60 protein-coding genes and 1 pseudogene (2 of these 61 cut by a window edge) are annotated in these 56,710 nt (G+C 69.5%); 45 read left to right on the forward strand and 16 right to left on the reverse strand.

What is annotated here, in order from left to right; genetic code table 11:
- From AB0G50_RS18805 to AB0G50_RS18965, 33 genes are all read left to right on the forward strand, one after another.
- On the forward strand, positions 1-280 hold the end of the coding sequence (locus AB0G50_RS18805; RefSeq protein WP_360109792.1) for a terminase large subunit. The gene continues 1,202 nt to the left of window position 1, outside the view; the window shows 280 of its 1,482 coding nt (coding positions 1,203-1,482); the start codon falls outside the window, past its left edge; the stop codon is at positions 278-280.
- A gap of 101 nt (positions 281-381) precedes the next feature.
- Positions 382-513 (forward strand): hypothetical protein, encoded by a 132-nt coding sequence (locus AB0G50_RS18810; RefSeq protein ID WP_360109795.1) that lies wholly within the window; start codon positions 382-384, stop codon positions 511-513.
- A 3-nt stretch (positions 514-516) separates the two neighbouring features.
- On the forward strand, positions 517-1,869 hold the full coding sequence (locus AB0G50_RS18815; protein WP_360109797.1) for a phage portal protein: 1,353 nt from the start codon (positions 517-519) through the stop codon (positions 1,867-1,869).
- The gene (locus AB0G50_RS18820) at positions 1,869-3,572 is read left to right on the forward strand and encodes a phage major capsid protein (RefSeq protein ID WP_360109800.1); all 1,704 of its coding nucleotides are present in this window, start codon (positions 1,869-1,871) and stop codon (positions 3,570-3,572) included. The genes AB0G50_RS18815 and AB0G50_RS18820 overlap by 1 nt, the downstream gene beginning before the upstream one ends.
- A 236-nt stretch (positions 3,573-3,808) precedes the next feature.
- A complete protein-coding gene (locus AB0G50_RS18825; RefSeq protein WP_360109803.1) occupies positions 3,809-3,970 on the forward strand; it encodes a hypothetical protein in 162 nt (53 codons plus the stop codon).
- On the forward strand, positions 3,967-4,425 hold the full coding sequence (locus tag AB0G50_RS18830; RefSeq protein ID WP_360109806.1) for a hypothetical protein: 459 nt from the start codon (positions 3,967-3,969) through the stop codon (positions 4,423-4,425). Before AB0G50_RS18825 ends, AB0G50_RS18830 begins: the two co-directional genes overlap by 4 nt.
- 11 nt (positions 4,426-4,436) lie before the next feature.
- A complete protein-coding gene (locus AB0G50_RS18835; protein WP_360109809.1) occupies positions 4,437-5,384 on the forward strand; it encodes a phage tail tube protein in 948 nt (315 codons plus the stop codon).
- Between the two features lie 9 nt (positions 5,385-5,393).
- Complete coding sequence (locus AB0G50_RS18840; protein WP_360109812.1) at positions 5,394-5,786, forward strand: hypothetical protein; 393 nt, start codon at positions 5,394-5,396, stop codon at positions 5,784-5,786.
- Positions 5,787-5,803: 17 nt separating this feature from the next.
- A complete protein-coding gene (locus AB0G50_RS18845; protein WP_360109815.1) occupies positions 5,804-6,085 on the forward strand; it encodes a hypothetical protein in 282 nt (93 codons plus the stop codon).
- A gap of 159 nt (positions 6,086-6,244) precedes the next feature.
- Positions 6,245-8,740: a phage tail tape measure protein gene (locus tag AB0G50_RS18850; RefSeq protein ID WP_360109818.1), complete on the forward strand. Its 2,496-nt coding sequence runs from the start codon at positions 6,245-6,247 to the stop codon at positions 8,738-8,740.
- 5 nt (positions 8,741-8,745) lie between these two features.
- Complete coding sequence (locus AB0G50_RS18855) at positions 8,746-9,654, forward strand: hypothetical protein (RefSeq protein WP_360109821.1); 909 nt, start codon at positions 8,746-8,748, stop codon at positions 9,652-9,654.
- Positions 9,655-9,673: 19 nt separating this feature from the next.
- Positions 9,674-10,870 carry a hypothetical protein gene (locus AB0G50_RS18860; protein WP_360109824.1) on the forward strand — a complete coding sequence of 399 codons (1,197 nt, stop codon included), beginning with the start codon at positions 9,674-9,676 and terminating at the stop codon, positions 10,868-10,870.
- Positions 10,871-10,880: 10 nt separating this feature from the next.
- Positions 10,881-11,960 (forward strand): hypothetical protein, encoded by a 1,080-nt coding sequence (locus AB0G50_RS18865; protein WP_360109827.1) that lies wholly within the window; start codon positions 10,881-10,883, stop codon positions 11,958-11,960.
- Positions 11,953-12,789, forward strand: a complete 837-nt coding sequence (locus AB0G50_RS18870; protein ID WP_360109830.1) for a hypothetical protein — start codon at positions 11,953-11,955, stop codon at positions 12,787-12,789. The genes AB0G50_RS18865 and AB0G50_RS18870 overlap by 8 nt, the downstream gene beginning before the upstream one ends.
- Positions 12,786-13,064, forward strand: a complete 279-nt coding sequence (locus AB0G50_RS18875) for a hypothetical protein (RefSeq protein WP_360109833.1) — start codon at positions 12,786-12,788, stop codon at positions 13,062-13,064. Before AB0G50_RS18870 ends, AB0G50_RS18875 begins: the two co-directional genes overlap by 4 nt.
- A gap of 76 nt (positions 13,065-13,140) precedes the next feature.
- On the forward strand, positions 13,141-13,347 hold the full coding sequence (locus AB0G50_RS18880) for a hypothetical protein (protein WP_360109836.1): 207 nt from the start codon (positions 13,141-13,143) through the stop codon (positions 13,345-13,347).
- 140 nt (positions 13,348-13,487) lie between these two features.
- Positions 13,488-14,126, forward strand: a complete 639-nt coding sequence (locus AB0G50_RS18885; protein WP_360109839.1) for a hypothetical protein — start codon at positions 13,488-13,490, stop codon at positions 14,124-14,126.
- 191 nt (positions 14,127-14,317) lie between these two features.
- On the forward strand, positions 14,318-15,115 hold the full coding sequence (locus tag AB0G50_RS18890) for a hypothetical protein (protein WP_360109841.1): 798 nt from the start codon (positions 14,318-14,320) through the stop codon (positions 15,113-15,115).
- 189 nt (positions 15,116-15,304) lie between these two features.
- Complete coding sequence (locus AB0G50_RS18895; protein WP_360109844.1) at positions 15,305-15,544, forward strand: hypothetical protein; 240 nt, start codon at positions 15,305-15,307, stop codon at positions 15,542-15,544.
- A 98-nt stretch (positions 15,545-15,642) separates the two neighbouring features.
- Positions 15,643-16,251, forward strand: coding sequence for a hypothetical protein (locus AB0G50_RS18900; protein ID WP_360109847.1), 609 nt, complete (start codon positions 15,643-15,645; stop codon positions 16,249-16,251).
- A gap of 85 nt (positions 16,252-16,336) precedes the next feature.
- Complete coding sequence (locus tag AB0G50_RS18905) at positions 16,337-16,459, forward strand: hypothetical protein (protein ID WP_360109850.1); 123 nt, start codon at positions 16,337-16,339, stop codon at positions 16,457-16,459.
- A gap of 76 nt (positions 16,460-16,535) precedes the next feature.
- On the forward strand, positions 16,536-17,465 hold the full coding sequence (gene dcm / locus AB0G50_RS18910) for a DNA (cytosine-5-)-methyltransferase (protein WP_360109992.1): 930 nt from the start codon (positions 16,536-16,538) through the stop codon (positions 17,463-17,465).
- A 97-nt stretch (positions 17,466-17,562) separates the two neighbouring features.
- A complete protein-coding gene (locus AB0G50_RS18915; protein WP_360109853.1) occupies positions 17,563-19,878 on the forward strand; it encodes a phage/plasmid primase, P4 family in 2,316 nt (771 codons plus the stop codon).
- A gap of 115 nt (positions 19,879-19,993) precedes the next feature.
- Positions 19,994-21,826, forward strand: coding sequence for a DNA polymerase (locus AB0G50_RS18920; RefSeq protein WP_360109856.1), 1,833 nt, complete (start codon positions 19,994-19,996; stop codon positions 21,824-21,826).
- 337 nt (positions 21,827-22,163) lie between these two features.
- The gene (locus tag AB0G50_RS18925) at positions 22,164-22,679 is read left to right on the forward strand and encodes an HNH endonuclease signature motif containing protein (protein WP_360109859.1); all 516 of its coding nucleotides are present in this window, start codon (positions 22,164-22,166) and stop codon (positions 22,677-22,679) included.
- A 140-nt stretch (positions 22,680-22,819) separates the two neighbouring features.
- On the forward strand, positions 22,820-23,164 hold the full coding sequence (locus tag AB0G50_RS18930) for an endonuclease VII domain-containing protein (RefSeq protein WP_360109995.1): 345 nt from the start codon (positions 22,820-22,822) through the stop codon (positions 23,162-23,164).
- Complete coding sequence (locus AB0G50_RS18935) at positions 23,161-23,481, forward strand: hypothetical protein (RefSeq protein ID WP_360109862.1); 321 nt, start codon at positions 23,161-23,163, stop codon at positions 23,479-23,481. The genes AB0G50_RS18930 and AB0G50_RS18935 overlap by 4 nt, the downstream gene beginning before the upstream one ends.
- A 439-nt stretch (positions 23,482-23,920) precedes the next feature.
- Complete coding sequence (locus AB0G50_RS18940; RefSeq protein WP_360109865.1) at positions 23,921-24,721, forward strand: hypothetical protein; 801 nt, start codon at positions 23,921-23,923, stop codon at positions 24,719-24,721.
- Between the two features lie 21 nt (positions 24,722-24,742).
- Positions 24,743-25,261, forward strand: coding sequence for a hypothetical protein (locus AB0G50_RS18945; RefSeq protein WP_360109868.1), 519 nt, complete (start codon positions 24,743-24,745; stop codon positions 25,259-25,261).
- Position 25,262: 1 nt separating this feature from the next.
- Positions 25,263-25,544, forward strand: a complete 282-nt coding sequence (locus tag AB0G50_RS18950; RefSeq protein ID WP_360109871.1) for a hypothetical protein — start codon at positions 25,263-25,265, stop codon at positions 25,542-25,544.
- A gap of 171 nt (positions 25,545-25,715) precedes the next feature.
- Complete coding sequence (locus AB0G50_RS18955; RefSeq protein ID WP_360109874.1) at positions 25,716-26,471, forward strand: hypothetical protein; 756 nt, start codon at positions 25,716-25,718, stop codon at positions 26,469-26,471.
- A 109-nt stretch (positions 26,472-26,580) separates the two neighbouring features.
- Positions 26,581-26,946 (forward strand): Lsr2 family protein, encoded by a 366-nt coding sequence (locus tag AB0G50_RS18960; RefSeq protein WP_360109877.1) that lies wholly within the window; start codon positions 26,581-26,583, stop codon positions 26,944-26,946.
- A 123-nt stretch (positions 26,947-27,069) separates the two neighbouring features.
- Positions 27,070-27,471 carry a hypothetical protein gene (locus AB0G50_RS18965; RefSeq protein WP_360109880.1) on the forward strand — a complete coding sequence of 134 codons (402 nt, stop codon included), beginning with the start codon at positions 27,070-27,072 and terminating at the stop codon, positions 27,469-27,471.
- Positions 27,472-28,056: 585 nt separating this feature from the next.
- Here AB0G50_RS18965 and AB0G50_RS18970 read toward each other — a convergent pair.
- Both AB0G50_RS18970 and AB0G50_RS18975 read right to left on the reverse strand, forming a co-directional pair.
- Positions 28,057-28,959: a hypothetical protein gene (locus AB0G50_RS18970; protein WP_360109883.1), complete on the reverse strand. Its 903-nt coding sequence runs from the start codon at positions 28,957-28,959 to the stop codon at positions 28,057-28,059.
- A gap of 343 nt (positions 28,960-29,302) precedes the next feature.
- Positions 29,303-29,515, reverse strand: coding sequence for a hypothetical protein (locus AB0G50_RS18975; RefSeq protein WP_360109886.1), 213 nt, complete (start codon positions 29,513-29,515; stop codon positions 29,303-29,305).
- A gap of 605 nt (positions 29,516-30,120) precedes the next feature.
- Between AB0G50_RS18975 and AB0G50_RS18980 the strand changes: the two genes are divergently transcribed.
- The 3 genes and pseudogenes from AB0G50_RS18980 to AB0G50_RS18990 all read left to right on the forward strand — a co-directional run.
- The gene (locus AB0G50_RS18980) at positions 30,121-30,972 is read left to right on the forward strand and encodes a DUF5753 domain-containing protein (RefSeq protein ID WP_360109889.1); all 852 of its coding nucleotides are present in this window, start codon (positions 30,121-30,123) and stop codon (positions 30,970-30,972) included.
- An 11-nt stretch (positions 30,973-30,983) separates the two neighbouring features.
- Entirely contained in the window at positions 30,984-31,196 is a 213-nt protein-coding gene (locus AB0G50_RS18985) for a DUF397 domain-containing protein (RefSeq protein ID WP_360109892.1), read from the forward strand.
- Between the two features lie 110 nt (positions 31,197-31,306).
- Positions 31,307-32,248, forward strand: a pseudogene (locus tag AB0G50_RS18990) (AMP-binding protein); the annotation flags it as partial.
- 6 nt (positions 32,249-32,254) lie between these two features.
- Here AB0G50_RS18990 and AB0G50_RS18995 read toward each other — a convergent pair.
- On the reverse strand, positions 32,255-33,466 hold the full coding sequence (locus AB0G50_RS18995) for a glycosyltransferase (RefSeq protein WP_360109895.1): 1,212 nt from the start codon (positions 33,464-33,466) through the stop codon (positions 32,255-32,257).
- Between the two features lie 544 nt (positions 33,467-34,010).
- Here AB0G50_RS18995 and AB0G50_RS19000 point away from each other — a divergent pair.
- The 3 genes from AB0G50_RS19000 to AB0G50_RS19010 are packed head-to-tail and all read left to right on the forward strand — an operon-like array spanning position 34,011 to position 35,711.
- On the forward strand, positions 34,011-34,634 hold the full coding sequence (locus tag AB0G50_RS19000) for a response regulator transcription factor (RefSeq protein WP_360109998.1): 624 nt from the start codon (positions 34,011-34,013) through the stop codon (positions 34,632-34,634).
- A gap of 12 nt (positions 34,635-34,646) precedes the next feature.
- On the forward strand, positions 34,647-34,862 hold the full coding sequence (locus tag AB0G50_RS19005; protein WP_360110001.1) for a DUF4287 domain-containing protein: 216 nt from the start codon (positions 34,647-34,649) through the stop codon (positions 34,860-34,862).
- A gap of 57 nt (positions 34,863-34,919) precedes the next feature.
- Positions 34,920-35,711 carry an alpha/beta hydrolase gene (locus AB0G50_RS19010; protein WP_360109898.1) on the forward strand — a complete coding sequence of 264 codons (792 nt, stop codon included), beginning with the start codon at positions 34,920-34,922 and terminating at the stop codon, positions 35,709-35,711.
- Here the strand turns inward: AB0G50_RS19010 and AB0G50_RS19015 are convergent.
- Both AB0G50_RS19015 and AB0G50_RS19020 read right to left on the reverse strand, forming a co-directional pair.
- A complete protein-coding gene (locus tag AB0G50_RS19015) occupies positions 35,708-37,573 on the reverse strand; it encodes an ABC transporter ATP-binding protein (RefSeq protein ID WP_360109901.1) in 1,866 nt (621 codons plus the stop codon). The two genes, AB0G50_RS19010 and AB0G50_RS19015, sit on opposite strands and share 4 nt — an antisense overlap.
- A 29-nt stretch (positions 37,574-37,602) precedes the next feature.
- Entirely contained in the window at positions 37,603-38,775 is a 1,173-nt protein-coding gene (locus tag AB0G50_RS19020; RefSeq protein WP_360109903.1) for an FAD-dependent monooxygenase, read from the reverse strand.
- 157 nt (positions 38,776-38,932) lie between these two features.
- On the opposite strand from AB0G50_RS19020, the gene AB0G50_RS19025 reads away from it, so the two are divergent.
- From AB0G50_RS19025 to AB0G50_RS19035, 3 genes are all read left to right on the forward strand, one after another.
- Positions 38,933-39,832, forward strand: coding sequence for a PAC2 family protein (locus AB0G50_RS19025; protein WP_360109906.1), 900 nt, complete (start codon positions 38,933-38,935; stop codon positions 39,830-39,832).
- A 222-nt stretch (positions 39,833-40,054) separates the two neighbouring features.
- Positions 40,055-40,465, forward strand: a complete 411-nt coding sequence (locus tag AB0G50_RS19030; RefSeq protein WP_360109909.1) for a hypothetical protein — start codon at positions 40,055-40,057, stop codon at positions 40,463-40,465.
- A gap of 134 nt (positions 40,466-40,599) precedes the next feature.
- Positions 40,600-41,163 carry a hypothetical protein gene (locus AB0G50_RS19035; protein ID WP_360109912.1) on the forward strand — a complete coding sequence of 188 codons (564 nt, stop codon included), beginning with the start codon at positions 40,600-40,602 and terminating at the stop codon, positions 41,161-41,163.
- Here the strand turns inward: AB0G50_RS19035 and AB0G50_RS19040 are convergent.
- From AB0G50_RS19040 to AB0G50_RS19055, 4 genes are all read right to left on the reverse strand, one after another.
- Positions 41,160-42,128, reverse strand: coding sequence for an LLM class flavin-dependent oxidoreductase (locus AB0G50_RS19040; protein WP_360109915.1), 969 nt, complete (start codon positions 42,126-42,128; stop codon positions 41,160-41,162). The two genes, AB0G50_RS19035 and AB0G50_RS19040, sit on opposite strands and share 4 nt — an antisense overlap.
- 36 nt (positions 42,129-42,164) lie before the next feature.
- Positions 42,165-43,301, reverse strand: coding sequence for a hypothetical protein (locus tag AB0G50_RS19045; protein ID WP_360109918.1), 1,137 nt, complete (start codon positions 43,299-43,301; stop codon positions 42,165-42,167).
- Between the two features lie 17 nt (positions 43,302-43,318).
- Positions 43,319-44,464 carry a hypothetical protein gene (locus tag AB0G50_RS19050; RefSeq protein ID WP_360109921.1) on the reverse strand — a complete coding sequence of 382 codons (1,146 nt, stop codon included), beginning with the start codon at positions 44,462-44,464 and terminating at the stop codon, positions 43,319-43,321.
- 118 nt (positions 44,465-44,582) lie between these two features.
- Positions 44,583-45,647, reverse strand: coding sequence for an acyl-CoA dehydrogenase family protein (locus AB0G50_RS19055; protein ID WP_360109924.1), 1,065 nt, complete (start codon positions 45,645-45,647; stop codon positions 44,583-44,585).
- Positions 45,648-45,794: 147 nt separating this feature from the next.
- Between AB0G50_RS19055 and paaZ the strand changes: the two genes are divergently transcribed.
- Positions 45,795-47,819: a phenylacetic acid degradation bifunctional protein PaaZ gene (gene paaZ / locus AB0G50_RS19060; protein WP_360109927.1), complete on the forward strand. Its 2,025-nt coding sequence runs from the start codon at positions 45,795-45,797 to the stop codon at positions 47,817-47,819.
- Positions 47,820-47,924: 105 nt separating this feature from the next.
- Positions 47,925-48,761, forward strand: coding sequence for an aldo/keto reductase (locus tag AB0G50_RS19065; RefSeq protein ID WP_360109930.1), 837 nt, complete (start codon positions 47,925-47,927; stop codon positions 48,759-48,761).
- Between the two features lie 44 nt (positions 48,762-48,805).
- On the opposite strand, the gene AB0G50_RS19070 is transcribed toward AB0G50_RS19065, so the two are convergent.
- The 3 genes from AB0G50_RS19070 to AB0G50_RS19080 are packed head-to-tail and all read right to left on the reverse strand — an operon-like array spanning position 48,806 to position 50,708.
- Complete coding sequence (locus AB0G50_RS19070) at positions 48,806-49,210, reverse strand: hypothetical protein (protein ID WP_360109933.1); 405 nt, start codon at positions 49,208-49,210, stop codon at positions 48,806-48,808.
- Positions 49,207-50,037: a hypothetical protein gene (locus AB0G50_RS19075; protein WP_360109936.1), complete on the reverse strand. Its 831-nt coding sequence runs from the start codon at positions 50,035-50,037 to the stop codon at positions 49,207-49,209. Before AB0G50_RS19075 ends, AB0G50_RS19070 begins: the two co-directional genes overlap by 4 nt.
- Positions 50,037-50,708, reverse strand: coding sequence for an MOSC domain-containing protein (locus AB0G50_RS19080; protein WP_360109939.1), 672 nt, complete (start codon positions 50,706-50,708; stop codon positions 50,037-50,039). Before AB0G50_RS19080 ends, AB0G50_RS19075 begins: the two co-directional genes overlap by 1 nt.
- Positions 50,709-50,805: 97 nt before the next feature.
- On the opposite strand from AB0G50_RS19080, the gene AB0G50_RS19085 reads away from it, so the two are divergent.
- Complete coding sequence (locus AB0G50_RS19085; RefSeq protein WP_360109942.1) at positions 50,806-51,531, forward strand: hypothetical protein; 726 nt, start codon at positions 50,806-50,808, stop codon at positions 51,529-51,531.
- On the opposite strand, the gene AB0G50_RS19090 is transcribed toward AB0G50_RS19085, so the two are convergent.
- The 4 genes from AB0G50_RS19090 to AB0G50_RS19105 all read right to left on the reverse strand — a co-directional run.
- Positions 51,528-52,226, reverse strand: a complete 699-nt coding sequence (locus AB0G50_RS19090; RefSeq protein WP_360109945.1) for a peptidylprolyl isomerase — start codon at positions 52,224-52,226, stop codon at positions 51,528-51,530. The two genes, AB0G50_RS19085 and AB0G50_RS19090, sit on opposite strands and share 4 nt — an antisense overlap.
- A gap of 81 nt (positions 52,227-52,307) precedes the next feature.
- The gene (locus AB0G50_RS19095; protein WP_360109948.1) at positions 52,308-55,217 is read right to left on the reverse strand and encodes an AAA family ATPase; all 2,910 of its coding nucleotides are present in this window, start codon (positions 55,215-55,217) and stop codon (positions 52,308-52,310) included.
- 88 nt (positions 55,218-55,305) lie between these two features.
- Positions 55,306-55,512: a hypothetical protein gene (locus AB0G50_RS19100; RefSeq protein WP_360109951.1), complete on the reverse strand. Its 207-nt coding sequence runs from the start codon at positions 55,510-55,512 to the stop codon at positions 55,306-55,308.
- A protein-coding gene (locus AB0G50_RS19105) for a type 2 lanthipeptide synthetase LanM family protein (protein ID WP_360109953.1) crosses the window boundary here: on the reverse strand, positions 55,509-56,710 show its 3' end. 1,684 nt of this gene lie beyond the right edge of the window; only the last 1,202 of its 2,886 coding nucleotides appear in the window; the start codon falls outside the window, past its right edge — the gene reads right to left on this strand; its stop codon occupies positions 55,509-55,511. The genes AB0G50_RS19100 and AB0G50_RS19105 overlap by 4 nt, the downstream gene beginning before the upstream one ends.

The raw sequence follows: 56,710 nt of genomic DNA on the forward strand, positions 1-56,710 counted from the left end.
CGCCGGCGCGTACACCGCCGTGGTGGACGGCGAACTGCGTCACGCCCGGCAACCGGAGCTGGCGCGGCACATCGGCAACACGGTGCTCAAGGCCGACAACCGCGGCGAGCGGATCACCAAGGAATCGCCGAGTTCCCGCAGGCACATCGACTTGGCGGTTGCTTTCGTCATGGCTCTGCACCGCGCGCGCCTCTATCGCGAGGTCGACAACACCTCTGACGGGTTCCTCATGGACGGCGGTCCCTCAGGTGCCGACGTGTTCGAGGACGACGAATGGTGAGAGGGGGCAGCGCCATGCGTACGTGGCTTGGAGGAAGGCTGTCCGACGCCAAGGACGGTGTGGGCCTCACGGTCGGTGCGGTTCGCCGGAACCTGGCCGAGGTGACTGTCACCGCCGGCGGGGCGCTGGTGTCGGTGGGCGTCGGCGGCATCTACGGGCCAGCAGGGCTGATCGCGGGCGGCCTCTTCCTGGTGCTGGGTGGGCTGGGCTTGGCCCGGTCTCGGGGGGTGTAGTCGTTGGGATTCCTGAACTTCATGGCTGCGGAGGCACGCGCCGAACCGCTGGATGCCGAGGCGGTCACCGATACGTCCGGCCTCACGGGCTGGACTACGGGCGACGACCAGGACAGGTCTCTCGCGCCGGTCGATGTCCTAGCACTGTCGACGGTGTACGCGTGCGTTCGGCTGATCGCTGACAGCGTCGCCACGACCCCGTGGGACGTGTTCAAACCCGGTGCCAAGGGAAGGCGCGAGCCGGCGGCACGGCCCGCGTGGATGGACCAGCCCAACGCCGGCACCCGCAAGATCAAGTTCGTCACCGAGGTCATGACGTCGCTCTTGCTTGAGGGCAACGCCTACGTTCTGGTGGGCCGCAACCCGGTTACGGGAACGGTGTCGTCGCTGGACGTGCTACCCGCAACGGCCGTCGAACCGAAGTACGTGCAGCGCGGGAGGCGGGTCCGCGAACTCGTGTACGAGTTGTCGGTGACGGGCGAGGACGGTCGCGTCCAGGTCGTCGGGGCGTTCGGCTCGAGCCAGGTGCTCCACATCTCCGGCATCAGCCTGGCGGGGGAGATCAAGGGAGTGTCCCCGCTGACGGCTGCCCGGCGCACGTTCGCGTTGAGCCTGGACGCGCAGCAGTACGGCGAAGAGTTCTTCGCCAACGGCGCGATGCCGGCCGCGGTGATCAGCGTCCCCGGACCGATGACGCCAGAGGGACTGGCCAACGCCCGACGCACGTGGCGGCGAATCCACGGCGGCAGGGGGCACCGCCACGGCCTCGCGATCCTGACCGAGGCTGCCGCGTTCCAAAAGGTGTCCGTTACTCCGGACGAGGCGCAGTTCCTCCAGACGCGGCAGTTCCAGGTTCCCGAGATCACCAGGATTTTCGGGACTCCGCCGCACCTGGTGAGCGACGCGACGAACTCCACCTCGTGGGGAAGCGGGTTGGCTGAGCAGAACACGGCGTTCGTCCAACACACCCTCACCACGTGGATTGCCCGGCTCGAAGAGGCGTTCTCGACGCTCGCGGCCCCTGGTAAGGCGTTCGTCAAGTTCAACCTCGGCGCGCTGCTGCGGGGCTCGCTCAAGGAACGCCTTGAGGCGTACCGGATTGCACTGCAAACGGGCATTTACACCCGCAACGAGGTGCGGGCGTGGGAAGACCTCGAACCCGACCCCAGCGGCCTCGGCGATTACCTCATGGTGCCGATGAACCTCGCTGTCCTGACACCGGATGGGCCTCTCGTGCTGGCCCGAGGCGGTAACCCGGTCACCCCCGCGAACCAGTCCGCACCCGAACCGGGGGAGCCGGGCGACCCAGACGACACGGAGCCCCCCGACGACCAGGGGGAGGACAAGGGGGACTAGTGGGCACCACCGAACGCAGGGACGTCGAACTTCCCGTCGAAGTGCGGGTGAAGGACGGTTCGCGGTCGATCCGCGGCTATGCCTACGTATTCGACAAGCTCTCCGGGGACCTCGGCGGCTTCCGCGAACGCATCGAACGGGGGGCCGGGCGCGAGGACATGGAACGCGGATCGCTGGTGGCCACGTTCAACCACGATTTTTCCGCGCCACTGGGCCGAACTGGCTACGGGCTGCGGACCGGGGTGGACGCGGTGGGCGGCTGGTACGAGATCGACCTCCCGGACACCACGGCCGGGCGCGACGTCGCCGAGCTGATCACACGGGGAATCGTCCGCGGTTCCTCGTTCATGTTCACCCTGAAGGACTTCGACGCGGACCAGGAGTGGGTGCGCGACCAGACCTCCGGATTCCTCATCCGGTCCGTGAAGGACTTCCACGTCCACGAACTCGGACCCGTCACCAATCCGGCCTACCCGGACACCACCGTTGCCAAGCGCGTAATGCCGGTCGCGCTGGCCGATCCCGAGAAGGGGGACACCGTGACCGCAACCGTCACCGACGTCACGAGTACCGCCGCGCAGCGAGCGCACGCCGAACACGCCCTACAGCGTGCTTCCGACGAAGGTCGCACCGAGCTTCAGAAGTTGATCCTGGCCCGGCTGGACGCGCTCGACGCGCGTTTCGACGCCGAGATGGGCGAGGTCCGCGCAGCCGAGACTCGGGACGCGCTTCTCGCCGCACTGGACGAACGGGCGAACCGCGGTCCGTCGGTGGAGCGGGCCGACGACAACGCCGCGCTGCGCGCCATGCCCGAGGGCGGTTCCGCGGAGTTCCGCGCGGTCCTGGGCGTCGACATCGACGCGACCAACAAGCAGGGAGGCAAGACGGCGGCTCGCGTGTCGCTGTACTCCGAGCTGCTCAAGGTGATCGAGGAGCGGTCCTCGGTCATCGCTGCGGGTGCCAGGGTGATCCGGACCAGCGGCGGCGGGGTGATCGACTTCCCGCGCGTCATGCCGAAGCCGCACCGGGGCAAGACCGCCGAGGGCGCGGCGCTGCCCGAGAACTACCCGACCACGTCCCTGGTGCCGCTCGGTGTGGCCAAGACCGGTTACGTCTCGCATGTGTCGGTGGAATTGGTCGAGGACGACCTCGTGGACCTGGTCGGATTCCTGGTCGCCGACGCGGGGCCGAACCTGGCCAACGACATGGGCCTCGACTTCGTGGACTCGCTGCTGTCGACCACCACGGGCATCCTGCCGGCCAACCGGGTCGCGCTGTCCGCGCTGCCCGCCAAGGACACCGGCTACACCGACGCGATCACCGATGTGCACTTCTCGTTGCCCGAGTACTCGGCGGCTCGCGCCAAGTGGATCATGGGCCGTAGGACCCTGTCCCGTGCGCGGAAGTGGAAGGACAACGAGGGCCGTTACCTGTTGAAGTCCATTGCGGACGGCGGGTCGTTGACGCTGTTGGACCGCCCGGTGTCCACCGACCCGGGATTCGGCGGTGCGAACGAGGGCAAGCTCGCGTTCACCGACCTGTCCGGCTTCACGGTGCGGTTCGCGGGTCCCCTTCGCGTGGCCAGGTCCACCGAGGTCAAGTTCGTGGAAGACCTCGTGTCGTACAAGTTCGTCCAGCGCTACGGCGGTGGGCTGACCGACACCACCGGGTCCGCGATGTTGGTCCTCCCGAACGAGAGCTGACCCGAACGGCCAGCGGTGAAAGGAGGTGAGGGCGGATCGACCTCTACGCCACCCTCGCCGAACTCCGGCGGCTGGACGGGCTGGACAACGTCGACCGGTACGACGACGCGACCCTGTTGGAAGCTCGGGCCTTCGCAGTGGAGCGCGTCACCGACTACTGCGGCCAGGCATGGTCGCTGGATCGCCCACCCCCGGTCGCGATTCGCTGGGCGGTCCGCACGGTCGCGAGGCAGTGGGTGACCGACCTCGACGCCCGTCTCCCGGACCGCGCCACGTCGGTCATCAGCGAGTTCGGCACCCAAAACCTCGCACAGGCGGGCGGCCCGTGGCGGCCGGTCAGCCTGCCCGAGGTCAACGCCGTCCTCAACGCGCACCGGGTGCGCCCGCCGTTCGGGTGACAGGAGGTCCGGCCGTCGACATCCCGTTTGCCACGAAGGAAGCCCTGTTCTCCGCGCTCAAAGCCGAGTTCAAAGGCACCAGGGTGTCGGTCACCTGGGCCGACCCCGGAGCCGACCAGACCCGGAGGTCGGTGTGGTTCACCGAGACCGTTGAGCCCGAGCTTGAACCGGTAGCGATGGTGGCCGGTCGACGGAAACCGACCAACCTCACCGCGGAACTGACCATCCGCATGGTCGCCGCCGAGGCAGGTGACCCGATCCACGCCGAACGCGCGGCGCTCGCCCTGAAATCGGCGGTTGTCGAGCTGGTCCTCGCGTTCCAGCCCACCAGTGTGGCGGGCCTGGTCGACCTCCGCCCTATCCGCTCGCTCACCACCATCGGCGAACACGCCATCCTCGGGACCGCGAGTCAGTGCGACGTCACGATCCGGGTGCGTGCTCGCCTCCAGTCCTAGGAGGTTCGCACGTGGCGCTAGACGCCGCTATCTCGATCGGCGCTGAGTCCGCGTACGGAGTGGCCGCGTCGGCGACCCGCGGTTACGAGGGACAGTCCGACAGTTGGAAGGCCAAGCCCGAATTCGTGGAATCCAAGGGGTTCCGTTCCGGTTTGCAGACCGTCCGTGCCGACCGCCGGCGGATCGTTGACATGGGCGGCGAGGGCGAACTCGAACTCGACCTTCTGGACGATGGCGCACGCACCCTGCTGACCGCCGCGTTCGACACCGTCTCCAGCACAGGCGACGCCCACACGTTCGCCACCGCCGGAAGCACGGTGCCCGCGAGCTTCACCGCGCAGATGGTCCGTCCGAAGGTCGACGGCGGCACGGTCCCGTACAAGCACGTTGGCTGCGTGGTCACCGAGTGGGAGTTCGAACAGGAGGTCGAGAACCCACTCAAGTTCAAGGCCACGTTCGATTTCCAGACCGTGAGCCACAACGGGCCGCCCCTGCCGATCGACTACCCGGAAACGTCGGTCCCCTACGACTGGACCCGCGGCGTGGTCTACCTGACGCGCAACGGCACCGAAACGCCGGTGGCAGTGACGAAGTGGTCCGCCAAGGGCAATCGCGGGCTCAAGACCGACCGCCGGTTCATCCGGGGAAACCAGCTCAAGGCGCAGCCCAAGCGGGCCGAGCTTCCCTCCTACGAGGGTGAGCTTGAGGTCGAGTTCGACACGGCGACGCTTCCGCTTTACGAGTCGTTCCTCGCCGGCGCGGTCCTGGGCTTCCGCGTCGCCTACGACGGTGTGACGGGTGGCTCGGCGCTGGAGCTGCGTTGCCCCGCGATCCAGTTCACCGGGGAATCCCCCGAGGCGAGCCTTGACGACCTGACCCGCATGACGCTGCCGTTCGCCATCCTCGACCCGGGGACCTCGGCTGCGGTCTCGGTGGTCTACACGGAGCCCGGTGACTAGGCCGAGATCGTGAAGTTCCAAGTGCGCGTGGAAGGGCACAAGGAACTCCGCAAAGCCATCCGGGACACCAAGGACAAGGGTCTCGCCCGGGGGCTACGGCAGGCACACAAGGAAACGGCGGCACTGGTGGTGCCACCCGCCCGCGCGGACGCCCCGAAGCAGTCAGGCTCGCTCGCCGCGTCGGTCGCACCATCGTCCTCGGTCAACGGTGCGGTGGTGCGAGCAGGTTCGGCCAAGGGGCGGACGAAGTTCTACGCCGGTCCCATCCATTTCGGTTGGCCTCGCCGGGGAATCAAGCCCCACGCCTTCCTGTTCCGTGCCGCCTACGCAATGCGCGAGCAGTACGCGACACGTTTCCGCGAACTCATTTCCGCGCTGATGCGCGACAACATCGAGAGCTAGAGGTGTGCATGTCCCGGGTGATGACCATCGACGTCAACGACCTCACGGTGGGCGAGATCGAAACCATCGAAGACCTGATCGACGCGTCGATCGACAGTGTCGGGGAGAAGGGTGCGCGCAAGGGCAGGTTCCTGCGCGCAGTCGCCTACGTCGTCCAGCGCCGGGACAACGCCGAGTTCACCTGGGAAGACGCGGCACACGTCCGTATGGCTGTGTCCACTTCGGACGCAGAGGGAAACGGCGAGGCTCCCGCGCCCAACAGGGCCGCGCGGCGCGCGCAGTCACGAAAGCCCGACTGATCGATCACTTCCGGGGCCTCACCTGGTCCGACGTGCAGGGCCTACGGCTGGACGAGTTTCGCGCTCTGGTCCAAGCCATGAGGGCGGATACGAAGGCGCACAAGGGAAACAGTCGAGGTGCCCGCCGCGAGCCGGTGATGATCTAAGGGGGTCCGGGGCATGGCCAAGCCGATCAAGGTCACGATCCTCGGGGACATCAAGGACCTGGTGGACAAGCTCACCCAGGGCGAAGGCGGGGTCGCCGGGTTCGCGTCCAAAGTCGGCAACGCAGCGTCCGACGTGGCCAAGCACGCCGCGAAGATGGGGACAGCTCTGGTCGCTGCGGGCGGGCTCGGCGGCGCAATCGCCGAGTCACTGGACCGGGGGAGGATCACCGCCGCCCTCGGCGCTGCCCTCGGCGCGACACCGGACGAAGCGGCGAGGTACGGCCGGGCCGCCGGGCAGCTCTACGCCCAGGGCTACGGCGAGTCGTTCGAGCAAGTCACCGCCTCGGTCGAGGCCGTGGTGTCCACGCTCGGAAAGATGGACGGCGGACAGCTCGAAGCGTTGGCGGGCAAGGCATCGGACCTCGCATCAGCGTTCAAGGTCGACGTCAACGGCGCGGTGAACTCGGTCGGCATCCTGTTGCGGACCGGGCTCGCCGCCGACGCCAACGCGGCGTTCGACCTGATCACCCGAGGTATGCAAAGCGTTCCGGTGTCGGTGCGGCAAGAGCTGTTGGACGCCTCCGACGAGTACTCGGTGTTCTTCCAGGGACTGGGTTTCAGCGGCGATGAGGCGTTCGGCGTGCTCGCCAAGGCCGCGCAGGGCGGCAAAATCCAGCTGGACAAGGCCGGCGATGCCCTGAAGGAATTCCGGATTCGCTCGGTCGACATGTCCAAGAAGTCCGTCGAGGCATACCAGGCGATCGGCCTCGACGCCGAAGCAATGGCGCAACGCATCCTTGCGGGCGGAGAGTCCGCCAAGGGCGCGTTCCGGGAGATCCTGACCGGCGTACTGTCCATTCAGGACCCAGTCAAGCGGGAGACGGCCGCGGTCGGGTTGTTCGGCACCCAGTTCGAAGACCTGGGAAACATCGACGCGTTGGCCGCGCTCGACCCCATGCGGAACGCACTTTCCGGCGTGGGCGGTGCAGCGGACCGGCTCGGAAAGTCACTGCACGACAACGCATCCGCGAACATTGACGCGTTCACAAGATCGGTCTCCACCGCGTTTGTCGACGTGGTCGGCGGCAAGGTGATTCCGATCCTGGGCCAAGTCGTCGGGTGGCTGTCGGCGAACCTCGGGCCGGCGCTGTCGGTGGTCGGCGCGATCCTCGACGCCACGGTGGTCCCCGCGCTCGCGGCCACCGCGCGGTTCGTGGCGGACAACGGGACGGCCGTGGCCGTGATTGCGGGTTTGATCACGGCGCTGTTCGTGCCCGCGATGGTGGCGGCCGGCGTCACGTCCACGATTTCGGGTGCACAGCAGGCAGCCGCCTGGGTCAAGGCCCAACTCGCAGCTTCCAGCGCGGCCCTTTCCCAAGTGGCGGCCGGTGCTCGCGCTGTGGGTGCCTGGATCGCCCAAAGCGCGGCGGCAACAGTGAATGCGGCCAAGGTCGTCGGCGCGTACGCACTTATGGGCGTGCAAGCGACGGTCGAAGGGGCGAAGGTCGCTGCGGCGTGGGCATTGTCGTCCGCTCGCACCCTGGGTTCGCTCATGCTGGCCTCCGGCGGATTCGTCGTCCAAGGCGCAGTAATGGTCGCGAGCATGGCGGGGACAGCCGCGTCCGTCGTGGCGGGCTGGGTGGTGATGGGCGTCCAATCCCTCATCCGGGCCGCGGAGATGGCCGCCGCTTGGGTGCTGGCTATGGGGCCGGTGGGCTGGATCATCGCGGCCGTCGTTGGCCTGGTCGCGTTGATTATCGCGAACTGGGACGCCATTGTTGGCTGGACCAAGGCTGCCTGGCAATGGGCGGTCGATGCGGTAGTCGGCGCGGTGAATTCACTCCTCGACGCGGTGGCCTGGCTCGGTGGACTACCTGCGAAGGTAGGTGGATGGTTCGGTGGCGTGTATGACGCAGCGGTCGGGAAGCTGCTGGAATTGCTTTCCTGGCTCGGTGGGCTCCCGGGTCGAGTGGTCTCGTCCATCGGGCAAACAGGTTCGCTGCTGGTATCAGCGGGCGGCGATTTGCTTTCGGGGCTGTGGCGCGGCATCGAGAACGCGGCCGGGTGGCTGAAGGACAAGGTGCTCGGCTTTTTCGGGAACCTGCTTCCGTCGTGGGCGAAGGACGCGCTTGGCATCCACTCGCCGTCTCGTTCGTTCGCAGACGTGGGCCGGTGGATTCCGCCCGGTATCGCTGTCGGTATTACCGGCAACACGGCACCGGCTATCGCCGCGGTCGGTGGCCTCGCGGCCACGATGGCGAGCGAACTGGCCGGTTCCGACCTCGGTACTCCACTGGCATTTGCCCTGGCTGCGGGTGGTGCCGTGGTTGCGATGGCCGGTACTACCGGCACGAAGGACGGTACCAACGGCACCGACACCGCTCCGCAAGATGGACCCGGCCCCACGAAGCGTGGCACCACCACGGTCAACGTCTACGCGACGACCAATGCCGACCCGGTTCGTATCGGCAACGAAGTCGCATGGGCTGTGCGCAACACGGGGAGGTGATAACCGTGGTAATCGGGACCGCATCCGTACCGGTGTCCCTCTCCCAGGATTGGACCGCGGAGTACCGGGGGGTCGTAATCGGCGTACCCGGTTCTCCGCTGTCGTTCACTGAAATCGCGGGGCTGCTCGACGCGCCCGCGGTGCGTACCAACGACAGGGCGACGCTGAACCGGCACGGCGAGATATCGGGAACCGATTGGCTTGGTGCGCGCACGGTCACCCTCGTGATCGAGGTGAACGCGGAAAGCGCAGACGAATTCGCTTCGAACATGGCCGCGCTCAACGAGGCGTTCGCTCCCGTCCGTTCCGTGTCCCCGTTCAGCTTCCGGTTTCCCGGTGTGGCAGGCGGCGGGTCGCGCGTGGTGTGGGGGAAAGTGCGCAAGCGGGTGACAGTCATGGACTGGGCCTATACGCACCACTACGCGACGATGAGCGTGGAGTTGTACTGCCCGGAGCCGTTCGTCCTGAGCACGACGTCCGGAACGGGTCGCGCGACCCTGCCAGCGTCGATCGCACCACCGGGATCGGGCATCCGGTTCCCGTTGGTGTTCCCGGTCCGCTTCGGCCAGTCGCAGAGTGCCGAGGTCGTCCGGGTGGACAACCCCGGCGACTTCGCTGCCCCGCTCCGGCTCACGCTACGCGGACCGATCGGCGACCCCGCGGTGGTCAACCTCGGCACCGGCGAGCAGTTGGAGTTCGCCTACACCCTTCTGGCCGGGCAGTGGCTGACCGTGGACACCGCGACCCGCGACGTTCTGTTCAACGGCACTCCGAGGTTCCTCACCCCGGGTCGCCGCAACACGTGGTTGACCGCGCCACCCGGCTTCTCGACGTTCGGCCTGCGCGGCGTCCGCCTGACCGACACCGGCCCCGAACCCGAACTGATCGCGGAGTGGTCAGCGACATGGGTGTGAGCACATTGGAGGTGCGCGAGTGGCCGTGCAGACCATGATTCTGCCGCCGATCTTCGTGGACAACACCGAGTTCAACGCCGACCCCGTCCGCCGCGTGCTGTCCGCCATCCTGGGCGGGAAGCCCGGGTTCCTCGGCAATGACGCCTTGCAGTCCACGGTGAACGGCGGCGACTACACGGTGACCGTGTCCCCCGGCGTGGTGGCGTTGCCGTCGCCGAGTTCGGGTTTTCCCGGCGTGTTCCTGGCCGAGTCCGCGGCCTCGGTGTCCGTCGCTATCGCACCTCCGCACTCGACTCAGACCCGTGTGGACGCCCTGGTTGCTTATGCGGTCCCACCCGTTGGTCTCGGTGCTGGCACGTGGCGATTGGAGACCCGGGCCGGCACGCCGAGCGGAACCCCGGTCGCGCCGACCGTGCCGGGTTCGTTGCTGCTGGACGAGATCACCGTTCCCTCTGCCGCGTCCTCGCAACTGCCGACCAAGACCAGCCGCCGGCTAGCCAACGGTCAGCATCTTCTAGGCGGCACCGTGTTGTCCGGCTCGACCAGGCCGACCGATGCGCGAGCGGGAACAGTGTGGGCGGACTGGGCCAACGGGAACGCCTGGGTGTGGGGTGACACCCGCTGGTACCCGGTGGGTGTTCCGCGGTTCGCCTCGATCGCGGCGCGCAACACGGCGTTCGACAACCCCGTCGAGGGCTCGCTCGCGGTCACGCGCGACCCTTACACCCTCTGGTGTTACACGGGTTCCGCAACCGGCTGGCAGCCTGTTGGGGACACCGTGCGGGCGCATCACGGCCTGGTGGCCTCCGCCAGTGTCCCGCCGACCACGCTGACCACGTTGCCCGCCAACGCTTTCGCGGCCGGTCATGACGGTGGCATTGCGACATTGAGCGGCGGCACCATCCGATTGAACCGCGAGGGCCGGTGGTCCATCGGGATCATGGTCTACTCGGATGCCAACGTGTCCGGGCTGTCGCAAGTCAGGTTCGACTGGACCAACGGTGCGTTGTACACGCCGGACATCACGGCGACGGCGACGCGCGGAACTGGTTTCTCCGGCGCGGGCACCATGCACCAACTCATTTCGTGGACGGGCAACGTCACCGCCGCTCAGGCAACTGCGCCCATGAAGGTCCAAGCCACGTGGTTCCCGTTGTCCGGCAATCCGACGTTGACCTACACCGCGTGGGTCACCCTCGAATACCTCGGCCGCTGAAAGGAGGAGCGTGACCGCCTCCTATCGGGTCCTGTTCCAGGACGTGTTGACCGGCTACGTCCACGGCGAGCTGCCGGTGGAGTCGCTGAACTACACCAACACCCGGAACTCGCCGGGCTCGGCCGCCCTGGTGGTCGAAGTCGAGCCGACTGTGTCCCGGGTCAATGCCGGCTCCCTGGTGCCCGGTGCCGCGACCGCGGTCTACGTCGAGCGTGACGGCCGGTTCGTGTGGTCGGGTCTGTACTGGGACGCGGAAGTGGACTACGCGGCGGGCACGATGACCTTGCAGTGCGAAGGCTGGTTGTCCTACTACCGCCTGCGCCACGTGCACACCACCTTGCAGTTCACGCAGGTGGACCAAGCCGCCATCGCACGGAGCCTGGTTCAGCACGCGGCGACCTACGGTCCCGGCTCGAACCTGGGCATGATCCGCTTCGGCACCGAAATGACTGGGGTCTTGCGAGACCGCACGTACCAGGAATACGACCACAAGAGCATCGGCGAGGCGGTGGAGCAGCTCGCGGACGTGATCGACGGGTTCGGCTTCGCTTTCGAAGCCGAGTGGACCGGCCCGGCCGAGGACGAGTTGGGCGTGTGGTTCCGCATCCGCTACCCGGCCACCGGACGTCGCCGTGAGGTAGTGCTCGAAGACGGGGTGAACTGCGACATCAACACCGCGAAGCTCGGCGGCAAGAGCGTGCGGAACTTCGCGTTGTTCACCGGAGCCGGCGACGGTCCCGAACAGCTCTGGGCTACCTCGGCCAGGCCGTCCACGGTCCACCCCCGCCTTGAGGCCGTCGTCTCGGCGTCGGACGTCAAGGAGTACCAGACCCTAAAGGCCAAAGCCGACAACGTGACCCGTGCCCAGTCCGCGCCGGTACTGCTGCCCGCGATCGAGGTGTATCCGGACGCGTCGCTCGGTCTCTCCGCTTTGGCGGTCGGTGACGTGGTGGACGTCGTCGGTGGACGTGGCCTGGTGGACGTGGCCGGCGAATGGCTTGTCACGGAGATCGGCGTCGCGGTGGACGCCTCCGGTGCCGAGTCCGTGGCGGCGACCGTCGCCCCCGTGGAGGTGTTCGAGGTTGCCTGACAACCCGACGCTGCCACCGAGCCTCGGCGCGATGTTCCGCGGATTCGAGGAGCGCCTCGCCGCACTGGAACGCGGTGGGAAGTCGTTGAACTACAGGCAACTGCTCACGACCAACGACGCGGCCAACGCGCGTGAGCTGCACATGGAGCAGGCCGGCACCACATGGACCCCCAAGGACCACGAGGTCTACGCGATCTCGCTCACCAACCCCCGTTACCCGGTCATGGTCGCCCGGTTCCACCTGATCCTCATCCAAGGCTGCGCCGCCGAGGTGTGGCTGACTTCCACGATGGGCGCAGCCTCACGGAACACCCAGCGATGGCAGGTGACCGGCGGCACCGGCGCGGCTGGGACCTCGGTGTGGTCCCAATTCGAGGTCGCCTGGCTGCACGGGATGCCGACCGACCAGTGGTCGGACACCGACGCCCAACGCGTCCTCAAACGCGGCAACATCGAACTGCACGTGAACGTGAAACAGCAGTCCACCCGGTACGAACGGAATCCGGACTTCTCGGCCGACGCGCTGTCGAAAGGTTTCACCGCCGCGCAAACCCAGTTCCTTGACTTCTGGCTCGCGAAGTCAAGCAACCGCAACCCGGTGTTCGCGCGCGAACCCGAGTACGTGTTCCTGGCCCCGCTCGGCGCGTTTCCCACGGCGTCGGCCGAGGGGACCATGATCACCGGCGCGAGTGTGCCCGGCTACCCGGTTCCTGCGATGGCCTCGGGGACGGCCTCGGTCCTGTCCGACGGCGGGAACCAGGCCGAATCCGCCGTGTGGACCGGCGAACCCGGTGACTGGCCGGTCCGACTGCCCCACGAGGTGACATGAACGAACCCGTGCTGCTTGCCCTGATCGGCTTCGCCGGGGTCCTCGTGACCGCTGGCCCGAGCTACCTGTCCCATCGCAAGACCCGGCGCATGTCGGCCGAGGCGATCGACACGGCGGTGACTGCTGCCGTGGCACCGGTGGCGGCCCGCCTGGACTCCCTCGCCGAGGACGTGGCCGAGATCAGGGTGAGCGTCGCGGTGCACGAGGACCGGTGGCTGCGCCCCCTGTTCCCGGCCGGCCGAGGACAACCGGATCACCCCGAAACCCGCGGGTGACCCGCTGCACCCGGGCAAGCCCACCGCGTCCGACACGCGGTTCAAATACGGAAGGAACAAACCCCTGAAACGACGAGTGGTAGAGCTGTTCAACGCCTTTCCCGCGATCGGCTGGGCCGTGCTGGGCACCCTCGCGGCGCTCGCCGTGAAGTTCGTCCCCGGCTTCGCGGGCATGGACGTGGGCGTTGTGGCGGACTTCCTCGCGGCGGCCCTCACCGCAGGGACCGGCGTGGTGGTCCACCGCCTCGTGACCCCGGTCGAGGCGGACGCACGCGGCATGTGAGACCTGGCGGGCTGCGGACGGACCCGGCGGGATACGCACCTTCCTGCGTCAACCATGAGTTCGTCCCGCAGTTGAGTGCGAGCCCCCATGCTAGTCTGCGCGCGATACCGGCGTGACCCGAAATAGAAGGGGCCAACCAATTGCGAGTCGATTCGGAGGCCCGTCCGGCGGCGCTCAAAGCACTGGTGTCGGCAATGAAGCGAGCCGGTGGCCGAGGCGCGGAAGATGCAAAGAAAATTCTCGGGAAAGCGATCATCAACTTTCGGACGACATTTCCGAGGGATGACGGTAGTCCCGACGTCACAGGCCGGACTTTTGCCTACAGGACCGAATTCGCCAATGCCCGGCGGTTGGCGGGCATGGATTCGCAGGACCACGACGCTCTGTTCGTCACGGTCCGTCACTATTCGAGTGACGCGGCAAGGGACCACCTACGGGCCGAGGCGGGGGGCGATGACGTGCGGTACCGGGAGTTGTGTCACACCTACGGTATGCGCCCGGAGTCGAACAACAAGCGGCGTGGGGCACAGTTGGCGACCGTCCGCGCGATGTCCTCCGAACTCCGTGTTGGACCGCAATCCTTGTTGGCGCTGATGACCGCCACGCGGGACCGCCTGCGGGCCGATGTGGACGCGGAGGCAGCGGGGGAGTACGTCCCACAGACGGCGATGACGCCGGACGACGCGGCGAGCCTCGCGGCCGTGGCCGACGACCTCGCGCGCACGCTCCCTGCTGCCGTCGCACTGTGGCGCAAGCATTTTCCTCGTGCCGAAGGGTAACGTCCGAGCTTCGGGACCCCGGTCGCCTGCTGGTGGCCGGGGTTTTCCTTTTCATGGGCGTGGTAAGGGGTGTCCCGTTTCCGTAGGGTGCGTTTGGTTCTGCGTGTGACTCTCGTCACGGTAGGTTGCTGATCGGGTGCCGTCGGGGGGTGTTATCGGTGTAACGAGATACCCCGGCGAAAAGAGAAACGATGGCAGGTCTTACCACGATCAAGCGCAACGGAAGCCGCTACTACGTCCACCCCGAGACGCAAGAGAAATTCCCGGGAGTGACGTCCATCCTGGATATGCTTCCCAAACCCTTCCTCACTCCGTGGGCGTCCAAGCTCGCGGCGGAGTACGCGGCCGACAACATCGGCGCGGTCGTCCAACTCCTGGTCGGTGGCCAACGCCAAGCAGCAGTGGACATGATCAAGGGTGCGTCCCGGAGGTTCGTTTCGGAAGCCGCCGACGTCGGCACCGAGGTTCACGACCTGTTCGAGAAGCGGGCACTCGGCTTGCCGATCGGACGACCGCACCCGGAGTTGGTCCCCTACCTCGCGCACATCGATGACTTCCTCGACACGTGCCAACCCCGTTTCCTTCACGTGGAGGACTCGGTGTGGTCCGCCGAGCACAGGTACGCCGGGTCGTTCGACTGGATCGCGCAGATCGACGGTCGGACATTCATGGGTGACACCAAGTCCACGCGGTCGGGTGTCCACGAACCGGTGGCTATGCAACTCGCCGCGTACGCCAACGCGGACAAGATCGTCACCAGGGCCGGGGCGGAAATCGCCGTGCCCGCGGTCGACGCACACGCCGTGTTCCACGTCCGGCCGGAGGGCTGGAAGTTGGTGCCCGCGCGTGCAGGCCGGGACGTCTTCGACGCATTCCTCGTGCTGCGTCGGGTATTCGACTGGGAGACCGCCATCAGGCACACCGTGATCGGCGAGGCATACCACGACTCCACGGTCACCACGGGAGCGACCCGCAGGAAAACCAGGTAGCCACGAGAAAGCGGGTCGAACATGCCCAAGTGGACGATCACGTACCAGACCGAGGTAGAACCGTCGAACCTTCCGCCGGGTGCGGAGGTCAAGGAAACAAGCCGGTACCCGATCACTATCCGACGTGGCAGTCGGAGGTTGCGCCTTTACAGCGTGCCGACGACACCGGGTGGCCTTGAGGCGGACTTGGTGGCATCGATCAAGGTCGGCAACGCCACGATCCACCTGGACAAGGGCGAAGCGCAACAGCTTGCCGCCGCGTTGTTGACCCTGGCCGAGGAACGTGCCGACTACCGCCGCATGGCCGCGAGGGACGCACTGGCCTCGAAAACCGCTCGCGAGGCCGCGGCCCGCCAGGTGGACATGATCCGCGGCCGTTCTCGCAATCCGCTCGAAGCCGTCTTCGGCGGCCCGTTCGAGCGTCACTAAAATTGTCTCCGACGAACGGAAACTCCTTGGCACTGCGTGTTTTCGAGACCGACCCTGACTCCAAGCCCAAGCTACGTAACCCTTTCATGGATGACGTTGTGGGGAAGCTCAAGGGCGGCAAGCTGGTCGGCCGGCGACCGGTCGCCTTGTCCGAGTGGCGTTTCGTCTCCGACGATGAGGACGTTGCGGAGCGCGTCAGCGCGCTGTTCGGCGGCAGGGTCGTCGTCAGCCCGGACGACGAAGCCCGCGACCCGTTCGACGTCGAAACGACCACTGCGGCCGTCGAGGTGGTGATCGAGAGCGCGGACGCACTCCGTTCGCGAATGGCGCTGTACGGTCAGGCGGGTCCCATCCACGTGTGCGACGGCGCGTACTACGTGACGGGGCACCCCGCCGAGGACAAGGTGGGCCAGGCTTGCGGATGTCCGCGCTCGCTCGCTGACCGAAAGGCGGACAGCAAGGCGGGAACCGGCCCCCGGCCGGACATCAGCTTGAAGTTCCGCCTCGCGGACGCCCCGGACCTCGGCTACTTCCTGTTCACCACCGGGTCGTGGTCGTTGGTCAACGACCTGGCGGAGATCGAGCGCGGCCTGGAGGCGGCTCCCGTGCGCGCGGTGCTGCGCCTCGAACTCGTGGAGTACACGACCAAGAAGGGGCGGGAGGTCTCCTACACCCGCCCTGTCATCGAGATCAAGGGCACTGCCTGATCTCATCCGAGGATGCCCCCGGACACCGTCCATTGCAGACGGTGTTCGGGGGCGTCTTCTGTTATGGCAAAGGGAAGAGGGGATCGTGGACGAAGAGATCAAGGCCGGCCTGTTCGGGCTGCTGGTGATTTTCGTGTTGGACCTGGTGGTACTCGCCCTCGTGGTCTGGGGGCTGACGGCGTTGGCGGACTGGGTGTTCGGGCGGTGAGTCAGCACGTGGTGTTTTGGCTGTGCTTCGGCGTGCTCGCCCTCGCCGCGGTGCTGCTGGCGGTGGTGGACCTGTGATGTTGAGCCTCGGTTCGCTCTGCTCCGGCTATGGCGGGCTGGACATGGGGGTCAACCTCGCGCTCGCCTCGCGCACTGTGTGGTTCGCCGACACCGCACCAGCCGCCGTCGCGGTTCACTCCCACCACTGGCCGGGCCTGCCCAACCTGGGCGACGTGACACGTATCGACTGGAGGACCGTGCCTCGGGTCGACATCCTCTCGGCGGGGTATCCGTGTCAGCCGTTCTCGCACATCGGGAGGAAGCTTGGATCGGCGGACCCGCGCCACCTCTGGCCGCACATCGCTGCGGGAATTGGCGTTCTTCGACCACGAGTCATCGTGCTGGAGAACGTCTCGGCACACCTGCACCGAGGATTCGGAGAAGTTCTATCGGATCTTGCCGAACTCGGGTACGACGCGGCGTGGGCGATTGTTCGCGCTTCCGACGTCGGCGCGCCGCACATCCGACGTCGGCTGTTCGTCGTTGCTGCCGACGCCGCGCACGGGCACCAAACGGACCTCCTTTCGGTGGGCGACCCGCCCGCCTTCGGAGGGAGGGGCATCGGGGCCGAGCCTGTCTCAGAGTCTGGAGTTGGCGCAAGGGATCTTGCCCCGAGAATTCCAGAGCTGGGAGCAGGTGCCGAACTCGTGGACCTCGGTGGCTACACGTGCGCCGTCGCGCGATGGGCACGAGTGAGAGGCATAGCGGCACCGACGCCCACCCGTCCAGGGCGGCAGGGGACGCACGCCGAAACCCCCGAGTTCCTGGAATGGATGATGGGTTTGGAACCTGGCCACGTCACAGGGGTCCCAGGGCTGTCGGCGACCGCGATGCGCCAACTCTTCGGCAACGGCGTGGTGCCGGCACAAGCGGATCATGCCGTGCGGCTACTCGCACGCACCTTGGTCGAAACCACCGCGTCACCGGAGGTGATCCGTGCACATTGACTCCCTGTTGACCAGATTCGGCGGCCCGGTCACGGAGGAACGAGGTGGCGTCCTCGTGAGGTGCCCAGCCCACGCCGACCGCCGGCCCTCCCTCTTGGTGAGCCTCAAGGAGGACGGGAAAGCGCTGGTCCACTGCCGCGCCGGTTGCCGGCGCGAGGATGTGCTCAAGGCGGCGGGCCTGCACGACTCCGACCTGTTCGACGTGTCCGGCTCCGCGACCCTGGGCAACGCGCCGGCCGCCGAACCGGGGGTGGCGGACCTTGCGGCCCTCGGAACCTACGTCCGAGCCGCGGCAGCCCGGTTCGCAGGTTCGCGGGCAGCCGCCTACGTAAGGGACCGGTTCGGGCTGACCGAAGACACGGCGCGGCAACTGCACCTGGGGTGCGATGACGGCACGGTCGACCTCGGCCGGGCGCGGGACTTCCGGTCGGCGGGCTACCTCGCACACCCCCGGTTGGTCGTGCCGTTCCTTACGTCGGCAGGGGCTCCGCACGGACTGCAAGGCCGCGACCTCGGCACCGGGTGCCCTGCGCGGTGGATGACCCTCGCCAACCCGGAAGACGCGCGATGGGGTGCCACCGCGGTCATGCGTACAGCCGATTCGTTCCCCACCATCGTGGTCACTGAAGGGCCGGGCGACGGTCTGACGGTGGTGGCGGCCGGGTACACGGCTCTGGTCGTCAGGGGTTCGGGCCTCGCGCGGGACGCACGAACCGCACGCGCCGTTGCGGAGCTGGCCACCCAAACCGGGGGTGACGTGATCCTCGCCGGAGACAACGACCGAGGAGGAACAGCTTTCAACAACGCCCTCGGCGCGAACCTCTCGGCACTGGGCATCAGACCCCGCGTGTTGGTGGTGCCGCCGGACGCGGAGGACGTCGCGGACTGGCGCAAGCGGGCCGCGGACCTCTTCCCCCCGGCGTTCCACCGTGCGGTGGCCGACGCACCTGAATGGGTTCCCGAACCCGCGGCCCACCCCACCCCGGTCGCCACACCGCCGGCTTCCCGACCTGTCGTCAAGGCGACGGCGGGAACCGACATCGAAAATGCCCGCCTGGCGCTGTCGATCGTGGGCAAGGACACCGCGCACGTGGACGGCGTGGGGTTCCTGACCTGGGACGGCCGGGTGTGGCGGGTGATGTCGCAAACCCAGGAACGTGCGATCGGACACCGGGTCGCGGACGCGATGGCCCGCGAACTCGCCCAGATGCCCAAGGGCGACAAGGGAGGAAGCCGAGAAGACCAACAGCAGCACGCGGACTACGTCGAGGCCGTGAAGCGGACACGGCGGATGCACATGGACGCCGGAATCAAGGCGGCATTGGAACACCTCCGCACTATCACCTCCGCCGAGGTGCACGAGTTCGACTCCCGGCGCGACCTCCTGAGTTTCCGCAACGGCACCGTCGACCTACGCACCGGAACCCTGCGGGAACACCGCCGCGAGGACCGGCTCACTCGCTGGGTGGACCTGGACTACGTCCCGGACGCCCAAGGCCCACGGTGGACTCGGTTTCTCTCCGAGGTGTTCCCCGGGGATGAGGACATGCCGGGCTTCATGCGACGTCTGGTCGGCTACGGCATCACGGGCGAGACCCGCGAGCATGTGTTCGCCTTGCTCTACGGCCACGGCTCCAACGGAAAATCCGTCTTCCTCAACACCATCGGAGAGGTCTTCCGGGGGATTACAGGCCACGTGGCGCAGGCGGCGATTGCACAGACACGGGCGTTCGATCCGGGTGCGGCCAACCCTGCGCTCGCTGCGCTGCGAGGTGTTCGGTTGGCGGTGCTGTCCGAGCTGTCGGACGGGCTACGGCTGAACGAGGCGTTGCTGAAGCAGTTGACGGCGGGGGATCCCGTCGTCGCCCGGGAATTGTATAAGGGTCAGTTCGTGTTCAGCCCGACCGCGCTCATGATCATGGCCACCAACTACCGGCCGGACGTCCGTGGACAGGACGACGGATTCTGGAGACGAACTCGGCTAGTCCCGTTCGTCCGCGAGTTCACCGGAGCCGATAAGGACCCGACGTTGCCGGAGGCGCTGCTCGGTGAAGCCACCGGGATCGCGGCGTGGGCGGTGCGCGGCGCGGTCGAGTGGTACGCGGGTGGGCTGGGCGAACCGGACTCGGTGCGTGCGGCCGTTGACGAATACCGCCGGTCCTCCGACATCCTGGACGGGTTCCTGCCCGGCATCCTGGTCCGCGACCCCGCCGGGCGGATCATGCTCGAGGACGCCTTCCAGATGTACGAGACTTGGGCCGACATAGAACTTGGTTCTGCACAACGATCCTGGGGCAAGAACACGTTCCGGAAGCAGCTGGAGAACCGCAAGGTCCGGATAGGACGGACCGCGCGCGGACAGCAACTCCGCGGAGTGCGGAAGGCGAGCGCGGAAGAACTCGCGCAGGTCTAGAAGGACGCCGAGGCAGGAACAGCCACCGTCGGGCGACCGCGGGCGGCGCTTCGTGCTGCCAGGAAACGGAAGGAGAATTTTGCTGTCGCTCCCGGCACTTGTCGCAGGCGACGTCGTGACGGTGAACGTCGTCCAGGACACGGACGACCTCGTGTCCTTCCGGTCGTGGGTCGAAGCGGTCGGCGGACAGGTCGTCGCCTTCGACACCGAAACCACGGGGCTGAACCTTTGGCGGTCCGACTTCCGCGTGAGGTTGGTCCAGTTCGGCGACCGCCACACAGCGTGGGTCCTGCCTGTGGACCGTCAGGGGCAGGACGCTCGGCAAGCAGAGCGCGTGCGTGCAGAGTGCGCCCGTGCACTGCGACGTGTTCCAGGCTTCACCGTCCACAACGTCACGTTCGACGCCCTAGTGGTCAACCGGCACCTCGAGGTCGACCTGGACGACCTGTGGCAGCGTGTCACGGACACGGCAATCCTGGCGCACCTGTGCGATCCGCGCGGCCCGGAAGACGGCGGGAGCGGGCAGGGGCTCAAGGCGAATGCCGCCCGGTACGTCGACCCAGCGGCCCCGGACCCAGCGGCTGAGCTGTACGGCGAGTTCCACGCAATCGGCCACACGAAGGAAACCGGCTGGGCGTACATCGACCTGTGGAACCCGCTGTACCTGTTGTACGCGGGCCTTGACGTCATCCTCGGCCGTCGGCTGTACGACGTGCTGTCCGCCGAGGCCAGCAACCGCGGCTTCGACGGGTTGGCGAGGTTCGAACGCGAGGTCGCCTTGGTGTGCGCGAAGATGGCGCGCACGGGCATGAGAGTGGACCCCGCCTACCTGACTGGCTTGTCCGACTCGCTCAAGACGGAGGCGGCCGAGTGGTCCGGTGTGGCCGCGATGTTCGGAGTCACCTCCGTCAACGCGCCGAACCAGGTCTCGGCCGCGTTGCTCGGTATGGGGGAAGTCCTCACCGAGACTACGGACGCGGGTTCGTTCAAGGTGGACAAGGAAGTTCTCGCTCCTCTAGCCGACCTCAACCGCGACTGGGAACGCGTCGGGGCGCGCGACCCCAACCCACTGGCGGAGGCGGTTCTCCGGGCGAAGCGCGCGAGCAAGTGGAAAAAGTCCTATGTGGACTCAATGTTGGAAGGCCGGGACGCGAACGACCGAATACACCCGAGTATCGCGTCACTGAAGGCGCGCACAGCGCGAATGTCTATCAGTGGCCCACCGCTGCAACAACTTCCGTCGCGGGAGTGGCGCATCCGCCGCGCGATCCTCGCGGACTCGGACACGTGGGTGATCGGGTCCGTCGACTACCAGGCGGTGGAGATGCGGGTCATTGCCGCTCTGTCCAACGACCCCGTGATGATTCAGGCCATTCTGGACGGTAAGGACCTGCACGGCTACACGGCCGAACTGGTGTACGGCAAGGACTACAGCAAGCGGCAGCGCGACCTCATGAAGGGAGTCGGGTTCGGCAAGCTTTACGGCGGCGGCGCTTCCACGCTGGCCCGGCAGACAGGCGCGCCTGTCGATCAGGTCAAGCACGCCATCCGGCAGTACGACCGCGTGTACCGCGGCATCGTCCGCTACTCGCGTCGACTTGAGAATCGGGCCAAGTACGGGCGCAAGGAGGTCGTCACTCCTAGCGGGAGGGTGATCCCCTTGGACCGACGACGGCTCTACGCGGCGACCAACTATGTGGTCCAGAGCACCGCGCGAGATGTGCTCGCCGAGGCACTGTTGCGGCTGGACGAGGCAGGGCTGACCGAGTTCCTTCGCTTGCCGGTACACGATGAAGTTCTTTTCACAGCAAGTAAAACTGACGCCGAAGAGGTGGGCCGCGAGGTCTCGCGCCTGATGGCGGTCGATTCGTTCTACGGCGTCCCGCTGGCGACCGACCTGGAGATCGGTGGCCGGTCCTGGGGATCGCTCTACGGCGCTGCGGCGTGAGAATGGAGGTCCACAATGGATTTACTGCAAGTGGCAGAACACCGTCGAGACCTGGCACGTGCGATCCAGCGGGTTGCGGTGGCGAGACATGTCCTGTGCGTTGAGCGGCCACGCTCGGGCGAGCTGCCCGTGGACCACCCGCCCACCTACCTGGCTGTGCTGTCCGAGGTCTTCGGTGACGCCCATGCGCTGTAGCCGTTGTGGCACAACGGAAACGGTCCGCCTGTACCTGACACGATGGCCACGCCAGGTGCCGTTGTGCAAAGCACACGCGGCTTCCCACTTCAAAGCCGCGAGGCGGGACCACCTCGCTCGGATGCGTAGTAGGTACGGGGACATGCGGGCACGTGCAGACCAGGCCGCGGCGCACCACATCGTGTTGCGGGCGGACATCCTCGGCACCCTGGCCACGGACGACCCGGCGGTGATCGCGGGGACCTCGAACCTGCTGTCAGCCCTGGCGAACACCGCACGACGCTACTGGGACGACTGGGACGACCAGGCACACCGGGCTTTCGGCTCGGCGAGGGAGCGCGCGCGGGCGGCCGGTCACAAAGCACGGGCAGTCCGGGCGCACGCGCACGCGGTGCCCGTGGACGTGCCGTGGCTGCGGCGGGCGCATCGGGACCGGTGCGTGTACTGCGGGGATCGCGTGGAACACATCGACCACGTGTGGCCATTGCACCTCGGCGGTGACGACGCGCCGTGGAACCTCGCTCCGGCGTGCGCGCGGTGCAACCTGTCGAAGGGAGCGAGGTCGCTGTCCGACTGGTGGCCCGCGCACCTCGCCGTACTGGCGGACTCCGAACGGGTCCGGGTCGAGGCGCTGTGGGACTCGCTGCGACTCGCTTGAGGACGTGCGGCAAGTGCAAGATCGAGCGAAGGCTCGGCGAGTTCCACCGCGACGGCACCAGGGCGGACGGGTTTCACCCGTACTGCAAGGGATGCCGGGCCGCCTACCACTTCGCGAATCGGCACTCGGCGCGTGCGCGGATGGCGCGGCGGGCCGTGCTCAAGCGCGAACAGGTGCGGGACCGACGGCTCCGGGCACGCTACGGCGTGGGAGTGGCCGACGTGGACGACATCCGCCGGCACCAGGGCTATCGGTGCGCCATTTGCGGTGTGCACGAGGACCACCTTCCGCGTGGCTTGGTAGTCGACCACGACCACGGCTCCGAGCTGGTGCGTGGGTTGCTCTGCCACCGATGTAACAGTGGCCTCGGCCTTTTTCAGGACTGCCCGCAGAAGCTGCGGGCGGCAATCGAGTACTTGCGAATGGCGGAGGAACTTCTCGCTATCGCCCAAGAAGAACAAATGAGGAGGGCCACCTATTCATGATGCGCACCCAGGATTTCCCTGTGATCGCGGCCAGGCTCCGTCACGCGGCGACGACGTTCGAGCGCTGGTCCACGCACGTCCAGGCGGTAGCGGACAACCCGCCGACCTCGGTGCCGCCGATGATCGTGAAGGGTGTGCCCAGGCCGGTCGAGGCCGAAGTCATCGCGCGCGCTGATCAGGGCATGACCGCGGACCTGCGTGTCGTCCGAGCCTCCGTGATCCAGGCGGTACTGCACGCCGAACGCGCGGTCGAGACAGCCGATCGGGTGGTCAACGAGTACTCCGGTACCCGCCGACCGGCTGGTTCTAGTGCATGAGCGCCCGAGTTTGCGTGATCTAGATCACCCGATTTTTGCGGGCTGAAGCTATCGTGAGGTGATCGCTACCGGCTGGTACTCACTCAAACGGAGTAGTCGACCCGGATTGCCGTTGATCATGGCCTGATGATTGCCGGGGGTGCTGACGTGCCGATATGTCGGTTCCGTAGCGGTGTTACAGATCGTGAATCACATTCTTGTCTCGGTGGCTGAAACCCTGTTTACCTGTGCTTTCTGCCGTGGACATCCGGATGGTTATGTGCGTATCTTCCGATTGGCCAGCGCCGGGGGGCGAACATATGTTCGAGTGCGAAGAGGGAACGAGTCTGTGGCTATTTTGGTTGAGCGTTCACCAACGTTGGCCAGGTTGGTCGAGGGCATCAGGAATGGCGTAGACGCGGGGCGACCGGAGGCGTTCAGGGGCGCAGCCCTGCCCGTCATGCTCCGGACGCTGGTGGCCAACACCACGGCCGCGGCGCTGTACGAGGACCCCCGCACTGTTGACGAGTTGCTGTTCGACGCCTCCGCCGACGACCGCTCGGCCGAAGCCGCGCTCTACGTCAGGTTCGCCGCTGACCTCGACCGCGTGGCCGCACGTGCGGTCGGTTCGTCCGCGATGGACCAGGACGACCTTCACCAGGAAGGTGCGATCCGCCTCATTGCCGACGCGCGCTCATGCAAGATCGGGGCCGACTTCGGCGGCAATGTCGCTGCGTACCTGAGACGGGCGGTGTTCACCCACCTCCTGAACATCGCGTCGACGCAGAGCTCAGGCAAGCCGACCGATCCGACCCGGCTCACGCAGAAGCTGCGTCAGGCACTGCGTGCGACCTCACGCCCGGACGGCGAGTACGACCTCATCGCGGCTGCCGCGTACGCCCGGACCAAGCACGGTTGGTCGCTCGCGACGTTCTGGGAAGTGCATAACACGATGTTCGCGGGGGCGGTCGACCTCTACCAGTGGAACGGGCACGACCGCAGGAACCTCGCGGACACCATCGGCGACCCGGCTGCCGAGGACCCGCTCGCGCGGATCGAGGTGGTGCAGACCGTGCGGGCGCTGCTTGCCTCGGACGTCCTCGCGCGGCGGGAGCGGGAAGTGGTCTGCGCCGTCTTCGGGCTCGACGGGCCTGCGCTGTCCGACACCGAGGCGGCGATCGTGCTGGGCATCTCGCGGCAGTCCGTGAACAAGAGCAAAAGGGTGGCGCTCTCCAAGCTGGCGTCACTTGCACAGAACTGAGATCCAAGGGGGCACGACCGCATGATCTTCTTCGCTTGCACGGACAACCCGGGGGACCGCGCAGCCGTCACGGGCTGTGCCGAGGGCGTCCTCGTGGTGATCAGCTCGGCAGAGAAGGGCGACGGGGTCGAGGTCGAACTCACCACCAGTCAGGCGCGCGAGGCGTCGCAGGCGGTCCGCGGGGTCGTGGCGGACCACGACGCGGCCGAGGTGAGCGTCCACGGTGCGCTGCACATCGCGCCGGGGGCCGAGGACGACACCGTGTACCTCGCCGAAGACCCCACCGGCACCGAGGTGTACGCGGTGGTGCTGCGCAACCCTGAGGCGCTGGAGTTTGCCTCGGCGTTGTCGGCTGCCGCGTCGGACTCGGACATGCGGCGGCTCAACGCCTCGCTCGGCCCGGTGCGCCCGCGCCCGCTCACGGCCGAACAGCTTGAGCGCGTCGCTGCGGTCGAGGCGGCCACCCGTGTCCTCGGCACCCGACGTGGCAGGTACGTGGTGGAAGCCGCGTTGTTCATCCTGACCGGAGAGGTGGTCTGAGGTGTCCACCCGTTCCGCGTACCTCTTCGGCGGTCCCGCAAACGGCTCGGTGGTCGAGGTCGAGGTGACCGCGACGTCCTTGGAAATCCCCGAACCCCGCTACTGGACGGGCGAACGGAACCGCGGTGCCGAGCTTGCGCCCGCGGACCCGATCGCGACCCATCTCTACGAGTCCACGGGCGACACCTGGTACGACGACAGGTACGGGCCGGTGGTCACGTTCCTGCACCGGGGGGCCGTGCCGCTGGCTGGCACTGAAAACCCTGACCGCGGACGGCGCTGAACTCGCCCTGCTTCGCCGGGCCGAACGCACCGACGCCCATTGCCCCGCTCGGCGTCATTTAGTCACGTGCAGAGCCAAACGTATGTGGGGTGCACCACAAGCGCTAGTTGCGTTTGGCTCTGCGCGTATCTACTGACGCCGGCAAACGACCCGCCGACGGGAGGAACACCGATGACCGACCAGGCCGAGATGCTGATGAGCAAGCGGCAAGTACTCATGCCGTGGCTGTGGGCCGCGACGGTCCTGGCCATGCTCACCAGCCTTGGTGAGGGGACGACCCTCATGATGAGCCTCGGCACCGAGTGGTACCTCGCGTTGCTGTTCCCACTGGCATCGGACGTGGGCTTGATCGCGAGTCTCCGAGGCGCGGCGGCACTGGCCGAAGCGGGGCGGGACATGACGGCTGCGCGCCCCCTGCGGTGGTTCGCTTCCTTGTTCTGCCTAGCTCTCAACACCGTGGGCTCGGTCCTGGATGGACACTGGGTGGCCGCGCTGTTCCACGCGGGCATCCCCGCTCTCGTGATCACGTTGGCGACCTTCGAGGAGAAGTACGCGGGCGAGTTCGCGGCGTTGGTCCAGGAACGGCGCGACGCGGAGGCGCGGGCCGTCGACCTGGCGCAGGCGGGGCGCGCGGCTGACACCGTTCAGAACGGGAACGAACAGGCAGCCACCGAGTTTGCTGCTCCCCGGCACATCGAGGTGGCTGAACCTGTCCGACCCCGTCGCGAAGGCGTGACCCGCCTTCCGCGCCGCACCGACGCCGAACTCATCCCGCAGGTCGCCGCGATGGTGGCGGCACTGCCCAAAGGCAAGGTCACCCGGCGTGCCGTCCAAGCCGAGCTGCGCGTGTCCCCCGAGCGTGCCGGCCGGCTGCTCAAGGCGGTAATCAGCGGCTCGGATGCCGAGGTCGCGACCGCCTACCTGTAGCCCGAGGCTCCGGGCTGCGACGCCGGCCCGAAGACACCCAGACCTGTTGCCGTTGCTTCGGCGGCAACCACCAGATGACAGCCGAAATCAGTAAAGGGAGAACACCACAGTGGTACAGAAGATCACTACGCGTCTGGTGGACGACGTGGACGGCTCCGACGCGGCCGAGACGTTGACGTTCGAGCTGGACGGGGCGCACTACGAAATCGACCTCTCGGAGGCGAACGCCGCAGTGCTCCGCAAGACGCTCGACCCGTTCGTTCTGGCTGCGCGCCCGACGTCCAAGCGCAATGGTCGGGCCGACACCAAGAAGCGGCGGGTGCGCCCGGTGACGCTCGCCGGTGCCGTTCCGACGAAGGTCGACCGGGAGCAGAGCAACGCCATCCGGGAGTGGGCGAACCGCAACGGCTTCACGGTCAGCACCTACGGCCGCATCCCCGCCAAGGTCGTCAGCGCCTACGAACAGGCACACTGACATGAAGGACCCCGTACCCGATTCGGGTGCGGGGTCCTGTCGTCGTTGTGATGTTCATGGCTCGCTGTAACACCGCGACTCCGGAACGCGACTTCCTCTCTGGTTCACGTTGAGAGGAACACCATGCGCCTACAGGTCGGCTCCCTAACGTTCGCTGCGGTGCTCGCCGCTGCTGGATGCGGGGTAGGTAAACCCGATGCTCCGCCTGTCACCGTAGGTTCAACCGCGGTCTCGCCGAAAACGTCGGCAGTGGTTGAACTCGGTGAGGCGTTCACGGCTGACCACTCAGCCGCATCGTGGCACGGCAAGGTCACCTCGGCGGAACTCGACGGCAAGGCCGTGATCATCCGCACCACCTTCACCAAGGCGGAGGCGGTCGACGCGGTGCCCGTGTGTGAGGCTGGACGGGCGACCGCAGGCCGAGTTGGTGCCGACTTCGTCAGCGTCACCGTGCGCACGGCGGACGACGCGTCCATTGCCGCGTGGAACAAGTTGCGTGGCGACACCGCCTGCGGGCGCGTTTAAGGGCAGGGTGGCGTGAGTGTCCCGCCGCGCCGGCACCGGGGCACTCACGCCGGCTCATGTCCCCGGCCTCAAGTCTTGCTGATGATCACGTCATTGTTAGTGCCTGGCTCCCTGTACCAATGAGGGAATTCATCAGGGTGGGGAGCGCGGACGCACCTCCGGTTTGTGTCCGGTTCCTTCCTTCCGCACTCCACAGGTGGCACCTCGCCCTCGTTCGTCCAACGCATAGGCATCATGACCCCTTTCGATGGAGGACATTTAGGGTTTCGGTACCGTGATCGAACTCGATGATTACTCGGCCGCCTTCTATTACCGCGGCTTGGTACAAGGCTCGACCCAGGCCGATCAAGACTCGAACCGCCTCTGTAATGCTTGCGCCCTCATGTTCCACGACCTCAACCAAGGCCTTCTGGGTTTCCGGGCTTATGTTCACTTGCAATCGTGTTAGCGCGGGCTCCTCAAGATTGTCGGCCAAGGAGGTTCCTCTCGTGGTGACTGGTAGATCACGACGGCGGACCCTGCGCCAATGGTTTGAACACGAGGTGACGCAGGGTCTCTAGCTGATCCGGTGCCGTCAAGACGTGGCTATATGACCTCCTCTTCGTTGGGCTCTTCACGGGGAACCCCGTGACAGTCCGCGCTGGTTGGCGGCCATCGATTGACCCCGAACTCGGCAAGCGGAAAGTAGTTCGATACGGGAAGACTGCTGTCCACTAGCGCGTGCAGGTACAACCGCTGAAGGTCGTCGGCCAAGTCATCGTCATCAACCTCGCCGATCGCCGCCCGTAGTTGTGCCCTCGCGGCCCGGTGGCGGCCTTGCGCTTGGTGGCACCTAGCAAGGAGAACTCGGCAACGCGCCTTTCCGAGGCGGCTAGATTCTTCAACGCTGCCGGTCGCGTTACTGGCCTTGATGAACGCCTCATACTGCGCGAGCGACCTCAGAAGATAAGTGGTCGCGTCGATTATGCGGTTGGCGCGTAGGCGCGTTGCCCCGTGCTCGCGCATGGCGAACGCGATGCCGTGTGCATCCTTGTGGCTGATCTGTGTTCGCAGGTACATGTCAAGGCAGTCGATGATTCTGTTCCACCGACATCGGGCGGCGAACACGGCTGCAAGGTCGGTCAAGGCTCTCTCCATTGCGCGCTTGGTTGCCAGGGATTGCCTGTGAAGCTCTTTGGCGCGGCAAATCTCCACGCGGCGCAATGCCCAGAGTTCAGCTCGACGGAAGGCCATGCGCGAAGTCAGGTATTCAACGGCGATGACACACAACCGTTCCATCCGACTGAAAAGTCGGTTGTTCTCGGCGAGGTCCCGGCAGAGTGCATCAACCTTGTTGACGTCGACAACGTCAGCATTTGTCGAAAGGTCGTGCCAAAGCTGAGTAGCAATCTGTACAGCCTTTTCGTAGTCGTCTCGAGCTACCAGGCTGCGGACCTCGGAGATCATCAAAGCCAATTCTGGTGAAGATTTTTGACCGGTGTTGTTCATTGTGCATCTCTGTTGATTGGGAGTGCTCGGATCTGACTCCGGGTTGTTCGTCAGGGGGAAATGGGGAGGTGTCGAGATGGTCGGGTACGGTCGTGTAACTCGACCTGAGAAGGTGTGTTGATGCGCCCTGTTTGTGAGCGTTTGCTGTGCGCAACGATTTATGGATGTGGCGGTGGCGCAGCTTTGCGGCTGTCGGCAGCCTGCGAGTTGGCAACCTGTCGCTCGATATCGCGAGTGTGCGCACCGCGAAGAAGTTCGGTATCACCAGTGCAGTTTGCGCAGCCGGGGCAGCCCGGCCCGGAGTTCGAGAACCGAACCAGGCAAAGCCTTGCCGTTGCTTCGCTCACTTTTTTACCCTTTTTTTCTGTTGCAATTTTGCCGCGTTCTGCCGTGCTGACCCTGCTGCCTCCTCGGGCGTCTTCTTCAGCTCGCTGACAAAGTAGCTTCGGTACACCCCGCGAGGGTCGCGCGCGGATATCGTGCCACCTAGTCGCCGCACCAAAGCCTCGCTGTACGGCGCGATCTGCACCTCGTATACCGAGCCGTCGAGTTGCACGAATCGCATTGATCCGGGTGCAGGAAGTTCGCCTTCGTATCCGGACTGGCTGGCTACCACGGCAGTCGCCCATGAACACGCCGCAGCCAAACGAACTGCGCGCGGCAGTGCTGGCAGTCGCACCGTAGGCACCGGTGGAACTTCGTCAAAGTGGCGGTCAAGACCCCCAGTCCGACCGTCGCTAGGGCTGCCCACAAAAGGCTCACCTCCTATCGTGCTTGAGGTGCGGAGCGGGGCCGGGACCGGCAGGTCGGGTTGCCGGTCGACCAACCCCGCTCCGCGTCTTCTGGGGCGAACGGCGACGGGCGTTCCACTTGGCTGCGGAACTCTTGCGCCCGCGCCACACCCGTCAACCGCTCGCCTTTAGACCGGCGGGAAGCCCTGAAGCTCGGCGACGGATGGGAGCCTCGTTGCTCCGCTTCCAGCGCTTCCCGCCGGCGGTGCGGGGCTGGGCGATTCGGATCGCTGACCCCGACCCCGCACAAGAAGGGTAAGGCAGCATTGCCAGCTTCGGTGAGCCCAAACGGGTGAAAGCTGGCAATGCCCGTTCAGTCACTCGGTCGGGTAACGGGGGGTGGCAGTGCCCGTCGGGCAGACTTCGCGCCATGACGGAACGGATGGACTCGTACGACGCCCGGCTTGAGTTCGGCAAGCTCGCAAGGACGCTCCGGGTGGCGGCTGGGCTGGAGCCCGGAGCGGCCGAGGCTGAGTTGATCGCTGCGGTGGGCGGGTACGCGTCGGTGCTGTCGAAGCTGGAGACATCTCGGATGGCTCCCAAGCCGGGCCATGTGAGCTGGATGCTTGCGCGCTACGCGCCGTCGAAGGCCGACGCGGATCGGTTGGTAGCGCTCGCTGATGCGGCAAGCCAGCGCGCGCAGCCTGTAGCGGGTGGCGTCCACACTCGTGAGTACCTGGCCCGGCTGAAGCGGGCCACGCACTTGTGGATGATCTACAACGAGATCCCCGGATCGCTGCAAACCTACGAGTTCGCTGCTGCCACGTTGGCGAAGTCGCCGTTGGTCAGCTCCGCGGAGGACGTTGACGCGCTGGCACGAGATCGATCCAAGCGAGGTGAACGACTGTTCGCGTCGACTGGCCCGCAGGCACGCATTGTGCTCGGCGAGGCGGCCCTCGATCGCATGGACGGTGGGCCGGACGTTGCGTCGCGGGAACTTGAGCGGCTGCTAGCTGCGTCCAGGCTGCCCAACGTGCACCTTCGGATCGTGCCGAGTTCAGCAGGTTCCGTCACTGGTTTGAGCAACCCGTTTACCCTGCTGCACACCGAGCCTGACGAGTGGTTGGCCTACGTCGGTCACTTCGCTCGGAACGAGTATGTCAAGAAAGATGTCGGGCGCTTCCGGCTTGTGTTTGATCATGCGTGGGGTACAGCAGCAGCTTCTGAGGTTCAGACCCGAGCGATACTTGAGGCTCGGATTGCTGACCTCACCCAACGCTAGGGAGTGCAACGATGTCGACCCAGGCCACCGCCCGTCCGGGTGTCAGGTGGCGAACAAGCAGCTACACCAACGGCGGCCAGGACGCGGAGTGCGTCGAGGCAGGGATTCCCTCCGCTGGTGACTACCGGCTTGTGCGCGATACCAAGAACAGGGAAGGGGACGAGTTGAAGCTGACAACGCGGGCGTTCGTCCGCTTCGTGGAGAGCTTGAAGGGCTCGGAGTGAGCGTCGGGGCACCCTGTCAGCCAGGGTGCCCCGACCCTGCCTCGCTGGTCGCGGGCGGTCGGTGCGTCCTGGTTTGCGCAGGTCAGAGCCCTGCGCTACATTACGGGTACCTCCCACTTGAGCACTGCTTCGGCATGGTGATGGGCAACCTCGCGGCGACCTCGCACGGCGCCTGCGTGGTGATCCCCGCGCCCGCGTTCGACCCGGCCGCGACGCTGCGGGCCGTGACGGAGGAGAGGTGCACGTCGCTCTACGGCGTCCCGACCATGTTCATCGCCGAACTCGCCGCGCCGGACTTCGACTCCTACGACCTGTCCTCGTTGCGCACCGGGATCATGGCCGGCTCGCCGTGCCCGGTCGAGGTGATGCGGCAGGTGGTGGACCGGATGGGGATGGCCGAGGTGTCCATCTGCTACGGCATGACCGAGACGTCGCCGGTGTCCACCCAAACCCGCCGCGACGACTCGGTGGAGCGCCGGGTGTCCACGGTCGGCCGGGTCGGGCCGCACCTGGAGGTCAAGGTCGTGGACCCGGACACCGGCCGCACCGCGCCGCGCGGCACGCCCGGTGAGCTGTGCACGCGCGGCTACTCGGTGATGCTCGGCTACTGGGAGCAGCCCGACCAGACCGCCGACGCGATCGACGCGGCGCGCTGGATGCACACCGGCGACCTCGCGGTGATGGACGAGGACGGGTACCTGAGCATCACCGGGCGGATCAAGGACATGGTGATCCGGGGTGGCGAGAACCTGTACCCGCGGGAGATCGAGGAGTTCCTCTTCACCCACCCCGACGTGCTGGACGCGCAGGTGATCGGCGTGCCGGACCCGCGCTACGGCGAGGAGTTGATGGTGTGGCTGCGGATGCGGGACGGCGCGGAGCCGCTGACGGTCGACTCGGTGCGGGAGTTCTGCGCGGGACGGTTGGCGCACCACAAGATCCCGCGCTACGTGCACGTGGTGGACGAGTTCCCGATGACGGTCACCGGGAAGGTGCGCAAGGTGGAGATGCGCCGGCAGGCCGCCGTGATCCTGGGCTCGGCGGCGGACTGACGGGGGTCAGCGCGGTCGACCGGCCAGGTCGAGCAGCAGCCGGGCGGCCACCGACGCGCCGTCCGAGCGGACCCCGGTGGCGACGGCGGCGGCCCGGACGCGGGTGTCCGGCGCCAGCGCGGTGGTCAGCGCGGCGGTCAGGGACCCGGCGGTCGGTACCGGGCCGTCGTGCGCCACGCCGATGCCCAGGTCGGCGACCCGGTTCGCCCAGTACGGCTGGTCCGCGGCCTGCGGCACGACCACCTGGGGCACGCCCGCGCGGGCGGCGGTCGTGGTCGTGCCGGCGCCGCCGTGGTGGACGACGGCGGCGACGCGGGGGAACAGGGCCTGGTGGTCGACCTCGCCGACGACGAGGCAGTCCTCCTCGGTCGCGGTCAGGTCGGCCCAGCCCCGGGAGAGCAGCGCGCGGTGGCCGTGGGCGCGGACGGCGGCGAGGGCGTCGCGCGCGGCATGGGGCGCGCCGTGCAGGGGCATGCTGCCGAAGCCCACGTAGACCGGTGGCGGGCCGGCGGCCAGGAACGCCTCCACCTCGACGGGCAGCGGGCGTTCGTCGGGCAGGAACCACGCGCCGGTCTGGAGCACGTCCAGGTCCGCCGGCGTCCGCCACGGGTCGAAGGTCGGGTCCGTCGCGAGCCACGGCCGGTCGGTGAGCACGTAGCCGCGGACGTCGTCCACCGGGTGAAGGCCGTTCGCGGTGCGACTGGTGTTCAGCGGCTCGCCGAACAGCGCGTCGATGCTCGCCGCGTCCAGGTCCCACAGGGTCCGGTTGTCGGTGACCTCCGGCGGGAACGGCCGACCCGGGTAGGCCAGGGGCGCGTGGTGCGGCGACGGCAGGGTGAGCTGCTGGAACGTCACCGACACCGCGCGCACGCCCAGCTTCTCGGCCACCGACAGCGCGCCCGCCGCGGCGGGCAGCATCCCGGTCGCCACCAGCACGTCGCACCCCCGCGCCGCCTCGGTGACCGCGTCGAACTGGGCGGCGATCAGCTCGGCGGCGCGCTGGGACAGCGAGGACGCGGGCGGGGCCGAGGTGGACAGGGCGCTCGCCGACCAGCCGACCGGCGTCACCTCCGCGACGCCCGCCAACCGCCGGGCGAACTCCTCGTCCGGCGGCGCGCACACCCGCACCTCCGCGCCGAGTTCGCGCAACCGCGTCGCGAGACCCACCAGCGGCTCGACGTCTCCGCGCGACCCGTACGTCGACAACAGCACTCGCACTTCGCGATCCCCTTTGCGCAGGTCCGACTCCGGCGGGTGATTCTGCGCCGGCACCCGGGCCTTGCCGCAAGACCCGGGGTGCGCTATAAGTTGGACGTGGAAAGAGTTCGGTAATCCACTTCCCGATTGTCGTGAATCCCCGGTTACATCGCGTCTCCGCAGGTCTGCGCGGCTGCGGCCGGGCCACCGACGAAGTGCGTTGTCCCCGCCTCGCGGTGCGGGGTGTTCCGATTCGCGGTCGCGCCCGAGGGTTTCTGCCGAAACGTCGAAGGTGCCGCAGAATGGCGCGGTCGGAGGGCGTGCGCCGAAATCCCGGTATCGGCGCCCACCGCGTGCGTGGCCCGCCGGCGGCGTCGATCGTCCCCGCGGCAGGTCCGAACCGGGCGACCGCGCGGAGGTGCGCCGCCGACCGCGGTCGGGCACAGTCTGAAACCGCGAGGACGCGGCGCCGGCGTTCGGGAATTCGCGCGCGGGATGACAGGGTTCGGGCGGCACCGTCGATCGCGGGCAGGCGGTGGTGGTCGTCCTCGCCCGCCGGTCGGGGGTGTGCGTGAGGATCCTGGTGGTGGACGACCACCCCGTGGTGTGCGACGGGGTGCGGGCGCTGGTGGCGGGCACCGGGGACATCGAGGTCGTCGGGTCGGCGCGCACGGCCCGGGACGCGGTGGTGGCGGCGCGGGAGCTGCGGCCCGACCTGGTGTTGCTGGACCTCCGGCTGCCGGACATGCTCGGCAGCGAGGCGTTGCCCCGGATCGTCGCGGTGGCGCCCCGGGCGAAGGTGGTGATCTTCACCGCGTACGACGACCACGCGGCGTTGTCGGCGGCGTTGGCCGGCGGGGCGCACGGGTGCCTGCTCAAGGACGTCACCGACACGGACCTGGTGGCGCAGTTGCGCGGGATCGCCGCCGGGGTGCGGATCGTCGACCCGAGGTTGCGCGAGTCGAGCGGGAGGTTGTTGCAGGCCAGGCTGTTCCGGTTGGCGTTGAGCCGGCGCGAGTACGAGGTGGTGCGGTTGGCGGCCACCGGGCGGACCAACCCCGAGATCGCCGAGGAGCTGGGGCTCACGCGCAACACCGTCAAGACCTACCTCCAGACCGCGATGCAGAAGTTGGGCGCGCGCAACCGGGTCGAGGCGGTGCGGCGGGCGCAGGAGGAGCAACTGCTGTAGGCGTGCGGCAGACTGTCCACTGTGACCGAACCCGTGAAAGGCCCCGCGAGCTACTTCCCGTCGATCGAGAAGAAGTACGGCCGACCGATCGCCGAGTGGCAGGACCTGATCCGCGCGTCACCGCTGACCAAGCACATGGAGTTGGTCAAGTGGCTCAAGGACGAGCACGGCCTCGGCCACGGCCACGCGAACGCGGTGGTGGCGGCGACGTTGGCCGAGGGCCGGTAGTTCCGCCGGTGGCGTAACCGATTCCGGCCCGCGAGCCGGGCACCTACCGTGGTCGGCATGCGTTCACCGATCACGGGCACGGCCGCGGGTGTGCCGTTCACCGCGCTGCCGCCGGCCGACGGCGGTGCCGCGCCGCTGCTCGTCACCTGGCACATGCTGGACGCGCCGCGGTCGGACGCCGCGTTCGCCGCCGCGCTGCCGATGCGCGACCTGCCCGCGTGGCGGGTGCACCTGGGCATGCCGATGTGCGGCGCGCGGATGGTCGACGGGAGCACGGACGCGATCGTGGCGCTGTTCCGGGAAGACCCGCTGATGGCCTACCTGCACCCGTTCGTCCGGCAGGCGACCGAGGAGTTCCCGGCCGCGCTGGCGTCGATCCGCGCGCAGCTGCCGGTGGACGGCGGACCGATCGGCGTGCTCGGCGGTTCGCTGGGCGGCGCGGTGGCGTTGCGGGTGCTCGCCGACACCGACGTGCCGGTGGTCGCGGGCGCGGTGGTGAACGCGGCGATCAGGATGCGGTCCGTGGTGGACCTGTTCCCGGGCGACTACCCGTACGACGCCGAGTCGGAGAAGGCCGTGGCCGGCCTGGACTTCCTCGCCCGGGCGGACGCGCTGCGGCGCGCGCCGCTGCTGGTGGTCAGCGGGGAGCTCGACCACCCGGGGTTGCGGGCCGACGCGCTGGCGCTCGCCGAGGTGCCGGGGGTCGAACTGCGCTCGATCCCGGGCCTGGCGCACCCGCTCGCCGACGAGCCCGGCATCGAGCCCGCGCCGCAACTGCCCGCCGCCCGCGAGGTGGACGCCGCGCTCACCGCGTGGTTCCGGCGCCACCTCACGGGAACCGCCGGCTAGGACGGCACGGGGTCGGCGAACTGGGTCCGGTACAGCTCCTCGTAGCGACCCCGGGCGGCGAGCAGGTCCTGGTGCCGACCGCGTTCGACCACCCGGCCGCCCTCCACGACGAGGATCTGGTCCGCCGCGCGCACGGTCGACAGCCGGTGCGCGATGACCACAGCGGTGCGACCCTCCAGGGCCTCGGCCAGCGCCTCCTGCACGGCCGCCTCGGAGGTCGAGTCCAGGTGCGCGGTCGCCTCGTCCAGCACGACCACGCGGGGTTTGGCCAGCAGCAGCCGGGCGATGGTCAACCGCTGGCGCTCGCCGCCGGACAGCCGGTAGCCGCGTTCGCCGACGACCGTGTCCAACCCGTCCGGCAGCGCCTCGACCAGCGCGGTGAGCCGGGCCCGGCCGAGCACCTCCCACAGCTCGTCGTCGGTCGCGGAGGGCTTGGCCAGCAGCAGGTTCTCCCGGATCGACTCGTGGAACAGGTGGCCGTCCTGGGTCACCACGCCCAGCGCGTCCCGGATCGCGTCCGAGCTCAGGTCGCGAACGTCCACACCGGACAGTCGCACCGCGCCGGAGTCCGTGTCGTACAGGCGGGGCAGCAGCGAGGCGATGGTGGACTTGCCCGCGCCCGACGAGCCGACCAGCGCGACGACCTGACCGGGTTCGGCGCGGAACGACACGTCGTGCAGCACCTCGACGCCGCCGCGGGTGTCCAGCACCGCGACCTCCTCCAGCGAGGCGAGCGACACCTTGTCCGCAGCGGGGTAGGCGAACCGGACGTTCTCGAACTCGACCGCGACCGGGCCGTCCGGCACCTCGCGCGCGTCCGCCCGCTCCCGGATCAGCGGCTCCAGGTCGAGCACCTCGAACACCCGCTCGAAGCTGACCAGCGCGCTCATCACCTCGACCCGGGCGCTGGCCAGCGCGGTCAGCGGCGCGTACAGCCTGGTCAGCAGCAGGGCCAGCGCGACGACCGAACCCGCGTCCAGCTCACCGCGCAGCGAGTAGTAGCCGCCGAGCCCGTAGACCAGGGCGAGCGCGAGCGCGGACACCAGGGTCAGCGCGGTGATGAACACCGTCTGCACCATGGCCGTGCGCACGCCGATGTCCCGCACCCGGCGCGCCCGGTCGGCGAACTCGGCCGACTCGCGGGCCGGCCTGCCGTACAGCTTGACCAGCGTCGCGCCCGGAGCGGAGAACCGCTCGGTCATCTGGGTGCCCATGGTCGCGTTGTGGTCGGCCGCCTCGCGCTCGAGCCGGGCGAGCCGGGTGCCCATCCGGCGCGCGGGCAGCACGAACACCGGCAGCAGCACCAGGGCCAGCAGCGTGATCTGCCAGGACAGGCCGACCATCACCACGAGCGTGAGCACGAGCGTGACGAGGTTGCCCGCGACGCTCGACAGCGTGTCGCTGAACGCCCGCTGCGCGCCGATCACGTCGTTGTTCAACCTGCTGACCAGCGCGCCGGTGCGGGTGCGGGTGAAGAACGCGACCGGCATCCGCTGCACGTGGTCGAACACGGTGGTGCGCAGGTCCAGGATCAGGTCTTCGCCGATGCTCGCGGACAACCACCGGGCGAGCAGGCCGAGCGCGGCCTCCAGGACCGCGATGGCGGCGATCGCGCCCGCCAGGCCGAGCACCTTCGCGTAGCCGTCGCCGTGCACGATGGCGTCGACCACCCGGCCGGCGAGGACGGGCGTGGCGACCGCGAGCACCGCGACCACCACGCTGATCGCGAGGTAGCGGTACAGCCTGGCGCGCCTGCGCGCGGTGAACGCCCAGATCCGCCGCAGCGTCGCGGCGGAGAACGGGCGCTTGTCCTGGTGGGCGTGCATCGCGTGGTACAGCGACGTCCATGCGGTGCTTTCCATGTCCATGGGGCGGACAGTAGGAGCTGGACTTAGCTCGAAGTCAAGGTATTTTGCCGTTCCTCGAGCACGACCGTGTTCGCGATCCGCTGGAGGTCGCCGAAGAGGCGGGCCGCGCCCGGCAGGTGCGGCATGACGCGCAGGAAGACGTCCCGCATCCGGATGAACATCCGGGACTTCGGGAGCATGCTGTCCACGCCGCTCAGCGCGAACTTCTGGCAGCGGTCGACGTACTCGCGCATCGCCTCCTCGTAGCGGGCGAACGCGACGCGGTGGTCGGTGGTGGCGGCGAGCTCGCGGGCGAGCACGTACGCGCCGACGAGCGCGAGGCTGGTTCCGTTGCCCGCCAACGGCGACGCGCAGAACGCGGCGTCGCCGAGCAGCGCGATCCGGCCGCGCGACCAGGAGGACATGCGCACCTGGCACAGCCGGTCGGCGTAGAAGTCCTCGGCACCGTCCACTTCGGACAGCAGTCGGGGCACCTCCCAGCCGACGCCCGCGAACGCCTCCTTGACCGCCCGACGCGGGTCCGCGACGCCCTCGTCGGCCTGGAACAGGAACATCGCCTTGGCCGCGCCGGGCGTGGGGTAGAGGCCCGCGGTGCGGCCGACGGTCGAGTGCATGAGCTGCCAGTCGCCCGCCATCGGGCCGGTGGTGAAGATCGCGACCGACGCGCCGAGGTCGCGGGTGAAGTCGCGCTCCGGGCCGAACGCGAGCGAGCGCACCGTCGAGTGCAGCCCGTCCGCGCCGACCACCAGGTCGAACTCGCGGGTCGGCCCGCGCTCGAACGTGGCGCGGACCCGGTCGCCGGTGTCGGTCAACGAGGTGACGGTGTCGCCGAAGAGGTGCTCCACGCCGTCGTTGGCGTCGTTGAGGATCCGCACCAGGTCGCCGCGCAGGATCTCGAACTCGGCGATGACGCCGCCCGAGTCGCCCAGCGCGTCGGCCGCCATGGCGGAGGTGCGGCGGCCGGTGGCGTCCACGAACGCGGTGCCCCGCACGCCGGTGTGCGCGGCGCGGACCGCGTCGAGCAGGTCCATCCGGGCGATCACCTCGCGCGCGGTGCCCCGGATGTCGACGGCCTGGCCGCCCGGTCGGGGCGCGGGCGCGCGTTCGACCACGGTCGGGCGCAGGCCGCGGCGGTGGAGCCAGTAGGCGAGCGCGGGGCCGGCGACGCTGGCGCCGGAGATCAGTACGGTTCGCATGCGTACACCGTACATGCTGTTTTTAGCTGGTCAAGTGGTGTTTGGTGCACTAGTGCGCGGCGGTCGCTGCACTAGGTTTGGCGGCAACCGGGAATGGATTGGGCGGGCGGCCGTGTTGGAACCGGGAAAGGCTTGGTCGCACTTGGGGAGGCACGTGGTGGCGTTCGACCCGGAGGAGTTGTTCGAGGTCGACTCCGACGTCCCGGACCTGACCGGAGCGGTGCTGCTGCACCACTTCGACGGCTTCATGGACGCCGGCTCGGCCGGTTCGTCGCTGGTCGACCACCTGCTGGCGGTGCACGAGCACCGGGTGGTCGCGCGGTTCGACGTGGACGACCTGATCGACTACCGCGCGCGGCGGCCGACGATGACGTTCGAGACCGACCGGTGGGAGTCCTACGACGCGCCGGAACTCGTGGTGCGGCTCCTGCACGACGCCGCCGGCACCCCGTTCCTGCTGATGACCGGTCCGGAGCCGGACCGCCGGTGGGAGGGCGTGATCGCGGCGGTGCGGTCGTTGATCGAGCGGTGGGGCGTGCGGCTGGCCGTGTCGTTCCACGGCATCCCGATGGGCGTGCCGCACACCCGCAAGCTGACCGTGATCTCGCACGCGACGCGGCCGGAGCTGGTCGTGGAGAGCTCGCCGTTCTCGCGGGTCCAGGTGCCGGGCAACCTGTCCGCGTTGCTGGAGTACCGGTTGGGGCAGGCCGGGCTGGACGCGATGGGGCTGGCGGCCTACGTGCCGCACTACCTGGCGCAGGGTACGTACCCGGCGGCGGCGGTGCGGCTGCTGGCGGCGTTGACCAGGGTGACCGGGCTGGTCGTCGGCGACGAGGCGCTGGTGGAGTCGGCGCGGCGGACGGACGCGGAGATCGCCCGCCAGGTCGCCGAGTCGACCGAGGTCGCGCAGGTGGTCGAGGCGCTGGAGCAGCAGTACGACGCTTTCACGGAGGCGTCGGAGAACCTGCTCGTCGCGGACGACGAACCGCTGCCGAGCGCGGACGAACTGGGCGCGGAGTTCGAGCGCTTCCTGGCCGAACAACAACGCGACCGCTGACGCCTGGCCCCGCCTGGTCTGCCGGATGTTCGGCTGGGCGGGGATTGTTGAGCGGTGGGATTGTTCAACAATGGGACGTCGGTGCGGGTGGGATCCATTCGAGGGCGAATAGCATCGTTCTCGGATGGGTCGGAATTCCGTGGAAGCGCGGATATTCGGTCGCCTTACCCTGTTTCCCCGCGTGGCAATGACAGAGGTGCGTGTGATCCCTAAGGTTGCTTCATGGACCTGTGGGAGGGTGCCCTGTGGGGTATCGCAGGTGGAATAACGGTCGAGTTCTACGACTACCAGGCCGTGGTTCGGGCAACCCGGACCGTGCCGTGGCACGACCCGGAAGTGCCGAAGAGGCGAGTGGACGCGTCGGCGCGCCGGCGGAACTTCGGGATTTGGCTTTCCGCGACGCTCTTCCGCGTCGCCGCGGGCGGGGTGCAGGCGGCGGCGTTCAGCGCGAGCGGGCAGGTCGCGGGCGCGATCGCGGCGTTCGGCCTGGGTGTCGCGGGGCCGTTGGTGGTGGAGCGCCTGCTGGCGACCACCCAGAACGCCGCGCCCGGTGAGCAGATCACGCTCGGCGTGGGCAAGTCCGCGGAGGTCGTGGAGGAAGCGCGGAGCGGACCTCGGGGGCGGCGGCGATGAGCGGATCCACCCTGAGGTCGTTGAGGGAGACGATCGCCCGGGAAACGCCGCAGTACCGGCGTGCGGGCCTCACCCGGAGGTCGCGTTCGAGGACCTGCCGTGGAAAGCGGGTCGGTGTCGGTTTCCTGGTGAGGATGTTCACGGGACCGGGACTCATCGCGGTGGGCGCGGCATTCCTCGCCGTCGTGGTGGTCGTCGGTCTCAACGCCGGCTCGGCATCGGACCTCCAGTCGATCGGCGACAGCACGGCGACGCAATCCGCGCCGACGGGAATGCCGCCGGCCAAGGTCGTGGATCCGAAATTCGAGAGTGCGGCCCGCCTGTCGTACGTCACGACAGTCCACGTGAACGATTTCCTCGATCTCGACCGCGAGGAGCCGGTGGTCCCCGGCGCGAGTCCGGGAGCGGAGCTCGTCTACGTCGAAGGCCGGCTCGCCCTGGTGTCCGAGGCGGTGCAGGCCAGGGTCACCCGGAGCGCCGATGTGTACCTCGTCCGGTCGGTCGACGCGAGTCCGCTGGACTGCCTGAGGAGCGACCGGAGTGCCGGGCGCACGCTCGACCTGTACGCGCTGGGTCCGGGAGGTCTCGCGGCGTGCGTCGGCACGACCGGGGGTGACCTGGCCGTCGTGGGCGGGTTGGTCGTGGGCGACCGGGAGTCCCTCACGATGGCGGTGCGGGTCTGGCACCGGGTGTCCTAGTGGTAGAGGTCGGCCAGCAGCGCGTACGACCGGAGCAGCGCGGTGCGGTCCGGGGTGCTGGTGGTGACCAGGACCTCGTCGGCGCCCGCACGGGCGGTCAGGGCGTCGAGTGCCTTCGCGACCTCGTCCGGCGTGCCGTGGACGTGGCCGCGCAGCGACTCGTCCAGGTAGCGGCGTTCGCGGTCGGTCAGGGTGCGGGCCAGGGTGGCCTCCACCGGTTCCAGGGGCGGGAACTCGCCGCGGGTGCGGGCGACCGTCATCGACCAGGCCTCGGGCACCAGCACGCGCCACGCCTCCTCGGTCGTGTCGGCCACCGCGACCGTCGTGGACAGCACCACGTGCGGTCGCTCGGCCCACGGTGACGGGCGGAACCCGGCGCGGTAGGACGCGATCGCGGCGAGCATCGCGTCCTCGCCCCGGAACGCGCCGATCACCAGCGGCAGGCCGTGGCGGGCGGCGGTGTGCGCGCCCTCGCCGGTGGCCAGCACGAACGTCGGCAGCACGCGGCCCTGCGCGGGGTAGGCGCGGATGCGGGCCGTGTCGGTGAAGTAGGTCAGCAGTTCGGCCAGCTGCGCGTCGAACGCCTCGGCGTCCTGGCGGTCGCGGCCCAGCGCCTTGCGGACGCCGTCGGTGAAACCGACCGAGCGGCCGAGGCCCACGTCGATCCGGCCGGGGAACAGCGAGTCCAGGACGCCGAACTGCTCGGCCACCACGAGCGGCTGGTGGTTGGGCAGCATCACGCCGCCGGTGCCGACCCTGATCGACGTGGTGGCCGCCGCGACCGCCGCCGCGAGCACGGTCGGCGCGGAACCCGCCACGCCCGGCACGCCGTGGTGCTCGGACACCCAGAACCGGTGGTAGCCCAGCGCTTCCACCCGCCGGGCGAACTCCACGGTGTCCCGCAGCGCCTCGGCGTGCGTGCGGCCGACGCGGGTGCGGGAGCGGTCGAGAACGGAGAGCCTCACCCCCGCACCAACGCGGGGCCGCCGCGCGCGATTCCGTCAGCCGCGCCAGATCACGGCGCGCCCGCCGTCGGTACCGTACGAGTTGCCGACGACCGTTCCCCTCTCGTTGACGGCGAAGGCCGAACTCGCCGTGTAGCCGGTCGGCCCGAGCAGCGGCACCACGGTGAAGTCCGGGTTCCACCTCACCGCGCGCCCCTTGGCCGAGCAGCACCCGGTCCAGGTGGTGGACTGGCCGACGATCACCCCCGCGTCGTTGATGTCGTCGGCGAACCCGAACTCGTCGGTGCCCAGCACGGGCAGGACGGTGGGCGTGCCGTCCGGCGACCACGTCCGCGGCGCCCGGCGCGGCAGGTTCGGCTCGTGGTCGCCGATGACCCGGCCGGCGGAGTTGATCCCGGTCGTCAGCACGTTCGGCCCCAGGCTGATCACCGTGCCGTCGGGTTCGAGGACCACGCCGTCCCGACCGCTCGACCCGGTGATCACACCGGAGGCGTTGACCCGGTCCGCCGAGACGGGCGGGTCCAGCGGGTGGTACCTGCCGGCCGCGTCCCACCGCACGGAGAACGCGCGGCCGGTCGCGTCGTGCAGGTACCCGACCACCTGGGCGCCGCCGACGTCCTTGACCTCGCTGGTGCGGCTCTCCGCGCCGGCCGGGACCTCCAGCCGGGTGGGCACGCCGTCGCGACCCCACCGCACGGCGTGCAGGGTGCCGAACCCGTTGTGCGACCACCCGTAGGCGGTGCCGTCCGCGGTGAGGTGGCTCGCGTGGGTGCCGGCGTCGCCCGCCAGGGGCGCGAGCGGGGTGACCGTGCCGTCGGTGTCCCACCTCAGGGCGTGCGGCTCGCGGCTGTCCCGCGTGTCGCCGACGATCGTGCCCGCGTCGTTGATCGCGTTGGTCCGCACCTCCGTGTCGGTGTTGCCGCGGGGGAGCGGCAGCCTGGTGACCGCACCGTCCGGGCTCCACCTCACCGGCGTCTCGGTGCGCGTGCCGGTCGCCGGGTCGACGCGGACGGAGTACCCGATGGCCGTGCCCGCCTCGTTCAGGCCGGTCGCGGCGCTCGACCGGTCGCCGGGCAGGGGTGGCAGACCCGCGCCGACGAGCGGGTCCGCGTGGGCGGGTGTCGCGGTGGACAGCAGGACGGCCGCGGCCGTCGCGAGTGCTGCGATGCGCATCGTGGAGCCCTTCCCCGTCAGCCGCGCCACAGCACGGCGTGGTTCGCGCCGTCGCCGTACGCGGCGCCGACGATCGCGCCCTTCTCGTTGAGCGCGTTGGCCGTGGCCTCGGTGCGACCGGGCGGACCCTCGAGCACCACCACGCTGAGGTCCGGGTTCCACCTCACCGCGCGGGACACCGGCGTGTGCGGACCGGTCCAGGTGGTCGACGCGCCGACGATCACGCCCGCGTCGTTGATGTCCGCGGTCGAGCCGTTGAGGTTGCCGGGCAGCAGCGGCAGGGCGGTGAGGACGCCGTCGGGCGACCACGTCACGGGTGTCGCGAGCGGCCAGTTCGGCTGCTGGTCGGCGATGACGCGGCCGGCGGAGTTGATGCCGGTGGGGGACTGGGAGGCGCCCACGTCGATCGGCGTGCCGCCGGGTTTGAGGAGCACACCGCGGAACCCGTCGCCCCAGCCGGCGATGACGCCCGAGGCGTTGACCTGCTTGGGGTAGAGGTAGGTCGAGAGCAGCGGGGTGGACCGGCCGTTCGCGTCCCACCGCACGAACGTGATGACGCCCTGCGCGTTGGTGACGTACCCGAGGACGTTGGCGCCGTCGACCGCCGTGATGTAGCTGTACAGGCCGGCGCCGAAGGGGTTCTCCAACTGGGTCGGCGTGCCGTTGCGGCTCCAGCGCACCGCGCGCTGGTTGTTGTGCTCCGAGCTGGACGTGCCGTAGACCGTGCCGTCCGCGGTGAGGTGGTGGGCCCCGGTGCCGACGTCGCCGGGCAGGGGCGCGAGTGGGGTGACCGCGCCGGACGGGTCCCAGCGCAGCGCGTGGCGCTTGCCGGCGGCGTCGATCGAGTCGCCGATGATGGTCCCCGCGTCGTTCAGCGCGAAGACGGTGGACTCCGGGTCGGCGCGGGGGACCGGCAACCTGGTGATCACGCCCGCGGCATTCCACTTCACCGCCGTGCCGAAGGACTTCCCGGTGGTCCCGTCGTGGCGGTACGAGTGCCCGACGATCGTGCCGGCGTCGTTGATCCCGGTCGCGATGCTCGTCGTGTCGCCGGGCAGCGTGCCCAGGTCGACGGCGGTGATCGTGCCGGCGTTCGCGGGTGCCGCGAGCGCGGTGGCCAGCACGACGGCGGTGACCGTCGCGAGGGTGGTGCGGTGGGGCATCGTCACGCCCTTCGTCGGAGGCAGTGGCGGCTACCACTGCCATCCGTCGTCGGCGGCGCGTCGTTACCCTCGTGTATCAGCCCGCGCTTTCGGTGGAACCCGTTGGGGGATAAGGGTTCTACAGTCGTGCGGTGTCCGTGGGCACGCCCAGGCGCACCTTGGCGTAGGACTCGAACAGCCGCCGGGACACCATGGCGTGCTGGGCGGCCACGTGCGCGTCGCGCAGACACCGTTGCAGCGGCGAGGACTCGAAGACCGACGTGCCGCCGCCCAGGTCGAACGCGAGCCGGGTGACCGAGGCGGACTCGGTGGCGGCGTGCGAGCACGCCAGGCGCAGTCGGGCGCGGTGGTGGTCGGTGCTCGGCTCGCCGCGCACGGCGGCCTCCCAGCGTTGCGCCACCTCCGCGCGCAGGAACGCCCGCGCGGCGGACAACCGGGCCTCGGCGGTCGCCAGGTCCAGTTGCGCGCCGGCCTGCTCGGCGAGCGTGGAACCGGTGCCGTACGGGGTTTTCCCGGTCGCCAGGGCTTCGACCTCCTCGACCGCGCGGGCCGCGACGCCCAGGCACACCGAGGCCACGCCGACCGCCAGGAAGGCGAAGAACGGGAACGCGGGCAGCGGCCCGTCCACCGACACCGAAGGCGGCCACACCAGGCGGCGGGCGGGCACCGCGACGTCGGCCTCCCACTCGTGCGAGCCGGTCGCGCGCAGCCCCGCCGCGTGCCACGTGTCGTGCACCGTCACGGCGGCGCGCGGCAGGATCGCGAGCCGCGGCCCGTCCGGCGTCAGCACGCCGCCCACCACCCACGCGCAGTGCTCGACCGCGCTGCCCCACCCCCACCGGCCGGTCACCCGGCCGTCCTCGAGCCTGCCCTGCGGCGCGGCGGTGCCCGCGATCACCGCCCTCGGGTCGCCGAACACCTCGGCCACCGCCTCCTCGTCCAGGTACCAGGCGAGGGTGGAGGTGGCGCCGGTGGTCATCGCGGTCCAGCCGGTCGAGCCGTCCGCGCGGGCCAGGTCCTCGATCGTGGCCGCCCACGTGGGCAGGTCGAGGCCGCCGCCGACGCCCGGTGGCGCGAGCAGCCGGTGCGTGCCGGCGTCCACCAGGGCCGTCACCACCTCCGGCGGCAGTCGGCGCTCGCGGTCGGCGGTGGCGGCGTGCGCCCTGATCAGCTCGTGCACCACGCGATCATGCCACCGCGTCTGGACCGGTTCACGGGCCTCCGGCCAGGTGATGTGGGACAACGGCCCGTGCCGCCGTCGGAGGACGGGCTCTACTGTCGGGTAACGCCGGGACACCCCACCGGCGCCCGACAAGGAGGTCGACACCCGATGGCCATGCTGCGCAGCTACGTGTCCGGTCGCTGGCACACCTCGTCCGCCGAGGGCGCGCCCCTGCGCGACGCGGTGACCGGCGAGGAGATCGCCCGGATCTCCTCCGCCGGCGTCGACTTCGCGGCGGCGCTGGACCACGGCCGGCGGGTGGGCGGGCCCGCGTTGCGGGAGCTGACCTTCCACCAGCGCGGCGCGCTGCTCAAGGCGCTGGCCTCGTACCTGCGCGAGCACCGCGAGGAGCTGTACGCGCTGTCCGCCCGGTCCGGCGCGACCCGCAACGACTCGCTGGTGGACGTGGACGGCGGCATCGGCGTGCTGTTCACCTACTCCAGCAAGGCCAAGCGCGAGCTGCCCAACTCCCGGGTGTACGTGGAGGGCGTGCCCGAGCCGCTCGGGCGCGGCGGCACGTTCGTCGGGCAGCACATCGGGACGGCGCTGCGCGGGGTGGCCGTGCAGATCAACGCGTTCAACTTCCCGGTGTGGGGCCCGCTGGAGAAGTTCGCGCCCGCGTTCGTGGCCGGCGTGCCGTCGTTGATCAAACCCGCGTCGCAGACCGCCTACCTGACCGAGAAGCTGGTCGAGTTGATCGTGGCCTCGGGGTTGCTGCCCGAGGGGTCCGTGCAGCTGGTCAGCGGCAGTGCGGGCGACCTGCTGGACCACCTCACCGAGCAGGACCTGGTCGGGTTCACCGGCTCGGCGTCGACCGCGCGGCTGCTGCGCACGCACCCGGCCGTGGTGCGGTCGGCGGTCCGGTTCAACGCCGAGGCCGACTCGTTGAACTGCTCGATCCTGGGGCCGGACGCGGTCGCCGGCACGCCCGAGTTCGACCTGTTCGTCAAGCAGCTGACGCACGAGATGACCTCGAAGGCCGGCCAGAAGTGCACCGCGATCCGGCGGGCGATCGTGCCGGCGGCGCTGCTGGACGACGTGGCGGACGCGGCGTCGGCGCGGTTGGCGAAGGTGGTGATCGGCAACCCGGCCGACGAGTCGGTGCGGATGGGCGCGCTCGCCGGGTTGGAGCAGCGCGAGGAGGTCCGGCGGTCGCTGAAGTCGTTGCTGGAGGCGGGAGAGGTCGTCTTCGGCTCGCCGGACCGGGTGGACGTGGTGGGCGCGGACGCCGAGCGCGGCGCGTTCCTGTCGCCGGTGCTGCTCAAGGCCGACCCCGACCTGGCCCAGCCGCACGAGGTGGAGGCGTTCGGGCCGGTGGCGACGCTGCTGCCGTACACGTCGACCGACCACGCGGTGGAGCTGGCGGCGCGGGGCGCGGGCAGCCTGGTCGGCTCGGTGGTGTCCTACGACCCGGGGTTCACCTCGTCGGTGGTGCTCGGCGCCGCGCCGTGGCACGGGCGGCTGCTGGTGCTCGACCGGGACGACGCGGGCGAGTCGACCGGGCACGGGTCGCCGCTGCCGAACCTGGTGCACGGCGGTCCGGGGCGGGCCGGCGGCGGTGAGGAGCTGGGCGGTGTGCGCGGCGTGCTGCACCACCTCCAGCGCACCGCCGTGCAGGGCAGCCCGCGGGTGCTGTCGGCGGTGACCGACCGCTGGGTGACCGGCGCGCCGCGCACCTCGTCTGACGTGCACCCGTTCCGGAAGTCGTTGGCGGAGTTGAAGGTCGGCGACTCGGTGGTGGCCGGGCCGCGCACCGTGACGCTGGACGACGTCGAGCACTTCGCGGACTTCACCGGTGACACGTTCTACGCGCACATGGACGAGGAGGCGGCCGCGGCGAACCCGTTCTTCGGCGGTCGGGTGGCGCACGGATACCTGGTGGTGTCGTTCGCGGCCGGGTTGTTCGTCTCGCCCGAGCCGGGGCCGGTGCTGGCCAACTACGGGTTGGACAACCTGCGGTTCCTGACGCCGACGTTCCCGGGCGACGAGTTGACCGTGACGTTGACCGCGAAGCAGATCACGCCGCGTGAGGACCAGGAGTACGGCGAGGTCAGGTGGGACGCGGATCTCGTCAACCAGAAGGGTGAATCGGTGGCGAAGTACGACGTGCTGACGCTCGTGGCGAAAAGTTGATCTTTTCGGTCGGCGGCACGAGTTCGCCCGATCGGGGAACATCGGAGGTGCGGCGCGTGGTTGGCGTCGGTGGAACGGATCCCGAGCTGCAAGGAGCACTCTGAGGTGTCTGGAACCTTTACGCTGGGTGGCGACCTGACCGTGAACCGCCTCGGCTACGGCGCGATGCGGCTGACCGGTCCGGGGATCTGGGGCGATCCGGCGGACCGCGACAACGCTATCGCGGTGCTGCGGCGCGCGGTGGAGCTGGGCGTCGACCTGGTCGACACGGCCGACTCGTACGGGCCGCACGTGAACGAGGAGCTGATCCGCGAGGCGCTGCACCCGTACGACGGCGTGGCGATCGCGACGAAGGCCGGTCTGGTGCGCACCGGTCCGGACGAGTGGCACCCGCTGGGCAAGCCGGTGTACCTGCGGCAGGCGCTGGAGACGAGCCTGCGGCGGCTGGGCGTGGAGCGGATCGACCTGTACCAGCTGCACCGGATCGACCCGGACTACCCGTTGGAGGACCAGGTCGGCGAGCTGAGGAAGTTGCAGGAGGAGGGCAAGATCCGGCACATCGGACTGTCCGAGGTGGACGTGGCGCAGCTGAAGGCGGCGCGCGAGGTGGCCGAGATCGTGAGCGTGCAGAACCTGTACAACCTCGCGACCCGCCACCACGAGGCGGTGCTCGACTACGCGACGGAGGAGGGCCTGGCCTTCATCCCGTGGTACCCGGTCGCCGCCGGCGACATCGCCCGCCCGGGAGGCGTCCTGGACACCGCCGCCCAGGACCACTCGGCCACCCCGGCCCAGCTGGCCCTGGCCTGGCTGCTCCGCCGCTCGCCGGTCGTGCTGCCGATCCCGGGAACGTCCTCGTTGGCGCACCTGGAGGAGAACGTGGCGGCGCGCGACATCACGCTGACGGACGAGGAGTTCACCAAGCTGTCGGCTTTGGCGTGACTCGCGGTCGGTGGGCGGTTCTGGTTCCGAGCCGCCCACCGGCATCATTCCCGCCGGTCCTGAGCACCCGTCCACAGCGGCACCACGAAGTCCGAGATCTCCATTCCGCGCTCGTCGTCGATCGGCGGGACGCGGTAGTCGAGTTCCCGGACCCTGTCGAGGAATTCGGCGGGCAGGCGCAGGTCGTAGGTGTCGAAGTAGTAGCCGAGGTCTCGACGCCAGATGTACTCGCCGTCGGTGAGGATGCCGGCGCCGTCGACAACGGTGTGGTCGCCTCCGAGTACATCGGGATCGACGCCCATCGTGGAGATGATGTCCACGCCGGAGTCCAGGTAGGCGCGGACGAGCGCCGCGTCCCGCTCCCGGTCGGAGCCGAGGAAATCCCTGATGGACTCCTGCGGGTCACCGCAGGTGTCCCATAGTTCCCGGTAGTGGCCCAGAATTTTCATCGCGCCTCTCCCAAGGGCAGAAAAATCCGCCAACAGCCGCCGTCGGAGTGTAGTGGGTTCTGGTTCGGGCCTCGGAACCGGAGGATCCCCACCTTCTTCGTCGGGGCGGTGACCGGCACGCCGAGCGCGTTCGCCAAAGCCTGGGCCGCCGGGACGTCGGACGCGTTGTGCGCGATGGACCCGGAACGGCAGGAGATCAGCCTGATCGGGCCACCGGTGTAATGAGGATTACCGATTACCGCGTCGGCGACGTGGTTCGGGTGCAGTGCTCCGCTGTCGATGTTCGCGCCGGCCGCGTTCAGGGCACCCGGATCGAAGAAGCCCTTGTCCGTCCCGTGCACGATCACGTCGTGGTGTTCCGGGTCGGGCGCGATCATGCTCCGGTTCGACAGCGTGGCCAGGTCGTAGCCGATGGTCGTGGAGTGCCCGCGGTGGTAGACCGGGATGCCGTTGGGCAGCGCCGCGTCACCGGGCTCTTTCGGCGGCGCGCCCGCCGGTGACTGACCGTGGTTGCGGGCGTGCCACCGGCGGCGGGTGCCCATGGTGGCCGTCGGGCCGCCCGCCGTCGGGCCGCCTGCCGTCAGGTAGGACTCGATGCTCGCCCGCGCGGCGTCCAGCAGGGCCACCAGGTGGGTCACGTCGGCGGCCTCGGTGAAGGACGCCGCGGCTTGGGCGGCGTCGGGGGAGTCGGTGCCGGACAGCGCCGTCGCGAGCAGGGCGTGGGCCTCGGTGGCCAGGTCGGCGGCGGTGTGCAGGGCCGCGGTGGCGTGGGAGGCCTGGTCCCGCACGGTGCGCAGGACCGACTCCACCTCGCCCAGCGACGGCATCAGTCGTCTACGCCCGCTCCGTACGCGTCTCGGCGCTCGATCCGCTCCAGGACCGGTTTCGGGAGGTCGGCCGACGCCGGGAGGAGGTCCGGGAGGCGGTCGGCCTCCAGGGTCAGCGCGCGGAAGGTGAGGCCGACGGTGACCTTGTGGTCCGGGCGGTCCACGACCTCGATGCCGTCACCCGGGCTGATGCGGCCCGATTCGACCACCGCGAAGTACGCGCCCGGCACCGCGCGGCGGATGAACTTCTTCATCCAGCCCTTGACGCCCATCACCCGGACGAACGTCATGCACGGGATGCGGGGCGAGGTCACCCGGAGCAGGGCGTCGCCGATCCGCCAGCGCTCGCCGATCAGCGCGTTGGTCAGGTCGACGCCCGCGGTCGTCAGGTTCTCGCCGAACAGGCCCGGCGGCAGGTCGCGCTCGAGTTCGGCGCCCCACTCGTCCAGGTCCTCGCGCGCGTACGCGTAGACCGCCTGGTCGTCACCGCCGTGGAACCGCAGGTCGGACACGTGGTCGGTGACCAGGCCGCTCCCGCCCTCGCCGCGCGGACCGGGCGCGCGGACCTCCACCGGGCCGCTCACGGGCTGCTTGCCGATGCCGGTGTGGCCGAGGTCGGACTTGTCGGTTTCCACCCGCGAGCCGACGTTGAGGGAGAGAACGTGTGCCATGGTGCGAAGGTATCCCAGGCAGTTCGGGTGTTCGCCCCCATCCGGCGCGCCGGGTGCGGGAGGATGGACGCGTCCGGATGTCCCAGTGGGGGAGCACATGCGCAGGTCGGTTGTCGCGCTCCTGGTCGCCGTCGGCCTGCTCGCCGGGTGCGCCGAGCGCACCGCGCTGCCGGAACCGACGCTCTCGCCCGCGGTGAAGGACACCGCGACCCTCGTCCGCGTCCTCACCTCGCGCGCCGCCGAGCAGCGGTCGGTGCGGTTCACCGCGCGGACCGGCATCCCCGGCCGGGTAGTCGAACTCACCGGTGGACTGCTGCGGACACCCGAAGGCCGGTTGCTCACCGCGCGGGAGGACGGCGTCACCGACCTGGTGGTCACCGCCGAGGCGGGCTTCTCCCGCGAGTCCGGCGCGCCCTGGGTGCGGCACGGGCTGGCCGAGCGGTTGCAGGGCCGCAGCGCCACCACGTCGGTCGGGCTGGTGGACGAGGTGGACCCGGTCGACGTGGCCGACGGGCTCACCGGCGGCATGATCGTGGAGGTCGGCGGCGAGGCCCTCGACGGTGTCACCACGCGCCGCTACACGATGCTCGTGGACCTGCGCCAGCAGGCCGCCCGCACCCCGGACCCGGACCTGCGCGGCCGGTTGCTCGGCGCCTACGACTCCGGTTTCACCGGCACGGCCGTCGTCTGGGTCGGACCGGGCGACCTGCCGGTGAAGGTGGAGCAGACGCTGACCACGTTGGAGGACAAGGTCTTCCTCCAGACCACCCACACCTTCACCGACTGGAACTCCGACGTCCGCGTCCGGGCGCCGATCTCCTAGCAGCCGCGCTTCGCGTCCTTGATGTCCACGGGCTTGAGCGGCGAGCCGTCGACCGGGGCGGGGTCCTCGGCGGTCGGCTTGATGCCGGTGGCCGCGATCTTGTCCAGCGTGCGCAGGCCCTCCTCGCCGATGGAGCCGAACACGGTGTAGTTCGGCCGCAGCGTCGAGTCCGACTGCACGAGGAAGAACTGGCTGCCGTTGGTGTCCGGCCCGGCGTTGGCCATCGCGAGCGTGCCGCGCGGGTAGATCCGCCGGGTGCCGGTCGGGTCGTTCGGCGCCGGCGGCAGGTTCGTCGGCAGCTCGTCCTTGTACTTGTAGCCGGGACCGCCCTCGCCGGTGCCGGTCGGGTCACCGCACTGGAGGACCTTCAGCGTCGGGTACGCGGTGAGCCGGTGGCACGTGGTCCGGTCGTAGAAACCCTTGTCCAGCAGGTGCAGGAAGCTCTGCACGGTGCACGGCCCGGCCGCCCGGTCCAGCTTCAGCGGGATCCGGCCCTGGTTCGTCTTGAGCAGCACGTCGACCTTGCCGCGATCGGGCGTGTGCCGCGGGTCCGACGGCAACCGCACCGGCCGGGAGGCGGGCTCGTCGGGCGTCTTGGTGTAGGCGCACGGCCCGCGCGTCACGTCGGGTTCACCGGACGCCTGCGCCACGCCGCCGCCCAGCACCACCAGCACCAGCGCTAAAAGGATCCTCATGGGTGGAAGGTGTAGCCGACCGCGCGGCCCGCCGACCAGAGCCGACCGGCGGGTCTGCGCCACCGGCGTGGAATCCGCGCGCTACTCGGCCAGGGCGGCGGCGAAGCGGCTCAGCGACTCCCGGTCCGGCTGCGCGGTTTTGGTGATCAGGCTCGCGACGTGCTTCTCCACCGTGCGGGGTGAGATGTGCAGGCGGGTGGCGATCGCCTTGTTGCCCAGCCGGCCCGCGAGCAGCCGGAAGACCTCGAACTCGCGGACCGTCACGCCCAACGAGCGCAGCGAGCGCGGCACCTGGTCGGAACCCGTGCGGCGCTGCGGCACCGAGGCGCCGACCTGGCGCAGCAGACCGCGGCACGCGCTCGCGACCGCCGGGTGGTTGTTGGCGTGGAAGTACTCCTCGGCCGTGCGCAACCACGCCACCGGCTCGCCCCAGCCGTCGGCCACCGCGGCCTCGGCGACCAGCCGCAACCCCAGGTTGCGCGCCAACGGGTAGATCGACGCCGCCTCCAGCGCGGCCTCCACGACCTCCGCCGCCTCCTCGACCCGACCCTCCCGGCCCAGCAGCACGGCCGAGGCGAACCGGCCGAACACCCGGTTCCAGCGCATCCCGGCCGCGGCCGTCGAGGTCACCGCGCTGTGCTCGGCCGGCGTCGACGTGCCGTCCAGCGCGCCCAGCAGCAGCCGCAGCCCGTGCCGGCCGGACAGGTGGAACACCGTCGGCGTCTCCGCCTCGTGGCCCAGCGCCCGCGCCACGTCGTGCGCGGCCTGGTCGCGGTCCTCCTCCAGCAGCGCGCAGAACGCCCGCGCCAACCCGAAGCACAGCGGCCGCTCCTGCGAGCCCTCGCCGCCCAGCGCGTGGAACTCCGCGACCAGTCCGTCCACTTCGGACCGCACGCCCCGGTGCGCGGCCAGCACCGCCCGCGCCATCACCACGTACAGCGTCACCGACTTCAGCTTCAGCCGGCGCACCTCCTCCTCGCACCGCACCAGGTGCGCCGACGCGCGCTCGTACTCGCCGCGCAGCACCATGTCCAGCCCGAGGATGGAGTCCACATTGGACGCCACGGTGATCGCGCCGACCCGCAGCGTCTCCTCGCGCGCCTCCAGCAGCAACGAGGTGTCGCCCTCGGCCAACCACTCGATGCCCGCCTGCCGCACCACCGCGTAGGTCCGCTGGATGGGCAACCCGTTGTCCTCGGCCAGCTTCCGGGCGAACGCGAAGCAGCGCACCGCCTCGTCCAGGTCCCGGTCGCGGGCCAGCACGCCCAGCAGCTGCCACGTCTGGCAGGCCACCGCCGGCAGCGGAACCCGTTGCGCGGCAAGGGCCGCCCGGCGCGCCAACGCCTCGGCCGCGCCGATCCGGTCCGGCCGCAACGCGTTCAGCGTCAGGAACGCGGCCACCACGTCCAACCGCGCGGTGTGCCCGTCGTCCGGGTCCGGACCGAGCAGCGCGCGGGCCTGCTCGACCTGCGCCATGCCGTCCTGCCACCACCCGGCCAGGTGCGCGACCTGGGCCAGCCGGGTGTGCAGCTCCGCCCGCCGGTCCCGGCCCAACCCGGCCGCCGCCAGCTCGGCCACCGCGTCCACCAGCGCGAACGCCCGCTCGAACTGGCCCGCCTCGCCGAGCGCGGGCAGCAGCGAGTCCAGCACGTCGGCCCGGATCCGCACGTCCACCCCGCTCGCGAGCAGCCGGTGCGCGTGGTCCAGCAGCCGCACCGCCGACCCGGCCGCGCCGTCGGCCAGCGCCCGTCGGCCGGCCTGTGCGAGCAGCGCGCCCGCCTCGGAGGTCTGGCCCGCGTCCAACCGCAGCGACGCCACCAGCGGACACCACTCGCCGGGCAGGTCCGGGTGCAGCGCCTCGACCGCGTCCGCGGTGCGCCGCGCCACGTCCGCGCGGTCGGTCGGGGTCAGCTGGGCCAGCAGCGCGTCGGCGGTCAGCGGGTGCCGGAACGCGTACCAGTCCGGCACCGGCTCGTCCGGCGTCACCAGTTGCGCCGCCACGCCCGCGTGCAGGTGGTTGAGCAGGCTCCGGTCGTCCATCCCGGTCACCAACCGCAGCACCGACAGCGGGAACCGGTGCCCCAGCACGGCCGCGACCGACAGCAGTTCGCGCCCCTGCGGCCCGAGACCGTGCGTGCGGTGCGCGATCGCGCGGACCAACGCGCTCGGCACGTCGATGCGCAGCTCGCCGAGCACCCGCCACCCGGCCGGGCCCTCCGCCAGCAGCCCGCCGTTCACCATGCCGTGCAACATTTCCTCGACCACGAAAGGGTTTCCGGCGCTGTCCTGGCACAGCCGCTCGGCCACCTCGTCGGGCACCTCGTGGTCGGCGACCTCCAGGCAGGACGCGGCCATCCGCCGCACCTGCGCCCGGTCGAGCCGGCGCAGCTCCAGCAGCACGCCCGCCTCGCGCTGCGCGGCCAGCCGGATCACGTCCAGCGCGTGGCCGGGATCGGCGCGCGTGGTCACCACCAGCACCACCGGCACCTGGTCCAGGTTGTCCACCAGGTAGTCGATCACCGCGAGCGTTTCCTCGTCCGCGTCGTGCAGGTCCTCCAGCACCAGCAGGCACGGCCGGTCGCGACCCACCACGGCGAGCAGCCGCAGCACGGCCTCGGCGAGCACCACGACGGAACCGACCGCCTGCGCGTCGTCGCCCCACTCGGGAACCAGTCTGCCGAGCACCGGCCGGTACGGTCCCAGCTCCGCCAGATCCGGGCGGTCACCGGTGCGCAGCAACGACATCAGCGCCTCGGCCAACGGCCGGAACGGCACCAGCGGACCGATCGTGCTGCCCCGGCCGCGCAGCACCCGCATGCCGAGGTCGAACGCCGCGCCGGCGGCCACCCGGGCCAGCCGGGTTTTGCCGATGCCTGCCTCCCCGACCAGGAACACGGCGGTCCCGCGGTGGGCGGCGGCGTCGGCCAGTGCCCTCCGGACGACCTGGAGTTCGGCGTCGCGGCCGACCACGACCGGCGCCCGGGTTTGCATGTCGTGACTTTAGTCAGGCCGGACGATCCCGCGCCAAACTGCCCGCACCCCCAGTGTCGGGCGGGCAGTTCGGCCGGGGACCGCGCGCCTAGCGCATGCCGGGCGCGCTCACCGTGGTGTCGGCGATGCCGACGGCGACGGCCACGTAGGCCCCCACGGCGAGCCCGAGCCCGGACAGGGCGCGGGCTCGGGCGCCGGTCATGGTCCGACGGGCGGGCGCCAGTTCACCGGCGGGGTGTTCGCCGTCCTGGTCGGGTCTCCAGGTGGCGCCCTCGTCGCGGTCGGCGTCGCTCATGGGTGGTTCTCCTCGCGGGGGTAGGTGCTTGCAGGGGTTTCCAACAGCAGCACGGACGGCACCTGGTCGGGGAACGCCAGGCGGAGAAGTCCGTACCCGATTCCGGACAGGCCGGTCAGGAGCCCGGCCGACGGCACGCCCCCAGGGGTGCCGCAGCGCGCGCCGAACTGGTCCAGCGCGCCGAGCACCAGGCCCGCGCGCCGGTTGAGCATCGCCGCGGCCAGGTCGTGACCGCGTTCGGCGAGCACCGCGAGCGACTCCAGCGCGCCGAGTTCGCCGTGGCACAGGCTGAGGTCGCGCAACGGCTCGTGCACCGCCAGCGCGTTGAGGCACCGGTCGAGGTGCAGGGTGTAGGTGTCGACGGGCTGGTCGGGGTGCGCGGAGTGGGCGAGCACCGCGCCGGACAACCCCGAGCACCAGCTGTGGTCGGCCTCGCCCACGTCCAGCAGTCGTTGGCGCAGCGCGTGGTCGGCCCGCAGGTTGGCCCGGCCGGTCGCGCCGTAGCGGTGGTCGCCGGTCGCGCGGGCGAACCGCAGCAGCGCCCAGCCGATGCCTGCCCGGCCGCGGGCGAACCCGTCGCCGCGCCCGGTCGTGGCCATCAGCCGGTCCGCGTAGGCGCGCGCGAGCGTCCCGGCGGCGGGGAGGTCGCGCAGCCGGTCGACGGCCAGCATCGCGGCGACACCGCCCGCCCAGCCCTCCACCACGTCGCACGAGTCCTGGCCGGCCGACTCGACGGTCGCCGCGACGTCGACCGCGGCGCGCAGCCAGCCGTCGATCTCGGGCGCCCCCAACAGGTCCGTGAGCCGGGCGAGCGCGTAGGACAGGCCGCCGAGACCGTGGAACGCGCCGCTGCCGACCGCGATCGCGAGTTCGTCGTCCGCGGCGAACGCGTCCAGCAGCGCCGGCACGGGCGTCAGCGCGTCGCGGGCGAACTCGGTGTAGCGGGCGGCTCCGGTGAGCGCGCCCAGCTGCGCCAGGAACAGCGCGACGCCGGTGTAGCCGTTGGACAACCCGGCGCCCATCGCGGCGACCACCCAGTGCCGGTCGTCCACGAGTTCCAGGCCGACCCAGTTGACCCGGCCGCCCTCGGCGGTGGCGTGCGCCAGGATCTCGTCGGCGATGCCGCACGCCGCGCCCAGAAGTCGTTGCGGGTCCGGCACTCCCGGGCTGAGCGGACCGGGGAGCGCGGCGCCCGAGC

Source organism: Actinosynnema sp. NPDC020468 (genome assembly GCF_040642015.1).
In the GTDB taxonomy this organism is placed as follows: Bacteria; Actinomycetota; Actinomycetes; order Mycobacteriales; family Pseudonocardiaceae; genus Actinosynnema.

Excerpts from the sequence above, each read along its gene's own strand:
- AB0G50_RS18850 (WP_360109818.1), top strand. The coding sequence starts at position 6,245 with ATGGCCAAGCCGATCAAGGTCACGATCCTCGGGGACATCAAGGACCTG.
- AB0G50_RS18875 (WP_360109833.1), top strand. The coding sequence starts at position 12,786 with ATGAACGAACCCGTGCTGCTTGCCCTGATCGGCTTCGCCGGGGTCCTC.
- AB0G50_RS18890 (WP_360109841.1), top strand. The coding sequence starts at position 14,318 with ATGGCAGGTCTTACCACGATCAAGCGCAACGGAAGCCGCTACTACGTC.
- dcm (WP_360109992.1), top strand. The coding sequence starts at position 16,536 with ATGTTGAGCCTCGGTTCGCTCTGCTCCGGCTATGGCGGGCTGGACATG.
- AB0G50_RS18925 (WP_360109859.1), top strand. The coding sequence starts at position 22,164 with ATGCGGGCACGTGCAGACCAGGCCGCGGCGCACCACATCGTGTTGCGG.
- AB0G50_RS18930 (WP_360109995.1), top strand. The coding sequence starts at position 22,820 with ATGGCGCGGCGGGCCGTGCTCAAGCGCGAACAGGTGCGGGACCGACGG.
- AB0G50_RS18935 (WP_360109862.1), top strand. The coding sequence starts at position 23,161 with ATGATGCGCACCCAGGATTTCCCTGTGATCGCGGCCAGGCTCCGTCAC.
- AB0G50_RS18940 (WP_360109865.1), top strand. The coding sequence starts at position 23,921 with ATGCTCCGGACGCTGGTGGCCAACACCACGGCCGCGGCGCTGTACGAG.
- AB0G50_RS18945 (WP_360109868.1), top strand. The coding sequence starts at position 24,743 with ATGATCTTCTTCGCTTGCACGGACAACCCGGGGGACCGCGCAGCCGTC.
- AB0G50_RS18955 (WP_360109874.1), top strand. The coding sequence starts at position 25,716 with ATGACCGACCAGGCCGAGATGCTGATGAGCAAGCGGCAAGTACTCATG.
- AB0G50_RS18965 (WP_360109880.1), top strand. The coding sequence starts at position 27,070 with ATGCGCCTACAGGTCGGCTCCCTAACGTTCGCTGCGGTGCTCGCCGCT.
- AB0G50_RS18970 (WP_360109883.1), bottom strand. The coding sequence starts at position 28,959 with ATGAACAACACCGGTCAAAAATCTTCACCAGAATTGGCTTTGATGATC.
- AB0G50_RS18980 (WP_360109889.1), top strand. The coding sequence starts at position 30,121 with ATGACGGAACGGATGGACTCGTACGACGCCCGGCTTGAGTTCGGCAAG.
- AB0G50_RS18985 (WP_360109892.1), top strand. The coding sequence starts at position 30,984 with ATGTCGACCCAGGCCACCGCCCGTCCGGGTGTCAGGTGGCGAACAAGC.
- AB0G50_RS19010 (WP_360109898.1), top strand. The coding sequence starts at position 34,920 with ATGCGTTCACCGATCACGGGCACGGCCGCGGGTGTGCCGTTCACCGCG.
- AB0G50_RS19015 (WP_360109901.1), bottom strand. The coding sequence starts at position 37,573 with ATGGAAAGCACCGCATGGACGTCGCTGTACCACGCGATGCACGCCCAC.
- AB0G50_RS19020 (WP_360109903.1), bottom strand. The coding sequence starts at position 38,775 with ATGCGAACCGTACTGATCTCCGGCGCCAGCGTCGCCGGCCCCGCGCTC.
- AB0G50_RS19030 (WP_360109909.1), top strand. The coding sequence starts at position 40,055 with ATGGACCTGTGGGAGGGTGCCCTGTGGGGTATCGCAGGTGGAATAACG.
- AB0G50_RS19035 (WP_360109912.1), top strand. The coding sequence starts at position 40,600 with ATGTTCACGGGACCGGGACTCATCGCGGTGGGCGCGGCATTCCTCGCC.
- AB0G50_RS19045 (WP_360109918.1), bottom strand. The coding sequence starts at position 43,301 with ATGCGCATCGCAGCACTCGCGACGGCCGCGGCCGTCCTGCTGTCCACC.
- AB0G50_RS19050 (WP_360109921.1), bottom strand. The coding sequence starts at position 44,464 with ATGCCCCACCGCACCACCCTCGCGACGGTCACCGCCGTCGTGCTGGCC.
- paaZ (WP_360109927.1), top strand. The coding sequence starts at position 45,795 with ATGGCCATGCTGCGCAGCTACGTGTCCGGTCGCTGGCACACCTCGTCC.
- AB0G50_RS19070 (WP_360109933.1), bottom strand. The coding sequence starts at position 49,210 with ATGAAAATTCTGGGCCACTACCGGGAACTATGGGACACCTGCGGTGAC.
- AB0G50_RS19075 (WP_360109936.1), bottom strand. The coding sequence starts at position 50,037 with ATGCCGTCGCTGGGCGAGGTGGAGTCGGTCCTGCGCACCGTGCGGGAC.
- AB0G50_RS19080 (WP_360109939.1), bottom strand. The coding sequence starts at position 50,708 with ATGGCACACGTTCTCTCCCTCAACGTCGGCTCGCGGGTGGAAACCGAC.
- AB0G50_RS19085 (WP_360109942.1), top strand. The coding sequence starts at position 50,806 with ATGCGCAGGTCGGTTGTCGCGCTCCTGGTCGCCGTCGGCCTGCTCGCC.
- AB0G50_RS19090 (WP_360109945.1), bottom strand. The coding sequence starts at position 52,226 with ATGAGGATCCTTTTAGCGCTGGTGCTGGTGGTGCTGGGCGGCGGCGTG.
- AB0G50_RS19095 (WP_360109948.1), bottom strand. The coding sequence starts at position 55,217 with ATGCAAACCCGGGCGCCGGTCGTGGTCGGCCGCGACGCCGAACTCCAG.
- AB0G50_RS19100 (WP_360109951.1), bottom strand. The coding sequence starts at position 55,512 with ATGAGCGACGCCGACCGCGACGAGGGCGCCACCTGGAGACCCGACCAG.